Source organism: Paenibacillus sp. FSL W8-0186 (assembly GCF_037969765.1).
Lineage (GTDB): Bacteria > Bacillota > Bacilli > Paenibacillales > Paenibacillaceae > Fontibacillus > Fontibacillus woosongensis.
Genome location: NZ_CP150207.1, coordinates 4,418,015 through 4,475,685, shown reverse-complemented (window position 1 = coordinate 4,475,685; position 57,671 = coordinate 4,418,015). Strand labels below are relative to the sequence as shown.

Below are 57,671 nucleotides of genomic sequence, written 5' to 3'. Positions count from 1 at the left end.
TCATGACCTTGCGTCCGTACTTGTCCACCCAGCGTCCGGCAAACGGCGAACTGATCAGCTGTGTAATGGCAAAGGCCGATACCATATAACCTACGACTTTCCCGCTAATATTCAGCTCATTCATAATGGTAGGCAGCACCGGAATAACGAGCCCGATCCCAAGGAAGGCGATAAATAAATTCGTTAGCAGGATGGCCAAGGTGATTTTTGGATTTTTCATAAACAAGACTCCTCTAAATCCATACTGTAAGAACAGTAGATGATGGATAACTCTATATGTAAGGTTGATCCGCAGAGTTATTATTATACAGTAATAATATCTCTGTTGCAGTATAGGATGTATTTGCTGTTCAAACGCACTGATTATGGCTCGAGCCATTAGAATATGAGGGATGTGTTGTGCAATAACTGGATTTGTTGCAGTTAAAAGCTGTTCTTATCTTCAGAATGTAATTTAACTGGATTTTGTGTAACTAAATAAGTCGGAAAGCCCGAGTTGGGGAAAAAATGAAGAGTTAGATACACAAGATACAGCTATTTCGTCTAATCATGGGAAAAAGGAAAAAATAGAATCATGAAATCCATCTAAATCGAGCGTAGGTCTGGGGCTGCTGAAGAAGTCGCGAATTAGGCGATATAGGAAGCGGTGGCAGGCAAATGCTCGAAGAATTTCTGAGTTGGGGGAAAATGATTGCCCAAACATCGCATCGCAATATGTTAAGGAGTTCATGGATGAGTCGGTCGGTATGCGTAGGGCAAAAAGCAGTCCCCAAGAAGGACACTTTGTACAAAGTGTCCTTCTTGGGGGTTACTTGTCGTTTTTTATGTAGAGAAATTAAAACAGGATTTAAAAGAGCGGCAGGTTCAAACGGATCGCCTTGTATCCGAAGGGTTCTACAGCCACTTGGCCTGGCGGTACCTCGTCTCCGGTTAAGGCATCCGTACCTTGGCAAGGCAGGGTGACGCTTCCGCCGCGGCCATCCATATTGACGATGATCCATACCAGTTGGCCATTGGCTCCCTGTCTTGGCGCGACCAGAGTGCCAGGGGTCACGTCGCTCTTGACGGTTACCCCTGCTTCATCCGTATAATGCCGGATAAGCTTGCAAAGCATGGCATCCCCCTCCTCGCCGCCCGGCATCGAGCCCAGCATGACGATCTTCCCCTGCCCATACCGATGCTCGGTCAAGAAGGCCAGGCCCGGCGTCAGCCCTTCACGGATTTCGCCTACCACGGATGCGCCGCCTTCCATCGGCTGAAATACCGCACTCCAATGCGAAAGCGGGGCCGATACGCCGAATGCGCGTCCAACCGATCCCGTACCGTCCATCGGGTACGTATACACCGTCTTCACGCCTGCTCGTTGCTCCAGTTCGCCCAGCCCCGCATCCGTCGGTATCGTATGCTCCTCCGTACGTCCACCGGTAAGCGGCCCGGCGATCCAGATGCCGCCCCCGGCTGCGAATTCCAGCGCCCGCTGCAAATAATCCTCGGGCACGTAAGGGAGAAACGGCGTGAACAACAGCTTGTATCCACCGAGATCGGCTCCTTCAGGAAGCACATCGCGGTGAATGCCTAGCGATAAGATCCTTCCATAGAAATCGCTCACCAATCCCCGGTGATCCAGCTTCCGGTGCGGCTCTGTTTTGAAATAAGCCTTTGCCTCGTCCGAATACGTCATCGCTACTTCAGCCTGCATCGGCTTTGTCTCCAGCAGAACCGCCTCAAGCTCCTGCCTGGCTGCCTCGGCCTCCAGCACCTGGCGATGCCCGATCGTCGGCTGGCCCCAGGCGCTCACGACGGAGCCGTGCGGCTGCTCGCTGCCCGCCCGCTGCTGCCGCCACAGCCAGTAACAGAAGGCCTGAGCGCCCAAGGCATAGGCCGCCACAGCTTCGGCCTTCACATACCCGTTCGGGTGCGGCGCGGCGTAGCTCTCCAGGGAGGCGGCGTGGGACGGACTTGTCTCCATGATCCAGAAATCCTTGCCCGGCTTGAAATTCCGCCATAAATCACAATTGAACAGATAGGCGTGCGCGTTCTCCCTGGACGCATACGTATCAAACGATGCGAAGTCCAGGTTCTTGAACAGCCGTTCGTTGTCGACGTGAAAGGCGATGCTGCTGTTATGGGTAATCGGCGCGGCGGAGTATCGCCGAATAATCGCCGCTTGTTCGTCTGCGAACTCCGCAATTTTCTCCATGGAGAAGCGCTGGTACATCGTCCGGAGCGACGAATTGTGCAGGAAGGGAGCCGGTCCTGGCTGCGGCACTTGGTCGAACCGCTGATATGCCTGACTCCAGACGTTCGTTCCCCAGGCCTCGTTCAGCCTGCTGATCGTGCCGTAGCGCTGCTCCAGCCAGTCATGCCACATGCCTTTGCACGTATGGCACATGCATTCCGCCACATGGGCTTTGAATTCATTGTCGAGCTGCCAGGCGATGACGCCAGGCAGGGCGCCGACGGCCTGGGCGATATGCTCGGTAATGATCGCAGCCCGCTCGCGGAAATAAGGGTAATTCGTGCAGACATGCTGACGCGCTCCGTGCCCCATCACGGTACCGCGTTCATCTACGTACATTCGCTCCGGGTGGCCGTGGCTGAGCCAGATCGGCGGGGTTGGCGTCGGCGTGCACATCACCGTGTCGATCCCATTCTCATACAGCAGCTCAATCACTTCGACAAACGAGCTGATATCGATCCGTCCTTCTTCCGGCTCAAAGATAGACCACGCAAATTCCCCGATCCGCGCCACATTGATCCCTGTTTGTTTCATCATCCCGATATCCTGCAGAAGCACGTCCCGGCTCCATAGCTCCGGGTACAGGCAGGCTCCGTGATACAGCTTCTTATTCAACTGATCTCCACCTCTCTAACGTTGATAGCCCTCCCCCACCAGTCTGGCTTAGCTGTTATCTCCCGGCAATAGCAATGTTTTGCCGCATTTGCACTTTTTTGGGGGACCGGTCTGAAGTAAGGTTTGCCAGGCCTTCAAGAAAGTCTAATTGCCGGAAAATAAGCCCTGACCCATAATGGGGCTACATCGATTGCAAGCTGCCGGCTTCCCGATGAATATGGAGGTGAACAGAGTGAAACCTACGGCTGCGCCAAACATCCTTATGAGGAAACAAGCCTTAAGGGCCGAGCGGGAGACCCGCTGGAAGCGCCTGAAGCGCGATAAATGGCTGTATATTCTTTTGCTGCCGGGCCTGCTGTATTTTCTGATTTTTAAATATGTGCCGATGTGGGGAATCTTGCTTGCATTTAAAAACTACCAGCCCTTCATCGGATTTTGGAAAAGCGAATGGGTAGGCTTCGAGCATTTCAAGGTTTTTTTCCAAAACCCGGATTTCTTCATGCTGCTGCGCAACACGCTGGTGCTGTCTTTGTACAATTTGATTTTCTTCTTCCCGGCTCCGATTATCCTGGCACTGCTGCTCAATGAAATACGCCGGGCGCTCTTTAAAAGAACGATTCAAACGCTGATCTATGTGCCTCACTTTATATCTATGGTCATCGTGGCAAGCTTGACTTATGTATTTCTGACCACCGAAGGCGGTATGGTTAATGAGTTTTTGTATGCGTTTACAGGTCGGAAAATCGACTTCCTCGCCAGTCCCGACTGGTTCCGGCCGCTAATTATTATCCAGACGATCTGGAAGGAGTGCGGCTGGGGGACGATTATTTTCCTGGCGGCGCTGGCGGGGGTCGACGTGGAGCAATACGAAGCGGCCATCGTTGACGGGGCTAGCCGCTGGAGGCAGCTGTGGCATATCACTTTACCTTCGATTCGCAGCACGATCGTCATCCTGCTTATTTTGCGGATGGGAACGATTCTCGATAACGGGTTCGAGCAAATTTATTTGATGATGAATGCCTTGAATCGCGAGGTCGCGGAGGTGTTCGACACCTACGTGTACGCGCTGGGAATTACGCAGGGAGCATTTAGCTATAGTACGGCTGTTGGATTGTTCAAATCGGTCATCGGCGTGATACTTGTCCTTGGCTCCAACTGGCTGGCGAAGAAATCCGGTGAATCGGGACTGTACTGACCACTGAATTTAGGGAGGAGAAGATGCTGTGGGCAAGCAATACAGAAGCACAAGCGAGAAAATATTCGACGCATTCAACTACGTATTCCTCGCGTTATTCGGACTGCTGGCAATTTTGCCCTTCATATTCGTCATCTCGGGTTCGTTCGCCACGGATGCCGAAATTACGAAACGCGCCGTATTTCTGATTCCCAAGACATTTTCGCTGGATGCGTATAAATTCATTTTTTCCACGGATACGATCATGCGCAGCATCGGCGTATCGATCTATGTGACCGTCATCGGCACGATCGTCAATCTGTTCTTTACGGTGACGATGGCTTACCCGATGGCCCGGCGCAATCTCATGGGCCGCAACATGATATTGAACCTCGTTATTTTCACGATGCTGTTCGGAGGGGGGATGATCCCGACCTACCTGGTCATTCGCGAGCTTCATTTGCTGGACTCCTTGAATTCGCTTATTTTACCCGGGGCGATCAGCGCGTTTAATCTGATCATCGTCAAAAACTTCTTTCAGGAGCTGCCCCCGGGGCTGGAGGAAGCCGCCAAAATCGACGGCTGCAACGAGCTCAGCCTGCTGTGGAAAATCGTGCTCCCGCTCTCGAAGCCCGTGCTCGCCACCTTCACGCTGTTTTACGCGGTGGGACACTGGAACAATTTCTTCTCGGCCCTGCTCTACATCAATGATCCCAGCAAATGGCCGCTGCAGGTGATGCTCAGGCAAATCGTCATGCTGTCGCAATCGGCTGGCGATCTCAGCTCTATGGACCCGACCTTCGTGCAGCCGCCGGAGCAGTCGATCAAGATGGCAGTCATCGTAGTGGGCACGATTCCGATTTTATGCGTATATCCGTTCCTGCAGAAGCATTTTGCCAAGGGAGTACTCCTCGGCTCGATCAAGGGTTAACTTCGTCCGGCTCCTGGAAGCAGCTGTGGAGTCAGATGATTTTACCATATAAAATGAGTAAAGCTTATGAACTTTAAGGGAGGTTATCAGTGAATGAGCAGGCACACAAGGATGGGAACAATGAAACGCTGGTTATCCGTATGGCTGGTTGCAGCCATGATAGCAGCGATCGCTGGCTGCGGAGGCGGCAGCTCCGGGGACACGGCGGCGGACCCCGCTTCAGCTGGCAATGGCAATGGGAATGAGGGGAAAGAGCAGGCGGAGCAAGCCCCGCTTGATCTGACGATCATGCTGCCGATTTTCAAGACGAATTATCCAAAGGACGACGGGCCGGTGGTTGAGGAAATCGAGAAAAGGACGAACAGCAACATTCACTTTGAGTGGGTGCCGAACGCCTCCTATGCCGATAAGTTCAATATCACCCTTGCTTCCGGCAAGCTCCCCAGCATTATATACGTCGGAGACGTGAAGGCGCCGAGCTTCGTCAGCGCTGCTAAATCCGGGGCGTTCTGGGAGGTCGGACCTTATTTGCAGCAGTTTCCGAACCTGAGCGGCGCCAATCCGGTCATTATGGAGAACTCCTCCATCGAGGGCAAGAACTACGGAATCTACCGGGGACGGGTGTTAGGCCGCAATGGAATTGCCTTCCGCAAGGATTGGCTCGATAACGTCGGGCTGGAAACGCCGCAGACCGTGGATGATTTCTATAATATGCTGAAGGCGTTCAAGGAGCAGGATCCCGACAAGAACGGGCAAAACGACACGTATGGCATGGTGCTCGTCAAATGGACGGGACAATGGGCCAGCGGCTTCGATACGATCAAGCTGTGGTTCGGCACGCCGAACAAGTGGGGCGTCGTAGATGGCAAACTGGTGCCAGAGCATCAATATCCTGAATATGTGGAAGCGCTTAAATTTATGAAAAAATTATACGACGAAAAATTGATCAACTCCGATTTTGCCGTGATGGACAGCGCTAAGTGGGTAGACCCGATCGTCAACAATAAAGCGGGCGTCATCGTCGATGTCGTTGACGTCGGCGCGCGCATCGACGATAAAATACACGCCGCTCTTGCCAAGGAAGGAAAAGATGAGCCGGATCGCCACTACATTGACGTCCTTGGCGGAGTGACGGGAGCTGATGGCAAGCTGCATACCCTGCCGACATCCGGCTTTGCGGGCATATTGGCCATCCCTAAATCGTCTGTGAAGACCGAGGAGGAGCTTATGCGGGTGCTCGGATTCCTGGATCAGCTGAATGAGCCGGAAATGCAGACACTGCTTAACTTCGGCCTCGAAGGCATTCACTATAATCCGGTTGGCGAATTCGTGGAACCGATCAAGGATACCGTGAAGCTGGAATCTGAGGTAGAAGGCTTAAATCAAATGCTCGGCTTCATTCCAGAGGACCACGCCAAGAAGGTCAAGCAGACGCCGCTGCGCATTAAGCAGACCGAGGTGCAGAAGGCCAATGAGGAATTTATTGTAACGAACCCTGCCGAGTCGTTCATTTCTACCGTTTATTCGCAAAAGGGCCAGCAGCTTGATAATATCATCAACGACGCGCGCATCAAATTCATTGTGGGACAGATCGATGAGGCAGGACTAATGTCCGCATTCGAAGTATGGAGAAAAACCGGAGGGGACGATCTGGTCAAAGAGATGAACGACCTGTACAATCAGGTGAAACCCTAGTGTAAACGGGAGCCGTATGGCGATATTAGCTGCCGCGCGAAATCATGCATACTGATTTGCGCGGGCAGCTTCTTTGCCTTAAACAGCGATAAGCCGATTGCCCCATTTTATGTAAACGGGCTTGTAATTTGTTATGAATGCGTTTACATTTTGTATATATCTTGATTCGGTTGGTGAGGAGATGAATACGGGAACTTTGGCAAGATGGTGGTCGCATGCTATAGGAGCTTCTGGCTGCAAGGGCAAATACTATCGCAACAATTTAATTATGATGCTGGTCGTCTCGGCGATTCCCGGCATCATTACCGGCATAATCATCTATGGACTGGTAGGAGGGCGTCTCGAGAGCGAGCTGCTGCAGATGCATCATCAGCAAATCGCGCAGCGGGCCCGGAACATCGATGAACAGCTGTCCAATCTGGAACTGATGCTCTCGCATTGGGCGTTCGATCCCCAATTCGACTACAGCTTGAACGGGCGTGATTTCAAACGCGATTTCGAGCGGGCAAGGGACATTACGAAGACGCTCGTTGTGATGCAGGGCTCGAATACGATGGTGAAGCAGGTCGAGCTCTACTTGGCCGGGCAGGAGCCGGCGCCGCTGCTGTTCAACCCCGAGTATGGCGAAATCCATTCCCCTGCGGTATCAGGATTATATGACAAGCTGATTGACACGAAGAGAAGCACGTACTGGACAGAATGGGCCTTTGATCCGAACAGGCCGGAGGCGAAGGAGCTTACGCTGGTGCATTACATTCCGGGCGGCAGCCAGCAGCCCTTCGGGGCGTTGCTCATTCGGATGGATTCCCAGAAGGTAGCGAATATGCTGAAGACGATGACCCCGTATAACGCGGGAGAGACGTTCCTTGTGCAGAACACGGGGGAATTGTTTGCCTCCGCGGGCGGCAGCAGCTCGAACTCGCCTTTCGTCACCGAGCTGCGCGCGAAGATCAAGGAGCGGGGACCAGCCCAGAACTCTTCCTTCTTCTTTGAATGGGACGGGGCCACCTACACGGTTACCTACGGGGAGTTCTCGCGGATTGCCACGGAGTGGACCTACGTGTCCGCCTCGCCGATCTCCAGTATTACATCTCCGGTGATGTTCATTTCCAAGCTGATTCTGATCGTCAGCTTCAGCGCTTTGCTGCTGGCGGCTGTGCTCTCCTGGATCGCCTCGAGGCGGATGTATTCGCCAATCAGGCGGCTGTTCAAGACGCTCCTGTCGGATGACATCAAGGCAGAGGGCAAGGAGGACGAATTCGCGCTCATCGAGCGGCAGTGGCAAAGCCTGCACTGGAAGAGCCATGATTTGCAGCGCAAGCTGGCCGAGCAGCTCCCCCATGTCAAGGAGAGCTTCTTGAACCAGCTGCTGCAAGGGCATTTATACGCTTATTCCGAGCAGGATTTGCGCCGCCGGATGGAGCGGTTCAGGTGGGACGTCGAGCAAAAGCATTTTATCGTCATATATGTCCAGCTGACGGGGATGACGAGCCTGGAGGGAAAGTTCAGAAGCGGTGACGAAGGGCTCGTATCCTATGCGGCTGCCAATATCATCGGCGAGCTGGCCATGCAGCGCTTCAGTCAAGCCGATACGATTCATTTTCACGATTTGACGGCGGGGATTCTGCTTGTCTTGCCGGAGGACGGATCAGCCGATGCCGAGGTATTTAGCTATAGTGAGGAGCTGGCGCGTACGATAAACGTGATATTGAAAATGCGGGTCACGCTAGCCTACAGCGCTCCCGTATTGAGCGTTTCCGATATCCCGCTTGCATTCGAAGAAGTGAAGCAGGCGGCCAGTTACCGCCCCTTCAGCAACGAGAATCAGATCATCGACATGGAGCGGCTGGAGCAGGAAGGGACGGATGAGGCCGAGCCGACCTATTCCTTCACTCTGGAACGGGAGCTGATCCAGGCCATGCGCACGGGGCAGGAGGAGGATGCATACCGCCTGCTGGCTGAATTTCTGGAGGCGCTCCGGGCCAAAGGGGCGAAGGCGATTGATGTACAGCAGGGAATGCTGCATCTGCTCGGCCATGTCCAGCATGCGATCATGCAATCGGGCTTCGACCCGAAGCGGCTGTTCATGGGCGTAAATTTGTACGAGGCGCTGTCGCAAATCCGCGAGCCGGAGCTGATGCTGATTTGGTTCAAGGAGAAGGTAGTGGCTCCTTATTTGAAGGAGCTCTGCCAGCGCTCTAACGCCGAAGTAAAAATGATGATCGAGCAGGCGATGATCTATTTGCAGCAAAATTATATGAAGGATGTATCGCTGGATAGCTGTGCGGATGAGATCGGCACGAATTCTTTTTTTCTCAGCAAATCATTTAAGCAGGTAACGGGCAATAATTTCATTGATTACTTAACAAGTCTCCGCATGGATAAAGCGAAGGAGCTGCTGCGCGAATCCAAATTGCGAATAAGCGAAGTCGCCGAGCAGGTGGGATACCAGCATAGCTATTTCAACCGCATCTTCAAAAAGCTGGAGGGGATGACGCCAACGCATTACCGGGAGCTTAGCAAGTAAAGCGGATTGCTCTGGCGATCGGCATTTGAAGTAGGGGATCCAATGGGGCAGCATGATGAACAAGGGCCAATCTCTTCGGGAGGGGCTCTTTTTTTGTGGTGTTGCGAGGAAAATCTTAAGTCTGCAATAAAGTCCAAACCGGCTGAAAATATGCAAATCGGCCTGTTCGGCCGCTGTTTCCCTTGGTCAAGAAAGTCTCATTGCCGGTAAATGCCGGCCTGCCTACAATGGGAATACATTGTGAGGAAGGAGAGGGTGGTCTGTGGCTGGACGGACAGCGGTCGGATTAAGGTGGTTGAAGCAATCCTCTATCCCTGCCGGATTGACTTGGGGGATACCCTGGGCAAAAGGAGTGCTGGAACGGGAGGAGCTGCCCGGACTTTTCTTGAGGCATGGGGAAGAGGGATGGGCGGTAGAGGTGCGGAGCAATAAACCCTCTGAGTCTCAGGGAGGACGCCGGACCGGGATTGCCGGGCCGCCGGACCGGGTTGCAGATGCTGAAGGCGGCGCAGGCGCGAGAGCCGAAAATTCGGGGAATTTTGCAAGCGCTACAAATATCCGTGTTGGCCCTGCCGATGACGACGCCGAACCTGGCTGTCATCTCCCGCTGCAAAGCTGGGCGACGGCCTATTGGCCAGATGGGAGCGTGAAGTGGACGGCGCATGCCGCCGTTGCATCTTCGGGGGAGGCAGGGCCGGGATCCGATGCTCGCGTTAACGTCGAAGAGACGGAGGATGCCTTCATTGTCGATACAGGTGCCATCGTCTGTACGGTGAATAAGCAGGGGCGGGGATTGATCCGCAGTATGGTTCAGCCGCAGTCGGGAGCCGTCTTATGCAGCGGCGGGGAACTCGTATGCATCCGCGAAGAGGCGAGCTTGGTATCCGGTGCACGAACCTTGAAGGAAGAGCGGTTTACTGGCAGCACGCTGCGGGCAGCGGTGGAGCAGCACGGGCCGGTACGCGCTGTGGTGAAACTGGACGGAAGACATCTCTCGGAGGCAGCGGGGATAAGGCAATGGCTGCCGTATACGATCCGATTATATTTTTACGCTGGATTAACATCGATCCGTATGGTGCATACCTTCTTTTACGATGGCAATCCACACCAGGATTTCGTGAAGGGGCTGGGTATTTCCTTTGCGGTGCCGCTGCGCGGGCCATTGTACAACCGGCATGTCAGGTTTGCCGGGGAGGACGGCGTATTCAGCGAATCGCCGAAGCCCCTGCATACCCGCCGTACGCAGGGACGGTATAAGGAGCTGTACATCACCCAGACAGATGGCGGCGCCGTGCAGCTTGATCCGGAAGAGGACGCCTATTTTCTTCATTTACTGGATGATTCGGCCGCCTGGAACAGCTACAAGCTTGTGCAAGACAGCCCGGAGCATTACCGGATTTCCAAGCGTACGGCGGAAGGGTGCAGTTGGGTCAAGGTAACGGAAGGGAAACGGGCCGGCGGACTCGGTTATGTTGGCGACGAGGGCGGCGGGCTTGCGGCCGGGCTGAAGGACTTCTGGCAGAAGTCTCCCTCGGGCATGGAAATTCATGCAGCGACTGAGAATGAGGCCAGGTTCATCGTATGGCTCTGGTCGCCCGATGCGGAGGCGATGGATCTCAGGCATTACGATACGAAGACCCATGTGGAATCGGCTTATGAGGGGGCCGAGGAGCTGCGGGCAACGCCTTACGGGATCGCGAACACGAGCGAGCTGATGATTTGGGGCACGGAGGGAACGCCGGATTTGACTCAGCTTAGGAGCATGGCGGAGGAGACGGCTGCTCCTGCCCGGCTTGTCTGTGAGCCGGCCTATTATTATGAAGCGGGCGCATTCGGTATTTGGAGCCTGCCCGATCGAAGCACGCCAGCGAAAGCTTATTTGGAGGATCGGCTGGATGGCATTATCGCCTTCTACCAAGCCGAGGTGGAACAGCGGAAGTGGTACGGCTTCTGGGATTATGGCGATTTTATGCATAGCTATGACCCGGTTAGGCATGTATGGAACTATGACTTGGGCGGCTGTGCATGGCAAAATACGGAGCTTGCCCCGAATATATGGCTCTGGCTGATGTTCCTCCGCTCCGGGCGGGCCGACATATTCCTCATGGCTGAGGCGATGACCCGGCATACGAGCGAGGTCGACGTCTATCATTTCGGTGAATATGCGGGACTTGGCTCGCGGCATAACGTGATGCACTGGGGCTGCGGATGCAAGGAAGCCCGGATTGCGATGGCCGGCCTGCACCGCTATTACTATTATTTGACCGGTGACGAGCGAATCGGAGACATTCTGGACGAGGTGAGAGACGCCGATTACTCCACAGTTACGTTAGATCCGATGAGGGCCTATTTTCCAAAGGATGAACATCCAACGCATATTCGGGTCGGACCAGACTGGGCGGCGTTCTGCTCCAATTGGATGACCCGCTGGGAACGCTTCGAGGACACCGCGTACCGGGATAAAATTGTGACGGGCCTAAACTGTATCAAAGCAGCTAATTTCCGGCTTATCTCGGGTCCGACTTATGGATATGATCCGAAATCCGGAGTGCTGACGAGTATGGGGGATGACAACTGGGGGCGTCATTTGGCGATATGCATGGGCGGGCCGCAAATTTGGTTCGAGCTGGCGGGGATGCTCGAGGATCCCGAATGGGAGGATATGCTGGCCGAGTTCGGCGTGTTCTACAACTTGCCCGATGAGCAGAAGCTCGCGCTGACAAATGGAGCAATTGGCCGCAATAAGCTGAGATTTGAGCACCCGGTGCTCAGCGTGGCAATTGCCGCCTATGGCGCATATTACCGTCAGGATGCTGGGGCAGCGGCCCAGTGCTGGGCGATTCTGCTCGGCAACAGCTTTGCGCGTATCCACCTGCAGGAGGCGGCAGTGCCTGCTGCTCATATGGCCGGCCTGCTGGATATTGATTGGATGAATACAAACGAGGCTTCGCAATGGTCTATCAATACGATGATCAGTTTAGAGCTGATCGCTGACAAATTGCCGTCACACATGCCGGGGCAAGAGGCAGAGAGTGAGGGACAGTGACAAACATAGAAATAGGAGTAGAAGCAGCAGAAGGAGCTGAAGCAGGCATAGGCGCAGGCGCACAGTCAGTCAGAAGAAAAATAGAACCGTGGCGGGGAGGCGGGGTTTAGTGAATAACAGCAGGAGCGGTTTGATTCCGCAGCAGTGGGAGCTGCTGTACTCCAATCCGCTGCATTCTGCAGAGGATGTGGCGGAATTCCGGATGGAGGGGCAGGGAGCAGTCACTTTTCCTAAAGGATGGATGCGTCTGGAGAGCACCCGCAGCGCGGCCGAGGGTCAGAAGGCTAATTTAGTATTCTGGTGTCCAGAGGAATTGCCCGCGGATGTCGCCATTTCCTGGCGTTTTCGGCCGATTCGGGAACCTGGGCTGGCTATAATGTTTTTCAGCTCCAAGGGAGCAGATGGGCAGGATTTATTCGATCCGGCGCTGCCGCGCCGCACGGGCGAATACGAGCAGTACCATCATGGGCGGATAAACGCTTTTCATATCTCGTATTTCCGCCGCATGTGGGCGGAGGAACGGCAGTTTCATACTTGCAATTTACGAAAAAGCTATGGTTTTCATATGGTGGCCCAGGGTGCTGATCCTTTACCGGGAGTGCTCGATGCCGCTGATTTTTATCACCTGCTGGTTCTAAAAAAGGGTTCATCGATCACGTTCGCCATCAATGATCTGCAAGTGCTGTCCTGGAAAGACGACGGTGCGGCTTATGGGCCGCTGCTTGGCGGAGGGAAGCTGGGCTTCCGGCAGATGGCGCCGCTGATCGCGGAGTATGCCGAGCTCAGCGTATATGGGGTTCCGGCCAAGAAAGGAGGCAGTAAATAATGGCGCTGCCGCATATTTATTTTTGCTATCCCCAGGGAAAGCACAAGGCGCTCACGATGAGCTATGACGATGGGCGGAGAGCGGATGAAAGGCTTGTCAGGATATTTAACCGCTACGGTGTGCGCGGTACTTTTCATATTAACTCCGGGCTGCTCGGAAGTGAGGATCGCCTTACGGCGGAGGAGGCTGTCGCGCTGTATCAGGGCCATGAGGCGTCTGTACATACCGTCCGGCACCCTACTTTGGCTCGCTGCCCTATGGAACTGGTCGTAGAGGAAGTGCTCGAAGACCGCAAAAACCTGGAGCGGCTGTTCAACGTAACGGTGCGGGGAATGTCTTATCCTAACGGCTCGTACAATGAGCAGATCAAGGAGCTGCTGCCGCAGCTTGGGATTGAATATGCGCGGACGGTGCAAACGACCCGGGGCGGCTTCGGGCTGCCCGAGGATTGGCTGGAATGGCGGGCCACCTGCCATCATAACGACCGTTTGCTGGAGCATGCGGAGACTTTTGTAGGGCTGCATAAGCGGCAGTATCTCTATTTAATGTATGTATGGGGGCATAGCTATGAATTCGATAACGATAACAACTGGGAGCTGATTGAGCGGTTTTGTGAAATGGTTGGCGGGCGGGATGATATTTGGTATGCGACGAACATTGAAATCGTGGACTATATGAAGGCTTGTCAATGGCTTAAGGTTGCCGCGACGCGGGAATTTGTACATAATCCGGGGGCGTCGCCGATTTGGCTGGATGTGGATGGAAGGATCGTTGAGGTTCCCGGCGGAAGCCGGGTGAGCTTGATCTGATGGATTGAGGCAGGGCGTTCCAAGCCAAAGAACAATCATGCGAAGGGAACGGGAAGGAAGGGGAGAAGTTATGGAACTTTCAGCTAGCACCGGAGGAAATCGTCAAGCTTTTCAACTGGCATGTATTGATATTAGCGCCTCCGGCCCAAGATGCAAAATGCTGCTCGGGGACCTGAACGGAGATGGACGTGCGGAACTGCTGCTCGTTCAGCCCGACGATCGTCAGGATGTGCGTTACATCCCCCACCAGGTACAGTGTCTGACGGCATATGATCTAACGGGTAAAATGCTGTGGCAGCAGGGCAAGCCTAGTCTAGAGGCAGGAAGCCAGGGCTCTGATTATCCGGCGCAAATTTATGACATTGACGGCGACGGCCGTCTGGAAGTGCTGTGCGTTATGAATGACCGATTCCATATTATTGATGGATCGACTGGAGAAATTAAAGAGGTGCATGACTTGCCGGACCCGCATGCGCATGACTGCATCATAATCGCCAACTTATCCGGCGGCGAGTATGCTTCAGATATTATTCTCAAGGACCGCTACCATCGTATGTGGGCGTTGAACCAGCATTTTGAGCTGCTCTGGACGCATGAGGGGAATGTCGGGCATTTTCCCTGGGCGAGTGACTTGAATGGCGATGGATTCGACGAAGTAATGGCCGGCTACGATTTGCTCGACCATCAGGGCCAGGTGCTGTGGAGCTGCCGCGGCCTTGAAGATCATGCCGATTGCATATGGATCGGAGATGTGGACGGCGACGGTATACCGGAGCTGGTCATCGGCGGCAGCGTTACGGTAATGTATGACAGAGACGGGCGTGAACGATGGAGATACGAAGGTTCAATTGAATCGCAGCATATTGCATTGGGCAGATTCAGGCCCGAGTTGCCGGGGCTTCAGGTCGCCGGACTGGATCGGATGGTTCGCGAGGATGATGGTAAAGGTCTAAAGGGAAAAGACGCGTTATTCCTAGTCGATAACGAGGGCAACGAGCTGTGGAAGGAGGAACGTACGACGAGCGGCTGGCTAACCATTGCCGAAACGTTAAGCAACTGGCGTCCAGGAGCGCCGGACTACATTCTTGCCTACCGCCGGGGAGGGGGAGTGTACCCAGCCCTGTATGACGGTTACCAGAACATCGTGGCCGAGTTCCCTCATGAGGGCTATGCGGTTCATGGCGACCTTCTCGGACTTGGAACCGAGCAGGTTGTCATTTATGATGATGAGCTGGCGGTGATTTACTCCAGCGAGGAAGCTGATTTGTCCGCTTCGCCGTCAGGTGTACCCTTGCCTCATCCAAAACGCTGGTACAATTCTACTCTGTATCCGGGAGGAGAAATAAATGCAGGCCTATTTTCCAGCACATGATGCAATAGCAAGGCATACTGCAGGAGGGCATGCGAAGCGCGTACTCGCTGCTGTGGCCAGCCGCTATATCGGCGCCCATCCGCCGGAGCCCCTCATGTACCGGGTTCATTCCCGCCAGGGCTTTCGCCGTTTGGAGGATTGCCGTTACGACATGGACTTGATGCAGCGCTGGCCGCAGCTGTCTGCCGGGCAATTTGTCTATGCATGGGCTATGCTGTGGGCGGAGCAGGACGGGGAGACCCCATTTGCGGTCAGCTGCTATAGCCCGGTTAAAATTTATATCAATGGAAGCCTGGCCTTCCAATCGAATTTGAATGATGACGTATTTCCGAACAGGCGCGCCTTTTTCCGCGCCAAAACGAGGAAAGGCCGCAACGATATCGTCCTGGAATTCGTCGCAGTTGACACCGGCTGCGGTGGAATCTTTGGGACGGGCAGTGTCAAAGGAGCGCCCATGCATTTCTTGAATCCCACCCGTGCAGGCCGGGGCTGCGAAGGCTGGGTATACAGCGGGCCGCAGCAGGCGCGCTGGCGTACATTGCCAGGCTGGAGAGGCTGCCAGGCAGGGGAGAGCAAGCCAGGTTCGCAGGGTCTTGATCCGGTGGATGATTCTGAGCAGGGGCTGCGCAAGCTAAAGCTGAATCATACCGATCCCTTTGCCCCCCTTCTACTGGATCGGGACGGAGTTCCAGCCTCTGACCGTTTAAATGAATGCGGCGAATATACCGCATGGTACCCACAGGAAGAGTGGACGCCTGTGGAGCTTAGAAGCGGATGCTTCCACCGTCTGTTCGGCGCGAAGCCGGGAGCAAAAGCGTTTGCCTGGTGCAAGCTGGAGCTGCGCGGGGCATTGCGGGCCGATCTCCGGCTTGAAGGACGGTATGCAGGAAAGATTGCCGTTTACGTTGGCGGCAAGCTTATGTTTCAAGGCGGGGAGGAGAGCGGGCGGATCGATATTTCGCTGCAGGACATCCGATTCGGGACGCAGGATCTCGTTGTAGAGTCCACTTGCGGCGGGGAAGACTGGGGCTTTGAATTTAACGAGCCTCAAATCGCTTGCGCATCTTCGCCGCAGGCTGTCCTTCGGTTGGTGCGGCCTTACCCTATCGAGGGAATGAGAGATCACTGGCTCTATCTTGGAGCTTTTTCAGCAGACAATGCCCCCTCGGCTGCAGAGGTGCCGGCGATAGATCGGTTGTTCGGTCAAGGGCAGGAAGCGACTTATTGGCGGGTGGATCGGCCGGAATGCTGGGTGAGGCCTTATCTGGAAACTCCCCTATATGGCAGATGGAATTATCCACTGGGCGTAACGCTTTATGGACTGCTGAGAACGGGAGTGGCCTTGTCAGCACCGCACTATACAGAATATGCCGCCGGGCATATCGAGCAGTGCAGCAAGTGGCATAATTATACCGAGTGGGATCGCAAACAATACGGGGCGCCCGGATTGAACCATCAGCTTAGCTTGATCGACTCTCTGGACGATTGCGGTTCCTTTGGAGCCGCGATGCTGACAGCAAATAAGCTGCGTCCCATATTGGGAGTGGAGCACGCGGCCGCCCATATCGCCCATTACATCACGAACGTGCAGGATCGTTTGCCGGATGGGGCGTTCTATCGGACCCGCGGTACCGTTGATTTCATGAAGGACACGATGTGGTGTGATGATTTATATATGAGCACCCCATTTCTGGCCAAATATTATGAGCTTACAGGAGACGAGCGTTATTTGGACGATGCGGCTTCACAGTTTTTGCGGTTTAAAGAGCGCTTATTCATTCCTGAGCTAGGAATCATGCATCATGTGTTTGATGATAAATTCGGCAAACCAAACGGTGTTCCCTGGGGGCGGGGGAACGGCTGGGTCATCTTCTCGCTGACCGAGCTGTTGACGATTATGCCGCCAGAGCATAAGCTGCGGCCAGAGCTGCTGGAATTTTACCGCGAGCTTAGCGAGGGCTACCGCAAGCTGCAAAGCGCAAACGGGATGTGGCATCAGGTGCTGACAGACGGCGAGTCATATGCCGAGGCTTCCTGTACGGCGATGTTCATCTACGCTTTTGCTCATGGGGTTCGGCATGGCTGGCTGGAAGAGCCGGACTTATATTTGGAGGCAGCCGTAAGAGGCTGGGAGGGACTAACCGAGACATGCATTGATAAGCACGGCAACGTATACGGCGTATGCCGCGGATCAGGGTATTCGTTTAATAAGCTGTACTATAAAGAAGAGCTCGACTGGCAGCTGAATGATACGCATGGGATCGGCATTGTGCTGCTGGCGGGCATAGAAATTGTTCAATTGGAGTCCGAGCTTGTTGAATAATGATAATTGCTTGCAAATATGGTACCATATTTAATGGCTGTTTATTTACGCATGCTCAAGCCTTTAGGTGTGGAGGGATCATTATGCAAGACGAATATACGCGCAAGCTGGAGGACCAGAAAGGCCTGTTCAAGCAGCTTGGCATCAAGCTGGACGCCCTGACGATCCATGAGAAAGATTTTGACGTGAAAATGCGCGGATATGAGAAAGAGGAAGTAGACCGTTTCCTGGATGATATTATCGTGGACTATGAAAGATTTTACGATATCATCACGGATTTGTTGGATAAATATAAGGAGCTCCAGCGCCGCCAGGCTTATCTTGAAGAAGAGAAGAAGGCGTTGTCGGTCCGCAAGGTGAATACCGATTCGGGCAGCGTGATTGAGCGCCAGCTCGTGGAGGACGGCATCCGGCAAATGGAGCGCAGCCTGGAGCAATTCAAACTGCATATTCGCAAGGAATTTGATGTATAAGAGGGACTGGTGCTCGGAGCGCCGGTTCTTTTTTTTGTATAAAAGAGGCCCACTTTGCGCAACATTTCACTAAAGACTTGTTCCATTCACAGGATGTTCATGCATTATTCATTGCACAAAATGGGGGGACATGGTATTATATATTTAAGATTTAGATCTAGTCTAAATTTAAAATAATTTAAAAATGAAGTTCTTAGGGCTAGGCTGACGAGAATCGATCCTATTTTGATGATTGAATGGAGGAATTACTAATGTCAAACCAAGTACTGACTGAAACTAACCAAACTCTGCATCAACAATTGAACCTGCAAATCGCTAACTGGACGGTGTTGTATACCAAACTGCATCATTTCCACTGGTACGTGAAAGGTCCTCAGTTTTTTACGCTGCATGAGAAGTTCGAGGAGCTGTACAATGAAGCGGCTGGCTACGTCGATGAAATTGCTGAGCGGCTGTTGGCGATTGGCGGCGAACCGATTAGTACGCTAAAGGATGCTTTGGCGCACACGACGATTTCCGAAGCGGCAGGCAGGCAGTCCGCAGAAGAGATGGTTGCGGCTGTGGTCGCTGATTTCGAATCGATTAGCCAAGAGCTGAAGAGTGGAATGGAAGCCGCAGAGCAGGCTGAAGATGAAGCGACCGGGGATCTGCTGCTTGGCATGCTGTCGGCTTTAGACAAGCATAGATGGATGCTGAACGCCTATTTGGGTAAGTAAGTTCATAGGCACGCAGATGGAACCTGTTCGATTAGGATCATATCCTAGCCGGACAGGTTTCTTCGGGTGCTCTGTAAAGGGGGAATATATACCGTGCTCAAAATCAAAAGAATTTATGAGACTCCCGCTTTCGAGGATGGCAAGCGCATACTAGTGGACAGAATATGGCCTCGCGGCATCAGCAAAGCCGAAGCTCAGCTCGACTTATGGATGAAGGAGATTGCCCCGAGTACCGGGCTGCGGAAATGGTTTGCCCATCAGCCTGAACGGTATGCCGAATTTTCCAAGCGTTATGAGCAGGAACTGGCTGCGCAAGAAGTTAAAGTGTATATCGAGCAATTGCGTTCCTGGATGGAGAGCGGAACCGTCACTTTACTGTACGCAGCTAAGGATCAGAAGCATAACCATGCACTTGTGCTGCAGGAAGTGCTGGAAGGCAAATGATGTGCAGCGATCACACAACCCCTGGCTATCTTAAGTAGGCTTTTGCAGGCTATTGTGCAGCCAAATGCCGCATGTCCCGAAGCTGGACATTCGAGCTGTAAGTTGCCGATTTGCTTCTTAATTTGAAGGCGGGATAGTTCTCTTCTGCATCAAGCCACAGTGTATCCTCATAGAAAATTTGATGCTGTTGATCGACGACAAAGGACAAGTTTCCGGCATCAACCGGAAGGTCAAATTGACCTTTCTCGTCTTGGATTAGCAGTGTATTTATGCCGTCACAGCCGCAGCCTTCTGTGTCATAATATAGCTTGATCACACCGGGCTGTTCCCCTAATTTCTCCTGAAGTCTGCGTTCGGCCAATGGCGATATTTCCAATTTTATCATTGTTGCTGCTCCTTTCTTGGTATATAAGATGAACAACAGCGATCGTAGGAACATTTTACGTACTTGCCTACATCCCTTTTTATAGTTTAACTATATAATCCACTCCCTTGTTTTGATTATAGATATTATTTTTTATTTCATCAAATCCCCACTTTTTACAATGTTAAATTATAATAGTAAGCAGATTGGATTTATCGCCTATGGGGCGAATTTTTTGGAATGGATGGTGATTGTAATGGACGTATTGTCAGCAATTGAGAAACGGAGAGAGATTACAGCGTATAAGGAAAATCCGATTTCCGAGGAGGATTTGAGCAAGCTCAAGACGGCCTTGTATCAATCTCCTACCGGAAACAATTTGCCCTCAAGGGAATTTATTCTGATTACGAATAAATCGCTGCTGGCCCAATTGAGCAAGACAACGCCTTATATGCGGTGGCTGGAGCAGGCTGCTGCTGGAGCAGCTATTATCGGCCGCGAGGAAGTGAGCAAGTATTGGCTGCAGGACGCCTCCATCGCGGGAGGATACTTGTGGCTGGCCGCGACATCGCTTGGACTTGGGGCAGCCTGGGGAGCGGTCTATCATGCAGAGGATCAGCAAGAATCTGCCCAGCGGGAAAGCTATGTGCGAAACCTGCTCGGTATCCCGGAGAAGTATCGTGTAGTAGCCATCCTGGGATTAGGTTATCCGGCCAGCGATCCGCCGCCGAAAGAAATGTACGCTGAGGATGCGGTGTTTCATTCCAATGGCTTCAACGTACGGTAATCGTAGGCACACATAGGGGCACATAGGGGCACATAGGAGCACAACTCCCAGAATGCGGTGCTTCACTGCATGACGGCGGCTAATGCATAGGCTCCTTATGTTTTTTCTTGGTCGACTACGTTGACGTGTAAGCTTTCCATGGGGAGTGATGTATGGGAAGCTTACGCTTTTTGTTGATTTTTAAAACTGTCCTCTTGCCCAACATGTTTAAATGGAATTTTGGTATTTAAAATATGCAACCTAGCGTAAAGTGTACAATTAGCTGGATTTTGTGTCATTAATACCAGGATTTTTAGCCAGATGATGTTGTTGAAGTGTTTTTTAATACATGAAATCCATTTAACTCTATAAATTGTCCCATTACACTATATTAAGTACACAAAACGCAACTAAATCGAATCCGGGGTACACACAGAGCACAGAGCACAGGTTACAGGTTAAAGGATAAAGGATAAAGGATAAAGGATAAAGGATAAAGGGACTGGCTGCCTGATGCAGCGGGGTGATTCTAATCCTTTTTAATTTGTGACGAAAATCACAATCCAAACATATAAATCCTCTACAATAAAAATAAGGTTTAGTTCAAATGAAGAAACGAGGTGCTTGTATGGGGAGCGTAGATACTTTACACGAATTCTCTTTTGATGATATGAAGAAGATTTCAAGGACAGCTTTGGGGGATGCGGTGCCCATTGAGCTATACAGAGCTATTCGTCTCATCGGCATGTATCAAGGCCTTCCGATGAAAGGGAAGGGAACGACATTGACGGTTGGCCGGAAAATCGGCGAAAGCCTGGCCGTACAGTCCGTGCAAGAACTGCTTGATTTATTCCGAGAGCTGAAGGTGGGTGATCCGCAAATTGTTCTTGAAGAAGAGAACAGGCTTCATATTGCGGTGAAGGATTGCTTTTGCGTAGGACTGCCTGAGATCGAAGGAAATTTGGTTTGCGATTTGGAGGGAGCCATTATGGAGGGAGCGCTTAGCAAAATGATGGACAAAAGAGTGTCCGTCAGGGAAATCAAGTGCAATGTCAATGGCGACGATTGCTGTGAGTATGAGGTGCGACTCTAGAGATGATGCAAGCAGCGCCTAATACAGCATTCAATGCAGTTTTAAATGCTGCTGTAATGCCTTCAAAATTATTATAAGGAGGATGATCACCGATGGAGAAGAAAAATCTTGTTCAGTATCAAGAATATGTGGACAACAAATTTACGAAGCGTATTGTCTTTAAGGAAGAGGACAACGTTATTTTCTTATTAAACTTTGCTCCTGGGGCGGAACTGCCGACACATAAGCACCCGAGGGCCAACGTGTATATATTGGTACTTGAAGGTGCTGGTGAAGTAACGTGTAATGGGCAGCCATCGGCGGTTGCTAAAGGGGACGTCCTTCATATTACCGGGGACGAGGAGTTCTCTTATCGCAGCGGGGAGTCTAGTTCCAGCCTGTATGTTGTATTGACGAAGACTCCAAACGAAAACTACGCCAAGAACGTATAAGGCAGTGCCAACCTACTTGAACTGATACAGAGTTGGTCCAAAAAAAATGGTGAACACGAGGTATTCCTCTGTTCACCATTTTTTATTTTTCTGCCGAGTGAACAACAGCATCAGGAATGAAATGAAAATGATCGTAATGGTCCAGGCCCAGGCTAAATCGGTATTCCCCGTATCGACCGCCACGTAGATGGCTGTGGGAAGCGTCTGGGTTTTGCCTGGAATATTGCCAGCGAACATGACGGTGGCTCCAAACTCCCCTAATCCCCGGGCAAACCCAAGAATATAGGCCGTAATCAGAGATTGCTTGCTAAGCGGCAGTGTAATATAGCGGAATACTTGCCACTCGCTGGCCCCGCTGGATCGTCCCGCATCCTCCAGCTCTCGATCGACCGAAGCGAACGCAGATTTCATCGTCTGGTAAACGAGCGGAAACGAGACGACGATGGAGGCAATGACCGCTGCCCACCAAGAAAATATGAGCGGTGAGGCGAATAGCCATTCAACGAAACGGCCGATCCCGCTCCTTCTGCCCAGGAGAACGAGCAGCAGAAAACCTATCACCGTCGGAGGCAGAACGAGCGGGAGCATAAGTATAGTCTCCAGCGCAATTTTGCCTTTCCAGGTCCGGCTGGCCATCCAGCGGGCTATGGCTGTGCCGAGAATCGTGACCAGCACGCTGGACAGCAGGGCAACTTGCAGGGACAGGCGGATCGGCTGCCAAAATTCATGCCAAGGTATTTGCATGCTCATAAGGACTGTGCCGGAGTGAAGCCGTATTTAACAAAGACATCCAGCGCTTCTTTGGATTGCAGATAGTTATACAGCTCCGCCGCTTCTTTGCCATGCTTCGTAGACTTGATAACGCCGATCGGATACTCGACAGGAGTATAGATCGCGGGATCAACGGGTAAGGCGATCTTTACCTTGGCAGAGGTCAGCGCGTCAGACTCGTAGACAAAACCTGCATCAGCATTGCCGGTCTCTACATATTGCAGGACCTGCCGAACATCTTTGGCTTGAACCATTTTAGGCTGAAGGATGTCCCATAGCCCGGCGGACATTAGAGCTTCTCTAGCATAGCTTCCGGCAGGAACGCTTTCTGGAATTCCTACTGCGATCATTTTAATGCGGGTGTCCTTCAAGTCTTCCAGTCCCTGAATCTCATCTGATTGGTCATCAGGTATGACCACGACAAGCTTATTTGTCAGCAGATTCATATGCTGCCTGGCATCAATAATATTTTGATCCAGAAGAAGATTCATATTATTAGCTGCTGCCGAGAGAAATAAATCGACAGGAGCACCTTGCTCGATCTGTTTCTGCAAGGCGCCGGAGCCCCCGAAATTAAACGTGAGCTTAACGGCAGGATGCTGTGCTTCATAGGAGGCTTGGATTTCTTTCATAGCGTCGGTAAGGCTTGCTGCCGCTGAAATGGTTAATTCCACCTGCTCATCGGAAGCGGTGCTGCAGCCGGTAAATACGAGGGATATGAATAGGAATAAGGCGGGAAAGATTCGCAGGCTTCTCATACATACAAACTCCCTTTCAAGTGGTGATCCAGTATCGTTAGACGATTTGCGTTTCATTATAAGTGGTTGCGGCCCGGGGAGTAAACCCTTTAAGCCCCCGAACAGGCGATTCCAGAGAGAAAAAGGGATTTCCCCGAAACGATATCAGGACTTCCCCTTATAGGAATGAAGATGGCTCCCTTTCATAATGAACATATAAGAATAGACAAATTATTGATTCCCGTCATATCTTTGTCATTCGGCAGAAGGAGTGATTCATCCAGTGAAACGGAAATTCGGACTGAGGTTTTTTAAGCCGACAGAAAGCTACTCTGATCATTGGTCGATTCTTGAAGAGAAGGATCGGACTTGGGAGAACATGTACCGCGGTCGTTGGGCGCATGACAAGGTTGTCCGCACGACGCATGGTGTCAATTGCACCGGATCTTGCAGCTGGAAGGTGTTTGTGAAGAATGGCATCATTACCTGGGAAAACCAGCAGATCGACTACCCGTCATGCGGCCCGGATATGCCTGAATTTGAACCGCGCGGCTGCCCGCGCGGCGCTTCATTTTCGTGGTATGAATATAGTCCGCTGCGAGTGAAATATCCGTATATGCGGGGCCGGCTCTTGAGAATGTGGAAGCAAGCCTTAAATGAATCGGCGAATCCGGTAGCCGCCTGGGCAAGTATTGTGGAGAATCCGGAAAAGGCGAAATCCTACAAGCAGGCCCGGGGAAAAGGGGGTCATGTCCGCGTGTCCTGGGAGGATGCAACACAGATCATCGCGGCGCAGCTCATTTATACGATCCGCAAGTACGGACCGGACCGGATCGCCGGCTTCACGCCGATTCCGGCGATGTCGATGATCAGCTACGCTTCCGGCGCCCGGTTCATCTCACTGTTGGGCGGCGAAATGCTTAGCTTCTATGACTGGTATGCCGACCTTCCGCCCGCCTCGCCGCAAATTTGGGGCGAGCAGACGGATGTGCCCGAGTCTAGCGACTGGTACAACTCCGGCTACCTGATTATGTGGGGCTCTAACGTGCCGTTAACGCGTACACCAGACGCTCATTTTATGACTGAGGTTCGCTATAAAGGCACCAAAGTGGTGTCGGTGGCGCCGGACTATGCCGAAAACGTCAAGTTCGCAGACAACTGGCTCGCCCCGAATCCAGGGACGGACGCGGCGATTGCCCAAGCGATGACCCATGTTATTTTGAGTGAGTTCTATCATGAGCGTCAGGAGCCAATGTTCCTTGACTATGCCAAACAATATACAGATATGCCGTTCCTTATTCTTCTGGATCCGCATGAAGGCAGCTACAAAGCAGGGCGCTTCCTGCGGGCCAGTGATTTAGGGGATGCATCACAGCATGCGGAGTGGAAGCCGGTCATTCTCGACGAAGCCACAGATGAGATTACAGTTCCCAATGGAACGATGGGGCAGCGGTGGGAGAAGGACAAGAAGTGGAACCTGATTCTGGAACGCGAAGACGGTACGAAGATCAAGCCGGCGCTGTCCGTAGAGGCTCATGGCGCACAGTGGGAAGAAATCGTATTTCCGTTCTTTGATCAAACCGGAAACGGCACCTTTACGCGCTCAATTCCGGCTCGAAAAATTGAGCTGGCCGATGGCGCAGAACGTCTAGCCGTTACCGTATATGACTTAATGCTGAGCCAATATGGCGTGCGGCGCAGCGGCGGCGGGCATGAAGCGGCTGGGTATGATGATGCATTAACGCATTATACACCCGCATGGCAGGAAGCCATCACAGGGGTGAAATCCTCTATCGTCATTCAAATTGCCCGCGAATTTGCGCAGAATTCACTGGATACCGGGGGACGCTCCATGATTATTATGGGCGCCGGGATTAATCACTGGTTTAACAGTGATACGATCTACCGTTCCATTTTGAATCTGGTCATACTGACGGCATCGCAGGGTGTGAACGGCGGCGGCTGGGCGCATTATGTAGGCCAGGAGAAATGCCGTCCAATCGAAGGATGGTCTGCGGTTGCCTTTGCCAAGGACTGGCAGGGCGCTTCGCGCCAGCAGAATGCTACATCTTTCTTCTATTTTGCAACGGATCAATGGAAATACGAGGAGACGGGTACGAATTCATTGAAATCGCCTACCGGGGGAGAGGTTCGTTACCAGCATCCTGCGGATTACAACGTGCTTGCCGCTCGTTTAGGCTGGCTGCCGTCCTATCCTCAATTCAACAAGAGCAGCCTGGCCATGGCAGAGGAAGCTGCCCAGCAGGGAAAAACAGATCACGGCAGCATTATTCAACACACCTTGGATCAAATCGTGACCGGAGACACCAAGTTTGCCATTGAAGATCCGGATGCACCGGAGAATTTCCCGCGGACGTTGTTTGTGTGGCGTTCGAATCTGATATCCAGCTCCGCGAAGGGGCAGGAGTATTTCATGAAGCATTTGCTCGGTGCCGCGGATGGGCTGTTGTCTACGCCGAATGAGGAGGAGAAACCCGAGGAAATCACCTGGCGCGAGGATGTCGAGGGAAAGCTGGATTTGCTCGTAGCGCTGGATTTCCGGATGACATCGACGCCGATGTATGCGGATATCGTATTGCCTGCGGCAACCTGGTATGAGAAGACAGATTTGTCTTCTACAGATATGCATCCGTTCGTGCACCCGTTCAACCCGGCGGTCGATCCGTTGTGGGAATCCCGCTCGGACTGGGATATTTACCGGACGATTGCCAAAGTATTCTCGGACATGGCGAGGGAGCATCTGCCCGGTATATATAAAGATGTCGTAACTACGCCGCTTGCCCATGATTCTGTGAACGAAATTGCCCAGCCATTCGGCGTCATCAAGGATTGGCATAAGGGTGAAGCTGAGCCGATCCCCGGCAAGACCATGCCGAATCTGACCATTGTCGAACGCGACTACACGAAGATCTATGACAAATACATTACCCTTGGACCGAATTTGAGCACAGGCAAGGTAGGGGCTCACGGGGTCAGCTTCTCTGTGGCCGAGGAATATGAAGAATTGAAACGCATCAACGGCACTTATCATGACGATTCGATCAAAAATGGGCTGCCGAAGCTTCAGACCGCCCGCCACGCCGCTGACGCCATCCTGAATCTATCATCCGCCACGAATGGCAGAGTGTCCCAGCGCGCTTGGGAATCGGCGGAGCAGGATACGGGCGTTGCGCTTAAAGATATTTCGGCGGATCGGGCTGCTGAGCGAATTACGTTCGAGAGCATTACGGTACAGCCGCGCGAAGTCATCCCAACCCCGGTATTCAGCGGATCCAATAAAATGGGACGGCGATATTCCCCATTCACCACGAATATCGAGCGCCTTGTACCATTCCGTACGCTTACAGGCAGGCAGCATTTCTACATCGATCATGAGCTGTTCCTGCAATTTGGCGAAGCGCTGCCGGTCTATAAACCGACCTTGCCGCCCATGGTGTTTGGCCCTCGGGACAAGCAAATTGCCGGTGGTACGGATGCGCTTGTACTTCGCTACTTAACGCCGCATGGCAAATGGAATATTCACAGCATGTATCAGGATAATCTCCATATGCTGACCTTGTTCCGCGGCGGCCCAACGGTCTGGATCAACGATGAGGATGCGGCTGCCCATCAGATTCAGGATAATGATTGGCTTGAGGTATACAACCGCAACGGCGTTGTTACAGCGCGAGCCGTGGTTAGCCATCGCATGCCGAGAGGCACGATGTTCATGTATCACGCGCAGGATAAGCATATTAACGTTCCAGGCTCCGAGATTACGAAGGAACGCGGCGGAAGCCACAATGCGCCGACGCGAATTCACGTTAAGCCAACGCAAATGGTAGGCGGCTACGCCCAACTCAGCTATGGCTTCAACTATTACGGACCGATCGGGAATCAGCGGGATGTTTATGTTGCGGTCCGTAAGATGAAGGAGGTTGACTGGCTTGAAGATTAAAGCGCAAATCGCCATGGTTATGAATTTGGATAAATGCATAGGGTGCCATACCTGCAGCGTGACCTGCAAGAGCACATGGACGAACCGTCCAGGCGCGGAATACATGTGGTTCAACAACGTGGAGACGAAGCCGGGCATCGGTTATCCCAAGCGCTGGGAGGATCAGGAGCAGTATAAAGGCGGCTGGATGCTGAAGAACGGCAAGCTTGAATTGAAATCCGGGAACAAGCTGTCCAAGATTGCCCTCGGCAAAATTTTTCACAACCCGGATATGCCTGAGATGAAGGACTACTACGAACCATGGAACTACAACTATGAACATCTTACGAATGCAGGCGAGAAGAAGCACCAGCCGGTGGCCCGTCCGAAGTCGGCGATTACGGGCGACAATATGGAGCTGGAATGGGGGCCGAACTGGGAGGACGATCTGGCGGGTGCCCATGTTACGGGGCCAAAGGATCCGAACATCGAGAAGATTGAAGAAGAGATTAAATTCAATTTCGAGCAGGCCTTCATGATGTATTTGCCGCGGCTTTGCGAGCATTGCTTGAACCCGAGCTGCGTGGCATCCTGCCCGTCGGGAGCGATGTACAAGCGTGACGAGGACGGTATCGTCCTTGTCGATCAGGAGGCCTGCCGCGGCTGGCGTTATTGCATGACAGGCTGCCCGTACAAGAAAGTGTACTTCAACTGGCAGACGAATAAGGCGGAGAAGTGCACCTTCTGCTTCCCGCGGATCGAAGCCGGGCTTCCGACCGTATGCTCCGAGACATGCACAGGACGTATCCGCTACCTCGGCGTATTGCTGTACGATGCCGACCGGGTGCAGGAGGCGGCTTCCATGCCGGACGAGAGGGATTTGTATCAGGCGCAATGCGATTTGTTCCTTGATCCGAATGATCCTGCCGTCATCGCACAGGCCCGCGCAGAAGGCCTGACAGAGGAATGGCTCGAGGCGGCACAAAATTCGCCGGTTTACAAGCTGGCTATTGAATACAAGCTGGCCTTCCCGCTGCATCCGGAATACCGGACACTGCCCATGGTCTGGTACGTGCCGCCGCTCAGTCCGATCATGAATTACTTCGAAGGTAAGGATTCGATTCAGAACCCGGATATGATTTTCCCGGCGATTGAAGAAATGAGAACCCCAATCCAATATTTAGCCAACATGTTAACCGCCGGCGATTCCGAGCCTGTAAAAGAATCGCTGCAGCGTCTGGCGATGATGCGTTCATATATGAGATCCGCGCAGACGGGCAAAGCCTTCGACGAGGGACGGCTGAATCGCCTGGGATTAACCGCGCACCAGACCGAGCAAATCTACCGTTTGTTAGCTATTGCCAAATATGAAGATCGGTTCGTAATTCCGACATCACATAAGGAAACGTATTTGGACACTTACCACGCCCAGGGCTCTGCAGGCTTTGGGATGGATTGCGGGGGCTGCGGAACTAGCGGATCATCTGGAACGAACAGTGCGAAAGAAGAAGATCACTTCTATGGGGGAATATGGCGTGATTAATCTCGAGAAGCTGTATGAATACAAGCATATATTCGGTTTTTTCGCCCAGCAGTTAACGTACCCGGAGAAGTTGCATTACCATCCGTCCGTCATCGAAGAACTGCTAACCCCTGATGACCCGGCTTATGAGCATGTGAGGAGATTCTGGGATTTGATGCATGGCTTCAGTATGGAGCAAATGGAAGAGCTGTACGTACAGACCTTTGATTTTCAGAAGGATTCGACCTTATACATGACTTACTTCAAATTTGAAGATACCAAGGAACGCGGGCAGATGCTGGCCAAACTGAAAATTCTGTATCAGATGTTCGGGCTGGAAATGCCGGATCATGAGCTGTCTGATTATTTGCCGCTGATGTGCGAGTTTATTTATGCGGCAAGCTGGCAGGGCAATGCACAGGCCGAGAAAGACTTTAGCGTACTGGCAGGCGTCATTGAGGATGGCACCTATCATTTGCTGAAATCGCTAGAGAAAAATGAAAATCCCTACTACCACTTGATCAAAGGCTTGCGGGAAACGCTGAAGGCTTGTGTCAGACAGGAGGTGGCAAAAGAGCAATGAGCTTATGGGATCAATTTCTGTGGGTGATTTTCCCTTATCTTTGCCTCGTAATATTCGTTGTGGGCCATATCTACCGATACCGCCATGATCAATTCCATTGGACCGCCAAGTCCAGCGAATTTATCGAGAAGAAGCATCTGAGGCTTGGCAGTTTGATGTTTCATCTGGGCATCATTCCTGTGGCCCTCGGCCATATCGCGGGATTGGGGATTCCAAAAGAATGGATACAGACTCTCGGAATTAGTGATCACCTGTATCACCTCGGCGCGACGTATATCGGGGGATTATTCGGATTTATCACATTGGGAGGAATGCTTCTGCTGACTGTCCGGCGCCTGACGATCAAAAATGTGCGGAGATTAAGCTCCGCGTCGGACATTATCGTAAACTTAGTATTGTTGTTTATAGTTGTCATGGGCATGTACAGTACAATCGTAACCAATGCCGTCCAGCCTGACTTCGACTATCGCTCGACGATATCCGTGTGGTTCCGGAATTTGTTCATCCTTCGTCCTGAGGCTGGCTTAATGGCAGATGTACCGGTATCGTTTAAAATTCACATTTTGGCCGCCTTCTTCATCTTTGCGATATGGCCATTTACAAGGCTGGTTCACGTCTGGAGCGTTCCATTGAATTATGTGGGGAGAAGTTATATTCTATACAGAAAGAACCGTAAACAAGGAATGTAGAGAGAAGGCTGTATGCCTTCTTTCTTTTCAATAAGCAGGGGTGGAAACAGGATGAAGGATGAACCGAATTTTGATTGTCAGCAAGCGATTGATTCCCTTCGGGGACGATTTGCTTTTGATTTTGTCTCGATTGCGCTAGTCCAGTCTGCAGCCGATCAATTTGTGCTGACCTGGCAGTACGCATCAGGCAATTTGAACGAACGCTACAGACGGATTGTACTGCATTCGGGCAAGGGAATCGCCGGTATGGTGTTCAAGACGGGAAAGCCGATGATCATTCAAAATATAGCCGAAGAACTCGATCCTAACGATTTGTTCAATTACCCGATTATCGTCGCGGAGCAGCTTCAAACCGTATGCGCTGTCCCGTTATGGAAGGAAAGCCGCGTGGATGGCGTATTGTTGGTAGGCTTTCGCGAAGGAAACCGGTTAACAACTGCCTTGCTCGATGAATTTAGGCAATATATAGACCCGTCATTCGGCCCCTATTTCACTAGAGAGCTGATAGAGGAGTGAGTCCTTTGCTCGATATCCCTATGTCTGAACTGCTAAGGAGCATGTATAAGAACAGCAGCGAGGCCATATTTTTCGTCAATTCAGAGGGAGAAATCCTCCATATGAACCCGGCCGCGGAGAATATCCTGGATCTGGATGTGATCGAACAGCTGCATAAGGGAGAAGCGGTCTCGATTTGCAATTCCTGTGCCGGCTATATGAGTGAAGAGGCGATGATCTCCTGTGTGAATTGCTTCTTGAGAAATACGAAGGAAGACTTCTCCTCCTTTCAAGTATATTTGAATACGCGGGGCAAAGGGCTCGTTCCCTATGCAGCAAGCTTTCATGTGATCGATGAGGCGGAAGGCATCCGCGTCTTCATGCTGCTTAACTTAACGAAGCAATACCGGACTCAGGAAATGCTGTACCAGACCAATATGACCAAATATGTGATCAAAGCGCAGGAGGACGAGCGCAAGCGGATTTCGCGCGAGCTGCACGATAGTGTTGCGCAGGAGCTGTTAAGCTCCCTCGTCGATTTGCGCGTTCTCAAATATATGAACGCCGATGAAGTCGTACTGAACAAATTACAGCAGACAGAAGCCTCATTAACCCGGCTGCTCGATGATATCCGGCGGCTGGCTGTGGAATTGCGTCCGGCGTCATTGGATGATTTCGGACTGAAGGCGGCCTTCCGCTCCCATTTCAAATGGCTGGAGAAAAACTACGGGCTGCTGATCGATTTTAAGGCTGAGCTATCCGCTGCAAGGTACAGCAATGAGATAGAGACTGTCGTCTACCGGATTTGTCAGGAAGCGGTGCTGAATGCGCTAAAATACGCGAATACAGATGAAATCCAGGTCAGGCTGTTCGAAGAGGACCGCGAGCTGCAGCTCATCGTACAGGATGCAGGCTCAGGCTTCCAGTTGAACACAAGGGACCCCAAAGGAACAGGGCTCGGCTTGTTTGGTATGCGGGAGCGTGCTGAGCTTGTGCATGGCCAATTGATTATTGTATCGGAGGTGGGCGTAGGGACAACGATCCATCTGCGTATTCCATTGTCGCCAAACGAAGGAGGGGATACGGAATGAAAATTGTCATCGCCGACGATCACGCCGTCGTTCGCAGCGGCTTCTCCATGATTCTGAATTATCAGCCCGACATGGAGGTCGTGGCTACGGCTGCGGATGGGATCGAGGCATATCAAATGGTTGCCAAGCATAATCCTGATGTCTTATTGATGGATTTGAGCATGCCTCCGGGCGAAAGCGGATTGATCGCGACAGGCAAGATCAGCAGCGATTATCCCGACACGAGAATATTGATTCTCACCATGTACGACGATGAGGAGTACTTGTTCCATGTACTCAAGAACGGGGCCGCGGGCTATGTGTTGAAAAATGCGCCGGACGAGGAGCTGCTGACAGCGATTCGCACTGTTCATCAGGGGGAAACGTATATTCATTCCAAGATGGCGACATCCCTTGTCAGGGAGTTCATTAAGAAGGACCAGGAATCCAGTGATTCCGACCCTTTTAATCTGCTAACCAAGCGGGAGATAGAAGTGCTGCCACTGGTCGCCAAAGGTTATGGGAACAAGGAAATTGCCGAGAAATTGTTCATTTCCGTCAAGACGGTGGAGGTGCACAAGGCGAAAATCATGGAGAAGCTGGGCTTAAAGAGCCGTCCGGAATTAGTGGAGTACGCCCTCAAGAAGAAGCTGATTGATTTTTAGCCAATAATTAAACCGCCCCGTAAGGGGCGGTTTAATATGCTGCCGGACTAAAAGTCAATATTACTCGTGTCCAACTATCCTGTGAGGTACATATGGTTCTTCTAACGATGCAATTTCCTCTGGTGTTAATGCAATAGAAAGGGCACCTATGGCATCTTCGAGATGAGACGTTTTCGTAGCACCGATAATAGGAGCTGTCACTGGTTCTTTTTGCAGCAGCCAGGCAAGTGCAATATGAATTCGAGGAACTCCGCGTTTTTCCGCGATTGCCGCAACCCGCTCTACAATTAATCGGTCACTGTCCGCCGTCGAATCATACTTAGATTTCTGAACTTGGTCGGTTTCGGAACGATGCGTTGTTTCCGACCAATCACGGGTCAATCTCCCCGATGCAAGAGGACTATATGGTGTTACACCTATTTTTTCCTCTCTACAAAGCGGCAGCATTTCCCTTTCCTCTTCACGGTATATAAGGTTTAAGTGATTTTGCATGGATATAAACCTTGTCCAACCATTTTTCTCCGCCACATACAATGACTTTTGAAACTGCCATGCATACATGGCTGAGGCACCTATGTATCTTGCCTTTCCCGCCTTTACAACATCATGCAAGGCTTCCATCGTTTCTTCGATGGGGGTATTGTAATCCCAACGGTGGATGATATAGAGATCTACATAATCGGTTCCCAGTCTTTTAAGGCTTTTATCAATTTCGCTAATGATTGCTTTTCGGGAAAGACCAGCCCCATTTGGACCTTCATGCATACGGCCATGTATCTTCGTTGCAAGTACAATCTCATCTCGATTGGCATAATCCTTCAATGCTCGTCCCAGAATTTCCTCACTTGTTCCCATCGAATATACATTAGCCGTGTCAAAAAAATTGATACCAAGCTCAAGTGCTTTCTTAATAATGGGGCGGCTCTGCTCTTCATTAAGTACCCATTGATGAATCCAACGCTCTGCTACACCAAAACTCATACAGCCAAGACAAAATCGAGATACATCCAAGCCGGTGTTTCCCAGTTTTACATATTCCATCAGACTGCCTCCTCACCATAAAGGAATCCCTTCATAAAAAGTATAGTCATTAGAGCTAACTCTAAGTCAAATAACACACCCGCTTGAATATCACAATAAAGGTTAACATAGCCAAATCTAAAATGCACAATATTTAGGGAATTCCTCTGCACGATCAGGGGATTTCCCTATTATTTTTCTCCGCGTATGGCATTTACAATAAGAGATGGGAATCAATAATTCAGTACGCAGGAATTAGGTGATCTGATGATTAGAAAAATGCAGCTGCCTTTGCAAACGATGAATTTAGTGCTTGGCTTTATGGTGTGGGTGATTATTTCGGCGCTCATTCCATTTATGAAAGAAGATATTCAAATTCCAGCGGAAAAGCTGGCAATTCTCACGGCGATCCCCGTTGTACTAGGGTCGGTTCTACGAATCCCTTTCGGGTATTACGCCAATGTATTCGGAGCCCGTATCGTCTTCTCGGTCAGCTTCGTTCTGCTGCTGTTCCCGGTATTCTATATAAGTGCAGCCTCTACGTTTATCGATTTGGTCATCGGCGGTTTGTTTCTGGGGATTGGCGGCGCCGTATTCTCAGTGGGTGTAACGTCTTTGCCGAAGTACTATCCGAAAGAACGGCATGGGCTGGTCAACGGCGTCTACGGGATTGGCAATCTGGGTACGGCGATTACTACGTTCGCTGCGCCGGTCATCGCAACGCAAGTTGGCTGGTCTTTGACCGTAAAGCTCTATCTTGTTCTGCTATTGATTTTTATCGCATTAAATATACTGTTTGGAGACCGAAAGGAAGTTAAAGTAAAGACCCCGATTATGGATGAAATCAAGGCGGTCTATAAAAGCGATAAGCTGTGGCTGTTCTCGCTTTTTTACTTCCTTACCTTCGGTTCTTTTGTGGCCTTCACCGTATACTTGCCTAATTTCCTGGTCTCTCACTTTGCACTGGAGAAAGTGGATGCAGGGATGCGGACGGCCGGATTTATCGCTCTGGCTACGTTTATGCGTCCGGTCGGCGGATGGCTTGGCGACAAGTTCAAACCGTTAATTCTATTGATGGGTATTTTTCTGGGGCTGACGCTTTCCGGAATATTGTTGGCATTCTCGCCTTCAATCGGGCTATATACCGTAGGCAGTCTAACTATAGCGGTTTGTGCAGGGCTGGGAAATGGCGTTATATTTAAGCTTGTCCCGCAATACTTCAACAAGCAGGCGGGAACCGTGAATGGGATCGTATCGATGATGGGTGGTCTAGGGGGCTTCTTCCCGCCGCTCATGCTCTCTATGATTTATTCCATGACCGGACAGTACTCCATCGGGTTTATGGCTTTATCCCAAGTTGCTTTGGCAAGCTTGATTCTGGTCATATGGATGTATTATCAGGATCGGCTGGTCATGTCCAGCAAAGTGTTCCGCTATACGGGGCAAGGCATTCTAGTTACCGATTCCAAGGGAAGGATTAGAAGCGTAAATCCGGCGTTTACCAAGCTGACGGGGTATGCCGAGGATGAGGTTGTTGGCCATAAGCCGAGTATTTTAAAATCAGGAAGGCAATCCAAACCATTCTACGAGGAAATGTGGAGGACAATTAGAGAAACAGGCCAATGGCAAGGAGAGATTTGGAACCGCCGGAAGAACGGAGAGGAATACCTGGAATTTCTGACTATCAATGCAGTTAAGGACGATTCCGGGGAAGTCGTCCACTACGTTGGGTTGTTCAGTGATATTAGTATATCGTGAAATAAGGGCGACTGGTCAATTCGGCCGGTTGCTCTTCCCTATTTTGGCGTATAAGGTGGCTGTATAATGAAAAGGTATGAGATTGTTGACGGGCCTATCTATATTCAGAATGCTATTGATTTGGTACTGCATCCAGGTGCAGGCGCCATAACGACGTTTACGGGGCATGTAAGGGAATGGACACACGGCGTCAGAACGTTATACTTGGCTTATGAAGCTTATGCTCCGATGGCGGAAAGAAAGCTGGCGCAAATCGGCGCCGAAATTGAAGAGAAATGGCCGGGTACGCGTGTGGCGATGGCCCATCGCATCGGTGAATTGCATATTTCCGATATTGCCGTTGTCATTGCCGTATCGTCGCCGCATCGGAAGGCGGCTTACGAGGCCAATGAATATGCGATTGAACGCATCAAAGAAATGGTGCCGATCTGGAAGAAGGAAATATGGGAAGATGGTGAAGAATGGATCGGAAATCAGAGGAAGAAGCCTGAACGAGGGGGGAGTGCGGAATGATACGAGTGCTCTATTTTGCAGGTCTTCGCGATTTGACGGGGAAAGCGGAGGAACTCATTGACCGCCCGGAGTGGACGGTGCGGGAGCTTATGGACTGGGCTAAAGCGGTTTACCCGGAATTTAATCATCGAACCGTATTTGTTGCTGTCAATGAAGAGTATGCTCAGCAAGAGCATGTCATTCTAGCGGGGGACACGATTGCTATGATTCCGCCGGTGAGCGGCGGTTGACCGAAGCAGCAATATAGGATTTGCAGGGAGAATAGAGAGGGGCAAATGTGAAATGACTACTGAACCTATCCGCGACCAACTGAATCGGCCTATCCGCGATTTGCGCATTTCAGTAACGGATCGCTGTAATTTTCGCTGCACCTACTGTATGCCCAAGGAAATTTTCGGAGACGATTATCCATTTCTGCCCAAAAACGAGCTGCTGACGCTGGAAGAAATCTGCGATGTTGCGCAATTGTTTGCTTCGCTTGGTGTGAAGAAGATTCGGTTAACAGGCGGGGAACCTTTGCTGCGCAGAAATTTACCGGAACTCGTTGGCAGGCTGGTGAATATGGAAGGGATTGAGGATATCGGTCTGACTACAAACGGCCTGCTCCTGAAGCAGTATGGCCAAGCGTTGTATGATCAGGGTCTCCGAAGAGTGAATATTAGTCTGGATGCCCTAAATCCGGAGCTGTTTGCATATATGAATGGGCGCGGAATTAAACCGGCTGCTATTCTCGACAATATCGAGCATGCTAGACAGCTAGGCTTTCAAATCAAGGTGAATATGGTAGTGCAAAAAGGTGTAAACGATCAGGAGATTCTCCCTATGGCCGCCTACTTCAAAGAGAAGGGGATTACGCTATGCTTCATCGAATTTATGGATGTGGGCAACGATAACGACTGGAGTCTGAAACGCGTTGTAACCAAGAGAGACATCTATGATAGATTGAGCAGGGTGTACGAGCTGGAAGCCCTGGAGCCGCATTATTTCGGTGAGGTGGCGCAGAGATATCGATATAAGGACGGCGAAGCCGAGATCGGCTTTATTACCTCGGTGTCGGAGTCGTTCTGTTCGACCTGCACACGTGCAAGACTGTCATCGGAAGGGAAGTTCTATACCTGTCTGTTCGCCTCACAGGGGTTTGATTTGCGTGAGCTGCTACGGGGAGGCGCATCCAAGGACGAGCTGCTGACAGCTATTCGGAGTGTCTGGGAGCAGCGGAGCGACCGTTATTCGGATGAACGAACGGAGCAGCGGGTCCGGCAGCGCAAGAAAATCAATATGTCCTATATTGGCGGTTAAAAGAAATGCAATGAGGAGAAGAGGTCTAGGCGAGTGAAGAAGCAGGGGATCGTAATCCCCCATGAACATGGGGGCTGGGCCATGGTCAGCGTTCCATTCGTGATCGGAATGATGGCGGGGCGGCCGCAGTGGATGCATCTGCCGCTATTTCTGGCATGGCTCTTGCTATACTTATCGTCGTATCCGTTTCTGCAATCGGTCAAGCGCAAAAAAGAGCGCAGGCGCTTGATCACTTGGGGCGTGATTTATAGTGCCATTGCGCTGGTGTGTCTGATACCGGTTCTGCTCAGCTTCCCGAAGCTGTTCTATTTCGGGCCGATATTGCTAGTCCTGCTGATGGTCAATTTATGGCATGTGAAGCAAAAATCAGAGAGGGCTGTGTTAAATGATCTGTGCGCTGTTCTGATCTTCTCGATCGGCGGGGCCGCCGCCTATTGGCTTGGCGGGGGCGGATGGGATCGCACGATGCTGCTGGTTGTTGTGTTCAACGTGTTTTTTTTCATGGGCAGCGTATTCTTTGTGAAGTCTGTATTCCGTGAGCGAACCAATAGGCGCTGGATCGCATGCGCTAAAGGATTTCACGTACTCTTGCTAATCATTCCCTGGTTGCTGGGCTTGCCGTGGATGATGATTGCCTATTTGTTTCCTTTGGTCCGTACTATGGCTTATGCGGGAAAAACTTTGCGTCCCATGAAAGTGGGAATCATAGAAATTATCAGTTCTGTCCAATATTTGCTGCTTACGATTGCTGTGCTCTAGGCATGCTTGCTGTTTCGTTGATCTCTCGGCGGGTTAATTTGTACCGTCAACGCAAATCGTATCGATAGATAAGGAGAGAACGCGAAATGAAACCCAATTTGCAAACCAAAGAACTGGATCATAAATTTAAAAAAATTACGGTGACCGTAAATGGAGAATCGCTAGGTTACGACATCTTGCTGGATAATGTCACCTATGTTCCGGTTGCCAAATCGTATATCATCCGCCGCTGATGTTTTGATTTCTTTAGAGCGGGTAATACAATACCGTACCCGATGCGGTACCTTACAAATACGATAAGGAGTGAACCAACCATGGCTAACAACAATCGTGACGGTAAGATGAGCTTGGAGGAAGCAGGACGCAAAGGCGGCGAGGCAACAGCCCGCAATCATGACAAGGAGTTCTATCAGGAGATTGGCAAGAAGGGTGGCGAAGCTACCGCTAAGAACCATGATAAGGAGTTCTATCAGGAGATCGGACGCAAAGGCGGAGAAGCTACCGCAAAAAATCATGACAGAGAATTCTATCAGGAGATCGGGCAAAAAGGCGGAGAAGCCCGCAGTAATTCCGATAATGATGATGGAAAGATGAGCCGTGAGGAAGCAGGCCGTAAAGGCGGGGAAGCCCGCGCTCGTCAGCGCAGAGACAAATAATAGGGTGCAATTTTTAGATCGAAAGATAGTTTATATATGAGTACGACATTGGCCTAGGGCCAAACAAGATGACCTCTGAACAGCTCAGAGGTCATCTTGTTGTTTTTTAGCACAGATTATATTTTAAAGCGTTCGATCATGGTGTGCAGCTTCTCAGATAATGTGATTTTGCGAGCTAATCCCATGCTGTAGTAGTTCTCCTATCATTAAATTTGTATGATTGATACATATAAATACATTATAAATCTGAAATGTTTGTTGAATAATAACGGCAAGTATGCAAATGTGACAAAAAAACAAATATTGAGAGTAAATTCACAAGGAGGATGAGCATGTCTGTGGAAGAGGAGAAATGGCGCCTGTTTGTTGCTGTGGCATTGCCGGAACCTGTCAAAAATCAGCTGCACGCCTGGTGCCTGGAGCGCCGCAAGGACTGGAAATTCCGTAAATGGGTGCATCCGGCGGATTATCATATTACCTTGCAATTTTTAGGAGATACGCCCGTTACTCAAGTTCAGGCCCTATTGGACGGTTTGCGGGAGGCTGCTTCTGAAGCCCGGCCCTTCCGGCTGGAAGCAGCCGGGGTTGGAGCCTTCGGGCGTCCGGATCAGCCTCGGGTACTGTGGTGCGGCGTAGATGGCGATGTAGACGCTCTCCGCCATCTTCACAGCCGCGTTATTGCGGTGAACTCCAGGCTGGGATATGTGCCAGAGGAGCGGCCATATGCCCCGCATATTACACTGGCCCGCAAATTTTCAGAGGGAGAAAAACTGCGCGAGCCGCTGGCAAATAAAGGATTATCCTTTGGAGATTGGACAAATGACACCATTATGTTGTATCGTACTAGGGTAACCGTAAGTCCGATGTATGAGGTAGTAGGGATCGTATCCATGCGGAAATGAATCCCATGTTTCTCCGTTAGCTGTAGAACTTTAATAAGGAGAGCCTTCCCTTTCGGAAGGCTCTTTATGTCGAATAATTAAGAGATATTATTCAAAACCTCTTTTTTCGGTTACATAGTTGAAGGAGTCATTTCAGAGATATTGTAATTGTAGGAGGCCATATGTATATTTTCAGACAGAATCGTTACGTCGCGCTTTTGATTAGTGCTATTCTAGTATGTTCAGGGTCGATTTCTTTATTATGGGGCCGCATGGATAATAGTGAGAATCGTGCTCGGCCGATCGAGCTTTCATCAAATAGTATTTCCGCAATCGTAAAACAGCAGGATCGGAATCTCCTTGCCGCAACAACTGACGCATCCCTGTCTCAGGAGAGGCGTATTTATCGACCCATTGTGCCGCTAATTTCCATGCTGCCGATGAAGAAGCAAAGTGAAACCAAGGCAAGTCAGCCATATCAGCTTTTGTTTACACGCCATTGGATTGCAGCGGAGCAGGCTCTGGTGCAAGAGAATACGGCGAAGGCTGAGGCGTCTGCACAAGCAGCAGAAGCAATAGATATGTCTCATCCCCCCAACCAAATATACTTCACCCGGACAGAACTACTTAGTCAGGCAGACAAGGATCAGGCAACCTGGCACTACGTTCTGACGGATGAAGAGCTGCATCTCCTTCATAAAATTGTGATGGCAGAGGCAGAGGGCGAACCGTACGAAGGCAAGGTGGCAGTTGCCAACGTTGTCTTAAACCGGCTGCGGTCCGCCAATTACCCCGACACGATTAAGGAAGTTATATATCAAAAATCGCAATTTAGTCCTGTGCAGAACGGAAGAATGGATCGTGTTACACCGAACGAGGATTCTATTCGTGCTGTAACGGAAGCTTTGCATGGACGCAAGGAGGTGTCCGACGACACCTATTATTTCCTGGCGTTATCTTTGGCTACGGATTTAACGGTCGCTCATACGAAGAGTAAATCGAAGGAAATCGGGAATCATACTTTCTATAAATAAGCATATCCGAGCTCAGGTTGAATGGAATTTTCCCGGAGTAGCTTAATCACGTTCTTGGCGCAGCAATCCGGCTCATAGGCTTGAGGGCGAAGCTGGCTAATTTTGTCATGAAGCAATGTGTTGCGCGAAGGATTCGTAATCGCAGAGAACCATTGATCGATAATCTTGGGAGAAGACATATCTATGCCGTATCCGTGGCTGACGAAATATTCGCGGTTCTTCTCCTCCTGACCAGGAATCGATTCAAAGAACAGCATGGGTATGCCTTTAGCCAGTCCCTCGGTACATGTCATGCCGCCGGGCTTCGTAATCAGGATATCGGAGGCATCCATCCATTTGCTGACTTCATGGGTGTGCCCGATGATCGTAATATTCTCGTGCATCATCTCCGGACAAGCGCGCAGCTTCTCTGTCAGTTTGCCGTTGCTGCCAGTGCAGCAAATGATTTGTACCTTGTCGCGCCAGGCGATGAGTTTGTCGATAAGCTCTTCCTTGAAGTGCAGTCCCCATCCGCCGCCCATGACGAGAACGGTAGGCATTTGCTTGATACCGAGATCTCTTCTGGCGGATGCTTTGTCCTGGATGCTCCAGAAATTGGGATGAACGGGAATTCCGGTGACCTGGATGGTATCCGGGTTGACCCCACGCTGCTGAAGCAATGTTTTAACTTCTAGTGTGGACACGAGATATTGATTCACCTCAGGACTAATCCAGGCGCCGTGGGCGTCGTAGTCCGTAATCAGGGTATACAGCGGTATGCGAAGGCCTGACGCACGGAGTCTCGCGACGACAGCATTTGGGATCGGATGCGTGCAGACGATGACATCCGGCTGAAGCTGTCCGATTACCTCGGATGCATGCTGATAGAACATTTTATGCAGGGCCAGCCGGGTTAACCGCCCGACTGGCTTTTCGTATTTTTTCCGGTAGAGCATTCCGACCAGGGAAGGGCTCGTATTAACGGTAACCCGGTAAGCAGACAAAATCCATGGGGCGATAATCGGATTAAGGAAAGAGCCCAGCTCCATCACCTTCGTCATTGCGTCCGGCCACAGCTTTCGGATGCCGGCAGCCAGTGCATGACCGGCTTGGGTATGACCGCTTCCGAACCCCTCCGATAGAATCAGCACTCGTTTTTTGGACATGTTATCACCTGCTTTAAGAATAGATCCGTCCCGAGCGGGGCGGTTATTTGCGTGTCTAAATAGCTTCGTAATGTTAATACCTGGTTATAGTTTATAAGGTTGCGGCCGGAAACAAAAGAGTCTGCAGACTGGCTGGCAGCTGGACTTAAGTCGGGGAATAAGCTGCCGCCAAAAAAAAGGTTGCAAAGCAATAATCGAAGTGCTAAAGTGAAAAATGACCGAATGACCGAAAATGATTTTTGGTCATTTTTGAAGCGGTGACCGGTATAAACATTACTTTAAAGGAGGTGATGATCATGGCAATAGACCGCAGACAGCAGGTGATCGAGGCGGCGGAGAAATCCTTTGCTTTGTTCGGCTACAAGGCAACGACGATGGATCAAGTAGCTAAAATCGCGAATGTGGGGAAAGGGACGATTTACACTTTTTTTACGAATAAGGAAGAGCTCTTTGATGAAATACTCCGATCGGTCATTATGGAAATGAAACGGATCACCGAGACAGAGGTGAGGGAGGATAAATCCTTCTTCGAGAACGTATACCACTCCATGGACCTGCTCCTGGAATTCAGGAGCGAGCATGAACTGCTGATCAAGCTATTTCAGGAGGTGCGCGATTTCGGCACGCCGCAGGCTCGCGAAGGCTTACAGCGGATCGAGGATGAAATACTCCGCTATCTGGAGAGCAAGGTGGCGCGTGCTGCCCAGCGCGGAGAAATTCGGGCGCTCGATCCGAAGGTTGTTTCCTTCGTGATGTTTAAGCTGTATATTGCGCTCACCTCGGAATGGAACAAGCGGGAGGAGCCGTTAAGCAAGGAGCAAATTAAAGAATTTGTCCGCATGTTCCTGGCAGGAGGGCTATCCCCGGAGTAAACGATAGAGCCACGCATAGACAGATAAATATTAAATAGAGATAGAGATCTAAAGGAGAGAAGCTAAAGTGAAATCGATGTCGGTGTTTTTTAAGGATTTGGGAGCTTCTTTCAAGAAACCAAAAGTGATTATTCCTATATTGGTCGTCCTGTTCATTCCTGTCCTTTACAGCGGAATGTTCCTGACGGCATTCTGGGATCCTTACGGTAAAATGAACGAGCTGCCCGTAGCTGTTGTAAACGAAGATACTGGTGCCGAATATGAAGGCAAATCGCTGCAGGTTGGCCACGATTTGGTCGATGAGCTGAAGAAAAATGATGACTTCTCTTGGAGATTCGTCACCCGAGAGCAGGCGGACAAAGGAATGAAAAATAACGAATATTATATGAAGATCGTCATTCCAGAGGACTTCTCGTCCAAGGCGACGACCCTGATGGATGAGCAGCCTCAGCCTGCCAAGCTCATATTCGAGCCGAATGAAGGCTATAACTTCCTGGCTTCGCAAATCGGCGGCACCGCCGTGAAAGAAATTAAATCGAAGGTGTCGGCTAAAGTTACGGAAGCTTATACGGAAACTTTGTTTGACCAGGTTGAGAAAATTTCCGGAGGCTTAAGCGATGCCGGCTCTGGAGCAAGCACAATTAGCGACGGTGCTGTACAGCTGGATGAGGGAGCATTGAAGCTCAAAGAGAACTTGGCCAAGCTGGTACAGGGCACAAACCAATTGCAAAACGGCGTAACGCCTCTGGAAGAAGGCGCCGTCACGCTGAGCAAAGGCGCCAAGGATCTTCAAGGCGGAGCCTCCAGCCTGGCCAGCGGCCTGAGCCAGCTGTCTGCCGCGCAGAAGCAGCTGGAGGACGGCGCGGTGAAGGCACAGGAAGGCGGGGCGCAGCTGAATACGGGCCTGCAGGCTTCTCTGCAAGGCGCCGAGAAGCTGCAAGCGGGCCTGACGGCCGCCGAGCAGGGCAGCGCGAAGCTGCAAACGGGGCTCGAAGCCTCGCTGCAAGGCAGCGGCCAAGTGGCCGAAGGCGCCAAAGGCGTAGCGCAGGGCCTTGAGCAGCTCGCGAAGGCAAGCCCCGATTTGGCCGCCAATCCCGAGCTTGCGAAGCTGATCGCGGCGAGCAAAGCGGTGGCTGAAGGCAGCCAGCAGGTTGCTGCCGGACAGCAGGAGCTGGTGCACGGCGCGCGTGAATTGCACGGCGCCCACGGCCAGCTGCTGCAGGGCAGCGGGGAACTGGTGCAAGGCCAGCAGCAGCTCGCACAGGGCGCTAGCCAGCTGGCCAGCGGGCAAGAGCAGCTGGCGAGCGGGCTGAAGCAATTCGGCGCGAAGCTGTCGGAGGCCGCGACGGGCGGCCAAAGCCTGGCGAGCGGCGCTGCGCAGCTGAGCGGCGGAGCCGAGAAGCTGCAGGGCGGCGTTGGCCAATTGTCCGGCGGCGTCAGCACGATAGCGAGCGGCTCCAAGCAGCTGGCGGGTGGCGCCGGAGAGCTGAAGGACGGCATGGATAAACTGGCCTCCGGCTCCGGCGAGCTGGCAAGCAAGCTGAGCGAAGCCGCCGAGCAGACCTCCGGCGTGAAGAAAAGCGATGAGCTGGTCAATATGTACGCGAAACCGATCGAAATCGAGGAGCATAAAATGAATGAGGTTCCAAACTACGGCACCGGCTTCTCGCCTTACTTCCTGTCGCTGGGCCTGTTCGTCGGAGCATTGATCTCTACGCTTGTCGTACCGACCAGAGGTTCTTCGGTATCGGAGGCGACGGGATGGAACCGATTCGTGAGCCGGGCTCTCGCCTTTACGGGCATGAGCTTGATCCAATCGATTCTGTCTGCCGCTCTAATGCTTTACGTGCTCAAGCTTGAAGTACAGAGTGTGCCGCTGTTCTATTTCTTTACTTTCGCCACTAGCCTGTGCTTCATGTTCATTATTCAGGCTCTGGTAACCTGGCTGGATAATCCGGGACGCTTCCTGGCCATTCTGATGCTGATCTTCCAGCTGACGACCAGCGCAGGCACATTCCCGCTAGAGCTGATTCCGGACTGGATGAAGGTCTTTAACCCGATGCTGCCAATGACATACAGCGTTAGCGGCTATAAGGCCGTTATTTCCAGCGGAGAGTTCGGGGTTGCTTGGCAAAATCTCGGCGTCCTGGCGGGCTTTGGTGTTGCGTTCCTGATTCTCACCATGCTGTATTTCCTGCGCCGCGAGCAGCCGGGCACCGCGAGCATGACAACCGCCGAGGCTTAAGCGGATCAGGCCGAGCTAGACTAACTAATTTTATTCACTTATATCTGATGAAAAGACAGCCCAAAGCGGGGAATTCACCCTGCTTCGGGCTGTGCTGCTTTTTTGGACTTCTTGTTCGAGCTCGGAACGGGCACCGTCACGGCAGCCGGCTGCTCCATCTGGCTCGAGCCGTTCAGCAGGCCGCCTTCTACAATAACAAGCTTGGCTACATGCACGTTTCCTTCCACCAGCCCGCTGCTCGTAATCGTCAGCCGCCCTTGCGAGGCGATATCTCCGACGACCTTGCCGGCTACGATAATGTCCGCGCCTTTAATATTGGAATGCGCCTCCCCGGTTTCGCCGATGACGACCTGCCCTTGGCAGTCAATTTCCCCGCGGAACGAACCTTCGATCCGGAGGCTCGCCTCGCACTCCAGCTTTCCCTCGGCTACGCTGCCCTGGCCGATCAAAGTCCCCTGCCAGCCGGCTACTTTTTTATGATCCTTCAACATTTTTTTATCCTCCGTTCATGAATGGGATGTATTATTGCAAATAAGACAGCGGGTTAACTTTCTTGTCCCCTTTAACGATCTCAAAGTGCAGATGGGGGCCCGTGCTTCGGCCCGAGTTGCCCAGTTTGGCAATAGTCTGCCCTTTCTTGACCGCATCTCCCTCGGATACCTTGATCTCGCTGAGATGCATATACCAGCTTTGCAGTCCGTTCGGATGTTGAATTATAATGTATTTGCCCCTGGAGCGATTGCTTTCCGCGGCAATGATTTTACCGGCCGCCGCAGCATAGACCGGGTCGCCGATTTTGCCGGAAATATCAATCCCGGCATGAAAGGCCGCCTTTCCGGTAAACGGGTCGGTCCGGTACCCGAAGTTCGAAGTGAGGCGGGTAGACAATGTCGGCCACTCGGAAGGGGTTCCCGAAATGGAATACTGCGTTTGCTTGGCCTTTTGCAGTGTTGTAGGCACATTTTTCTCGATTTCATCCAGCATCGCGCTGATCTCCAGGAAATCGTCGCTCGTCTCCTGAGCCAATTCTTCAATTTCCTGATCATGTACGGCAATGAACTCGCCGCCCCTGCCTAAGGATTCATCCCAGGACAAGGAGGAGAGGGAGGACAGCTTGCCGGCATCCCCCTTGCTTCCATATTTATCTATAAAACTTTGCAGCTCTGCTTCCAGTTCGCTTACTCGTTCCATGCGATCCATCAGCTCTTTGGATTGTCCGGACAAGGTAATGACCTGACTTTGCAGCCGCTCGATCGCTTCATTTTTGTCGGTGACGATGGCTTCGAATTTAAGATTTTGCAGCCTTAGCGTATCCTCTAGGCGTGAAATGGTGTGCCCTGACTGCATTTGCAGGCTGATAATCAAACCGGAGATGGATAACAGGGCGGCGATCGGCACAGCAATCACAAACGGTTTCGATACCTGGATTTGCTTGACAGGCTGATTCGCTTCCCGCAGAACAAGCAGTGTCATGCGATGGGGTAAACTAGCACTTCTCATGGCATCTCCTTCCCGTAGATTTGATAGCTTCTATTACTTTATCTATTCCCGCGTCTCTTAAAACATGTCAAAAAAGTCATCTTGTCTCATATAGTTAGTGTTTATTGTCAATGCTGAGTGGAGGAAGGTGAAGTGAATGTGGTGGCTGGCTCTCGTACTTATCGCGTTTATTTTTCAAATCGCTACGATTCTTATTCTCGAATTTCGCAACCCGAGCAAGGCTGTAGCCTGGATGGTGATTCTGTTCCTGTTCCCGGTCATCGGCTTCATTCTGTATTACTTCGTGGCTCAGGATTATAAGAAGCGGCGAAAGCTGCGGCGCCGCGGATCCAGGGTGTTTCAGGAAATCAGGGCCAAGCTATGGCAGCAGGCCGCTATCATCGAGAGCATAGAGGAGATGGGCAATCCGGATTATCGCCATCAGGAACGGTTATTCGGCCTCCTTACGCATATTTCGGAGAGCCCTATTACAGGCTGCAACGAAACTAAGGTATTGACGGATGGCGAGAAGACTTTTGCGGCGATGCTGGCAGCAATGGAGCAGGCGAGGGATCACATACATATGGAGTCTTATATTTTTCGTGCGGATGGTATAGGACAATCGTTCAAGCGCATGATGCTCAGGAAGGCCGGGGAGGGCGTGAAGATCAGGCTGATTTGCGACGGACTCGGCAGTTATCAATTGAACAGCTCCTTTGTCAAAGAGCTTCAGGAGGGCGGAGTAGAAGTGTACTTTTTTCTGCCTCCGCTGATTGCCACGCTGGACCGGAGGGTCAATTACCGGAATCATCGAAAAATACTTGTCGTCGACGGGACGGTCGGCTTTGTAGGCGGGCTTAACGTCGGGGACGAATATTTGGGACTGGACGGCAAGCTTGGCTTTTGGCGCGATACGCATTTGCAAATCAGCGGAGACGCGGTGTATTTTTTGCAAAATGCATTTCTGGCCGATTGGCGGCTGGCCTCGGGACAGCGGGTCAATCATCCTGAGCTGTATCCGCAGCATCACTGCCTGGGCAGTGAACAGGTGCAGATCCTGACCAGCGGCCCTGATCAGCACTGGGATGCGATACAGGAAATGTGCTTTGGTGCAATCGCTGTCGCTAAACGCCGCATTTGGATTACGTCGCCTTATTTCATTCCCGACCCCAGTATTTATAATGCGATTAAGACCGCAGCCGTTAGCGGAGTCGAAGTGAACATTATTATTCCGCACGAATCCGACAGCCGGATCGTGAAGCTGGCATCGCTCTCTTATGTCGAGGAACTGCTTCAATCGGGAGTAAAGTTCTATCAATACGAGAAAGGGTTCATACATGCGAAGGTGATGATCGTGGATGACCTGCTGGCCACGGTGGGAACGGCGAATATGGATATGCGCAGCTTCTTCTGCAATTTCGAAATGACGGCAATTCTGTTCGATCAAGCGCCGATTTCCCGTTTAAGCGAGGATTTCTTGAGAGATCTTGCCGAGAGTAGGGCTATCGATTTGAAGGCATTTACCCGTCGGCCGAAGCTGCAGAGGGGGCTGGAGCTGCTGTGCAGGCTGCTCTCCCCGCTGCTCTGACCGGGGCCGGAGAGCGGGAAGCAAGCCCCTAGAGCGGCCTTTATCGCAGATGCTGAAGGATCAGCTGGACGGATTGCGTCGGGACGTCTGCAAGCAAATCGCCTTTTTGCTTCAAACGCTCCCCGATATTGTGCAGATTGAAATCGGAGGGCAGCGGATTGCTGCGCACCTCGTCCCAGGTTAAAGGCGTCGATACGTTGGCCGTAGGACGTGCCCGGGGAGTATAAGGCGCAGCTAGCGTTTTTCCGCCATAATGCTGTAAATAGTCGAAATAGATTTTGTCTCCCCGATCCTTCTTGAGCCGTTCGATGGTGAATAGTTCCGGGTATTTCTCCGTAGCATAGCGGGCTACGAACTGTCCGATCAGCCGCAGCTCGTCAAACGTTACGCCGTATTCGACCGGCACGATGATTTGCACGCCGGTAGCCCCGGAGGTCTTCGGCACCGACTGAAGCCCCAAGGAGGCCAGAATGTCTCCGACATAGGCCGCGGCCTCCATAATGCGCGGCTCCTCCTCCCGCGATGGATCCAAATCGATCATCCATTCGCACGGCAGCTGCTCGTGAACATAATGCAGCGACGGATGGAACTCAATGCACGCCAAGTTGCCGAGCCACAACAGTACCGGCAGGCTGTCCAGTACGACGTAGTCGACTCCCTCATGCATCGAGGTGCGGACGAACGACGGCAGCGGTTCAGGGGCATTTTTCTGGTAAAAAAACTTGCGCCCCACCCCGTCCGGATACCGGATCGTCGTAAGCAGGCGGTTCCGGCAGTAACGGAGCAGATAGGGAGAGATTTCAGCAAGCTTCTCCAAATAGAGCTTCTTCGTAATTCCCGCCTCGGGCCACAGCAGCTTATCGGGATTGGATATGGTGACTTCCTCACCCTCTACGAGAATCGTACCTTTCGTCGTTCTAGACATGAGCATGCTCCTTGTCATGAATGGATTTCCTTATTTTCTATTAGGCTTACCCAATTTAAACGAACTTAACACCACTAGAAGCGGTACCCTTTACATAAGAATGGAAGTAACCTGGCATGGGCAGACTTGGACAAAGAAGCATAGAAACGGCGGTACGCTGCCGCCGGTTTGTATCCGTGACCGGATCACAGAACAAGGGAATGGAGGAATGAGGATGGAGCTGAAGCCGGTAGTCCCTTTTGAGCCGGTACGTACGGAGACCCTTCCGGCAGGGCCGGAATGGATAGCGCAGGTGAAATGGGATGGGGTGCGTATACTCACCTACTACGACGGAGATATGACGCGCCTGATTAACCGCAAGGGCAATGAACGGAGCAAGCAGTATCCCGAGTTTATGAATGTCTCATCCTATTGCCGCGCGGATTCGGTCATTCTTGACGGAGAAATGATTGCGCTTGCTGGAGACAAGCCGTCCTTCCATGAGGTCATGAGGCGGGACAGTCTGCGCCGCGAGGCGGAAATACGGTTTGCGGTCAAGCAGATCCCTGCCATATATATGATTTTTGATGTGCTGTATCACAACGGAGAGTGGGTGACAGGCCGTTCTCTGGCCGACCGGCAGGAGCTGCTGCAAGAGATTGTTATTCCTAGCGGGACGATTCAGCTTGTTCCGAGCTACACCGATGGAGAGCTGCTGTTTGCCGTCATGAAGGAGCGGGGCTGGGAAGGAGTCGTCAGTAAACGGCTGGATAGCACCTATGCTTTGGGCGGCAAAGACGGGCGCTGGCAAAAGCTGAAGCTCGGCTATGATTTATATGCGGTGATCGGCGGCGTAACTTATCGGGATGGCGTGATGAATGCCCTGCTGCTGGGTCTGTATGATGAAAACGGTCAATTTGTGTATATAGGTCACACGGGCAGCGGCAAGCTGAATCAGCCGGCATGGCGCAGCCTGGCGGAGCAAATATCCATCCTGACGGTGAAGGAGCGCTTCTTTCATAACATCCCGCAGCGGATAAAGGGAGCGGTATGGACCCGGCCGCTGCTTACGGTGAAGGTGCAGTTCATGGAGTGGACTCCCGGCGGAACGATGCGCCACCCCGTATTGCAGGGGATGGCCGACGTGCCGCCGGAGAGCTGTACGGTTACGCAGGGGATATAGTGTTCAGGAAATGGTTTTCTTCGCTTTGCTTGATGTTCTCTTCTTCGGCTTTGGAGCAAGCTCGTCGTTTTGCGGAGCATCTTCACCGCCTGCCCCCGCGGCTGGTTTCTTAGCCGCCGTTTTGCGGGTACGCTTGGCCGGTCCAGGATCGGTGACGACGGGCTTGACCGCCTCGATGCTCGCCTGCAGTGCCGCCATCAGGTCGATGACATTGGTTTGCGGTTTGGCTGGGGCCAGGCTGATCTCTTCTCCGGCGATCTTTTGCTCGATGAGATGCAGCAGGGATTCGCGGTAATCGTCGGTATATTTCGCCGGCTCAAAAGGTGTGGACAGCTGTTCAATCAGCAGCTTGGCCATGGACAGTTCTTTATCGTTTACACTGATGTTCTCCGGCAGATTGGGCACTTGCGCGATCGGCCGGATTTCATCCGGATAGAAGATTGTCTCCACGGCCAGGCAGCCTTCCATGACGCGAATAGCTGCCAGACTGCTTTTGGAGCGGATTGCGATTTTGGCAATGCCGATTTTGCCGGACTGGTGCATCGCTTCCAGCAGCAGCTGATAGGCGTTCGACCCCGCTTGATCCGGGGAGAGATAGTAGGTTTTCTGGAAATAGATTGGATCGATTTCGGTCAAATCTACAAAGTCCAGAATCGTGATCGTTTTTTCGGTCTGGGCCGACAACTGCTCCAGCTCCTCTTTTTCAAACAGGACGTACTTGCCCTTCTCATATTCATATCCTCGGGAAATCTCCTCCCAGGTTGTATCCTTGTCGCAGGTAGGACAACGCCTTACATAAGAAATCGGGCTGCCGCACGCGGTATGAATGTACTTCATGGAGATGTCTTTGTCCTCCGTGGCGGAGAACATTTTGACCGGGACATGTACAAGCCCGAAGCTGATCGCACCCTTCCATACAGTATGCATCTTGTGTTTGCTCCTTTCTGTGTTCGATATTTATTTTTTGGCGGGCTGGCTGGTGTATGATGATGACGAGTTCGACGTAAATATGCGCGTAGTACCAAGGAAACTGACGAACTATCTCTATCATAGTATGGTCCAGTTTGGCTTCTCATAACCGGGCGGCTGCGGCCCAAGTTGTTGCGGGTCATGCGGCAGACCGATATAATGGGGACATACATTTTGCGTATGTAAAGGTGGTTGTATCGTAGTGGGATTGGATCAAGCTTCGGCCGAATGGGTGTACGAGGCGAAGGATTTGGAAGGGACCGGGCAGCTCGCGGCTTTCCTTGCCGCGCGGGCGACGCCGGGAACGGTCATTGCCCTGGACGGTGATTTGGGTGCGGGGAAAACGGCTTTTTCCCAGCTGTTCGCGAAGCATTTGGAAGTTCGGGATACGGTAAACAGTCCGACTTTTACCATCATTAAAGAATATGAGGGCAGATTGCCTTTTTATCATATGGATGTGTATCGGCTGTCGCTGGAGGAAGCGGAGGAGCTGGGACTGGACGAATATTTCTACGGCAGCGGCGTGACGCTGGTGGAGTGGGCTAGCATTATTGATGAAATTATGCCGGAACAGCTGCTGCGCATATATATAGAAGCCGGACCGGGCTCGGAGCGTAAAATGCATTTGACGGCCCAGGGAGAACCTTATGAGCAATGGATCACGACCTTGAGACAGAATGGAGCTGCACCTAAATGAAGCATACGATAGAGCCGCGCCAGCGGTTATTGGCGCTGGATACGTCGACGTCGTCGTTAGCCGTTGCCGTCATGGAGGGCGGCAAGCTGCTGGCTGAACGGAATATTAAGGCGGAGCGGAATCATTCCGCTTATTTAGTGACGGCGATTGAGGAAGCAATCGCTGCAGCGGGAGTAGGCAAGCAGCAACTGGACGGCATCGCCGTCGGAGTGGGACCGGGCTCCTATACCGGAGTCCGCATCGCCGTTACGACGGCCAAGACGCTGGCCTGGTCTCTGGGTTTGCCGGTATCCGCCGTATCGAGCCTGGAGGCGATTGCGTTTGGCGCTTTGGCCAGAGGAACAGCCCAGGCTCCAGAGCAATTTGCTGAGGTTATTGCTCAGGCAGCCGATGATGCGTCAGCCGGTAATGAAAATAACTCAACGTACGGGCGCGATGACGATGATGATCTATCGGCTGGTGCAGAAGCGGCGGATTATTCCGCCCAGCATTGGATTGTGCCGCTGATCGATGCCCGGCGCGGACAGGCGTATACTGCGCTGTTTAGCGCAGTAATCGGGCAAATACCGCGCCGCCTGGACCCGGATGCGATCCGGCTCGTGGCCGACTGGCGGGACGAGCTTGCCACCCGGCTTCAGGCGCTGCCTGCTGGTCAAAGGCCGGCTGGCGTATGGTTTGTTGGGGACGTGGCGGTCCATGAGGCTGCGGTTGAGGAGCTCCGGCCTTTCTTGGGAGACGCGCTGCATATCGCCGGCTATGAGCTGGAAGGGGCCTGGCTTGGCCTTATCGGTTCGGAGCAGCTTCTTCGCGGAGCCCATGACAATGTACATACGCTGGAGCCGAATTATACCCAGTTAGCGGAAGCGGAAGCGAAGAAGCTTCGTTAGCATTTCATGAGGGGGCCGGACATGGAGTCAGCAAAGTCGATACAAATGGATAAGGTGACCTTTCGTCAGATGACGCTTGAGGATATTCCCGATATTATGGTCATCGAGCACGAATCCTTCACTTTGCCTTGGAGCGAGGAGGCATTTCGCAGCGAAATGACCCTCAATCATTTCGCCAAATATCTGGTGATGGAATACGAAGGGAGCCCGATCGGGTATGCCGGCATGTGGACGGTTCTTGACGAGGCGCATATTACTAATATCGCCGTAAGAACGGCCTACCGCGGTCATCATTTGGGCGAGCTGCTGTTCCGCAGGATGATCGATTGGGCAGGCGAGCTAGGCATGCGCCGGATGACGCTGGAGGTGCGCGTTACGAATCATTCCGCCCAGTCTTTATATAGGAAGCTTGGATTTCATTCTGTCGGCACCCGCAAAGGATATTATTCCGACAATCAGGAGGATGCGCTCATTATGTGGTGCGAGCTGCCTGAGCGGGAGCCGCAGGCAGGCGAAGAGGAAGGAAGCGAAGAAGATTGGATTTGAAGCAGGATTGTTATATATTGGCGGTCGAGACAAGCTGTGACGAGACATCCGTAGCCGTTGTGAAAAATGGGACCGAGGTGCTCTCGAATTTAATTGCGAGCCAGATCGAGACGCATCAGGCATTCGGCGGGGTTGTGCCGGAGGTGGCATCCCGGAAGCACGTGGAGAGTATCACGCTCATGCTGGAGGGAGCCGTCCGGGAGGCCGGCATTTCCCTCCAGGACTTATCAGCCGTGGCTGTGACGGAAGGTCCCGGACTTGTCGGCGCTTTGCTGGTCGGCATTATGGCGGCCAAGAGTCTGGCCTTTGCCATCGATAAGCCGCTGATCGGCACGCACCACATTGCCGGGCATATTTACGCGAACCGGCTGGTGCAGGAAATTAAATATCCTTCGATTGCGCTTGTCGTGTCCGGCGGGCATACCGAACTTGTACTGATGGAGCGGGAAGGCAGCTTCAAGCTCATCGGCCGCACAAGAGACGATGCTGTCGGGGAGGCTTATGACAAGGTGGCGAGAGCGCTAGGCTTTCCTTACCCCGGCGGCCCGCATGTCGACAAGCTGGCGCTTGAGTCGGAGACCGTCGAGGTGCTTCCGCGGGCCTGGCTGGAGCCGGATTCCTACGATTTCAGCTTCAGCGGGCTGAAGTCGGCTGTGCTGAACGCGGTTAATCAGCATAAAATGCGCGGGGAGGAAGGCTACGGCCCAGCCATAGCCCGCGGTTTTCAGGAGTCGGTCATCGAGGTGCTGGTGGAGAAAGCAATTCGCGCGGTACAGTCGACGGGTGCAGTGCAGTTATTGCTCTGCGGCGGGGTTGCCGCGAACCGGGGGCTCCGGACGGCATTAGCCGAGCGGTGCGGGAAGGATCGGATCGATCTGGTCATTCCTCCTTTGAAATACTGCACGGACAACGCCGCCATGATCGGGGCCGCAGCCTACTTGAAATGGAAAAGCGGCGAGTTCTCCAGCTGGGTGCTTAAGGCGGAGCCGTCAATTACACTGGAGTCCTGGTCTGTAGGCACCTGCCCCGAGGAAGGCAATGCCCAGCTCGATGGCGGAGTACGAATGTAAATGAAGAAATACAAAAGGGCTGTCCTTTTTGAATGGGACAACCCTTTTTTTGCGGCCGAACGAATATCAAGATTTCTTCTCTGATTTCTTCTCTGAAGTAGCCGCGGCCTCCTTGCTGGCGCTTGGAACGGTTTCCGGCTGGCTGCTCATGCGGCTGCTGCCTTCAAAAACGCTGCCTTCCTCGATAGACAGGCTGGCGACCTCAATATTGCCGAACAGTTTTCCCGTTGACGTAATGGAAAGCTTGCTCATCGTCTGAATGTCCCCGGTCACAGTACCGGCGATAATAACGTTGCGCGCAGAAATATTGGACTTCACTTGCCCTTTTTCTCCGATCGTCACATCGCCCTTGCACTCAATATCCCCCGTAACCTTTCCTTCGATCCGGATGCTCGCATCCGATTTAATATTGCCTTCGAAGCTGCTGCCCTCGCCTACGAGTGTATCGGTCGTATCGGGATCTAATTTCACGGGAACGGCCTTGCTTTTGAACATTATTCATCCTCATCCTTTTCCGGTTTGATTAAATATATTTCAGGGTCGACCATCACACCGTTCTTCACCACTTCAAAGTGCAGATGGGGACCTGTGCTGCGTCCGGTCGAACCTAGCGTACCGATCACGTCGCCTTGCTTCACTTTTTCTCCTTTTGCCGTTGAAATCTCATTAAGATGCAAGTAATTTGTCGATAAGCCAGACGGGTGGCTAATGGTGACGTAATTGCCGCGCGAAGTGCTGTATCCGGCATCGGCGACGGTTCCGTCAGCCGCGGCGTAAATCAAATCGCCGATGTTTCCTTTGATGTCCAGGCCGTTATGCAGTGTCAGCTTGCCAGTAAACGGATCGAGCCGCTTGCCGAACGGGGAGGTGGTTGTCAAAGAATCCGCAGGCCAGTACGTCGGTAATATGCGCATCATTTTTTTGTACTCTGTTACCGCTTCTTTGGTTTGTTCCAGCCTTGCCTGCAGAGCGGGCATTTCCTCCAAAGAGGCGGATATGCTCTCCCTCGTCTCTTCAATAAGGGAGTCGATATCCTCTTCGCTCAGAGGGATGAGCTCGCCGCCCATGCCTTCCATACTCCTTCCGGCGTCGGAATTTTGCCATGACAAAGCCGAAGCGGACTGGATTCCGCTCCCTGTGCGTTCTCCGTTCGTAATGGATTTCAGCTCGGCCTCCAACCGCTCAAGCTCCGTCATTTTCGTTTCCAGTGTTTTGGATTTCTCGGAGAGCTCTACCAGTTGAAGCAGCAAGCGGTCGATTTCCTGCTCCTTATCGCTGACGGTCGCTTGAAGCTGCTCCGAGGACGCCGTAAGCTTGGCTTCCAAAGCGGCGATCTTAAAGGCATGGCTCCGGTTCAGCGTGAAGAGGACGAGCGCTGTGACGAGCAGCACGGCGGCGGCGACTAAGCCGGCAAGCAAATATGTGGAAGTCATTTTCAGACGAAAGACCGGCTGGGAGCCTTCAGGAACGACGAGAACAGTATAACGTTGGTTCTTGCGTTTAAATCCGAACTTCATAGCTTCCTCCTGAATCTTGTACATTAGGTTTCATGCAACATAACATAAAATCACAATCTCAAAAGAACGAGAGACGGTCGTCTTCGTTCACCAAAAGGTACTATTCGGCAAATCATTCCAATAATCCTGTCGGCAAGGAAAATATTATCGAAAATTTTTGCGAAACTGTGAAAATTGTCGAAAATGTTGCGAGTGAATCTGGAAAACGGGCAGGTTTGCAACTTTTTAGGTGAAAGGACTGTTTAATAAAGTAGATTGTGCTGGAATACATACGGAGCCAGGGGGGGAAAGGCAGAATGAGTGAAGCGATGAAGCCTGTAAAGCGATCTAAGCTGCGGGTCTGGCTTGGCACGCGATATTATCGTTTTAAACGGTATATGGAATGGTATCTGGGCGAAGACAAAATAGCCGGCACCCGCAGCTGTGATTTGCTGCCGCATGTCATTTCCGAGCATCAAAGCCCTTTGCTGAGACAGCTGAAGGATGTCGATATGTGGCTGCAGCACAATAAAATCACGAATCTGAAATTGGCGATAGCCCGGATCGACGGTTTGATTTTGCAGCCTGGAGAGACGTTCTCTTTTTGGAGGGGGGTAGGCAAGCCTTCCCGGCGAAAAGGCTACGTTGACGGCATGGTCCTCCACTATGGTAAATTTAAGCATGGGGTAGGCGGTGGGCTGTGCCAGCTTACGAATTTGCTGTACTGGATGGCGCTTCATTCTCCTCTCGAAATAAGGGAGCGGCACCGCCACAGCTATGATGTATTCCCGGACTCCGGCCGTACCCAGCCGTTTGGCAGCGGGGCGACATGCTCGTACAATTATTTGGATTTGAAGCTTTACAACCCAAGTGATGAGCCTGTGCAATTGCATGTATTTCTAAATCATGAGAATCTCGTGGGAGAGCTTCGCGCAGCAAGTCCTTCCTTGTACCGTTACGAGGTCTACGAGAGGGAACATCGGATTACGCGCGAATACTGGGGCGGCCATATTAGGCATAATTTGATCTATCGCCGTGTCTACAACTTGGACGCCGAATTGATCGAAGATTGTTATATTACCGAGAACCATGCGCTGATGATGTATGAGCCCCTGCTTGAAGCCGGGGATATCCCCAGAAGCGAATGAGACGATGGCGTGAAGTGCTAAATCGCTATTGGCGGATATTACTCTAAACTATGGATGCTAATGCGTCAAAAAGGAGCGATTGAAAAACGATGAGCTATAAGAATACTTTCATCAAAGTATCGCCGGATTGCCCTGTAACCAGCAGCGTCGTTCCACAGTATAAAACGAGCAATAAGCCGATTCACGTTATCCAGTATGAGCTCTTGAGCCGTTATCCTTACCGGTATACGCATGAGCAGCTGTTGTTCGAAATTCATATTAGGCATAAAAACATCCCGGCCGATGAGCTTGAAACGAACCGCCAGCAAATTTGGGATGCGCTGTTCAGCAAATCGCATGCCTGCCTAAGGGCTTCCCAGCTTCCGAAAAAATACGGCTTTGGCGTTCATTATGACGCTGAAGGCCGGATTGCCATCTATGGCATGGAGACGCCCGAATACGAACGTTTCATACAAGCTGGCGATGAGATTACGCTGCTGAACGGGATGAGAAGCCGGCGCGAATAGGCCGCGGAAATATAATTTCGGGGATGTTCGCACGGAAATAGGCGGTTGAATTGGGGGAAGGTGAATATACAATGGAAGAAATCAAAGGAACATTAATTACAGTTGAAACGCTGCTGCAGGATTTAAAGCAGCTCGGCGTGCAGGAGGGGATGACGCTGATCGTGCATTCCTCGTTCAAATCCCTGGGGCAATGGGTGCTCGGGGGACCGGTATCCGTCATTCTCGCTCTGGAGAAGGCGATAGGGATGGGCGGCACGTTGGTTATGCCGACGCATACTCCGGATTTAAGCGATCCTTCAGGGTGGGAGAATCCGCCGGTCCCAGAGTCTTGGTGGGAGACGATTCGGGCAGAAATGCCTCCTTTTGACGAAGACATGACGCCATGCGAATGGATGGGCGTGATTCCGGATACCTTTCGCAAGCAAAGAGGTGTCATGCGCAGCAATCATCCTCAGGTTTCTTTTGCGGCCTGGGGAGCAAATGCTGGCGATATTGTGACGGGGCATGATCTTGACAACGGACTTGGCGAGCATTCGCCGCTGTCCAGGATCTATGACCACCATGGCTGGGTGCTGCTGCTGGGCGTTGGACATGGGAGAAACACATCTCTTCATCTATCAGAGCACCGGGCAAGCTATTCCGGCAAAAAAATAGTGGAATGCAAGGCTCCTATTACGAAGGAAGGCGTAAGAGAATGGATTCA

General features: G+C 51.9%; 55 protein-coding genes (2 of these 55 running past the window's edge). 42 read left to right on the top strand and 13 right to left on the bottom strand.

The window, feature by feature from the left end:
• Both norA and MKX50_RS19940 read right to left on the bottom strand, forming a co-directional pair.
• On the bottom strand, positions 1-220 hold the beginning of the coding sequence (norA, locus tag MKX50_RS19945) for a multidrug efflux MFS transporter NorA (protein WP_213593391.1). The gene continues 944 nt to the left of window position 1, outside the view; 220 of the gene's 1,164 nt are visible here — the first part of the coding sequence; its start codon is at positions 218-220; its stop codon lies beyond the left edge, outside the window.
• Between the two features lie 627 nt (positions 221-847).
• A complete protein-coding gene (locus MKX50_RS19940; protein WP_339157643.1) occupies positions 848-2,854 on the bottom strand; it encodes a beta-galactosidase in 2,007 nt (668 codons plus the stop codon).
• Between the two features lie 262 nt (positions 2,855-3,116).
• On the opposite strand from MKX50_RS19940, the gene MKX50_RS19935 reads away from it, so the two are divergent.
• From MKX50_RS19935 to MKX50_RS19880, 12 genes are all read left to right on the top strand, one after another.
• Complete coding sequence (locus MKX50_RS19935) at positions 3,117-4,049, top strand: sugar ABC transporter permease (protein WP_230873811.1); 933 nt, start codon at positions 3,117-3,119, stop codon at positions 4,047-4,049.
• Between the two features lie 28 nt (positions 4,050-4,077).
• Positions 4,078-4,959: a carbohydrate ABC transporter permease gene (locus MKX50_RS19930; RefSeq protein WP_213593394.1), complete on the top strand. Its 882-nt coding sequence runs from the start codon at positions 4,078-4,080 to the stop codon at positions 4,957-4,959.
• Positions 4,960-5,052: 93 nt separating this feature from the next.
• Positions 5,053-6,654 carry an extracellular solute-binding protein gene (locus tag MKX50_RS19925; protein ID WP_339157642.1) on the top strand — a complete coding sequence of 534 codons (1,602 nt, stop codon included), beginning with the start codon at positions 5,053-5,055 and terminating at the stop codon, positions 6,652-6,654.
• 196 nt (positions 6,655-6,850) lie between these two features.
• Positions 6,851-9,181, top strand: a complete 2,331-nt coding sequence (locus MKX50_RS19920) for a helix-turn-helix domain-containing protein (protein ID WP_339157641.1) — start codon at positions 6,851-6,853, stop codon at positions 9,179-9,181.
• A gap of 556 nt (positions 9,182-9,737) precedes the next feature.
• Positions 9,738-12,227, top strand: a complete 2,490-nt coding sequence (locus tag MKX50_RS19915) for a hypothetical protein (RefSeq protein WP_339160216.1) — start codon at positions 9,738-9,740, stop codon at positions 12,225-12,227.
• 109 nt (positions 12,228-12,336) lie between these two features.
• Entirely contained in the window at positions 12,337-13,053 is a 717-nt protein-coding gene (locus MKX50_RS19910; RefSeq protein ID WP_244996713.1) for a DUF1961 family protein, read from the top strand.
• Positions 13,053-13,862 (top strand): polysaccharide deacetylase family protein, encoded by an 810-nt coding sequence (locus MKX50_RS19905; protein WP_213593400.1) that lies wholly within the window; start codon positions 13,053-13,055, stop codon positions 13,860-13,862. Before MKX50_RS19910 ends, MKX50_RS19905 begins: the two co-directional genes overlap by 1 nt.
• A gap of 70 nt (positions 13,863-13,932) precedes the next feature.
• A complete protein-coding gene (locus tag MKX50_RS19900; RefSeq protein WP_213593402.1) occupies positions 13,933-15,234 on the top strand; it encodes a hypothetical protein in 1,302 nt (433 codons plus the stop codon).
• Positions 15,209-17,557: a glycoside hydrolase family 88 protein gene (locus MKX50_RS19895; RefSeq protein ID WP_213593405.1), complete on the top strand. Its 2,349-nt coding sequence runs from the start codon at positions 15,209-15,211 to the stop codon at positions 17,555-17,557. Before MKX50_RS19900 ends, MKX50_RS19895 begins: the two co-directional genes overlap by 26 nt.
• An 83-nt stretch (positions 17,558-17,640) precedes the next feature.
• The gene (locus MKX50_RS19890; protein WP_213593407.1) at positions 17,641-18,030 is read left to right on the top strand and encodes a DivIVA domain-containing protein; all 390 of its coding nucleotides are present in this window, start codon (positions 17,641-17,643) and stop codon (positions 18,028-18,030) included.
• Between the two features lie 251 nt (positions 18,031-18,281).
• The gene (locus tag MKX50_RS19885) at positions 18,282-18,746 is read left to right on the top strand and encodes a Dps family protein (RefSeq protein ID WP_213593409.1); all 465 of its coding nucleotides are present in this window, start codon (positions 18,282-18,284) and stop codon (positions 18,744-18,746) included.
• A 93-nt stretch (positions 18,747-18,839) separates the two neighbouring features.
• On the top strand, positions 18,840-19,190 hold the full coding sequence (locus MKX50_RS19880; protein ID WP_213593411.1) for a DUF488 domain-containing protein: 351 nt from the start codon (positions 18,840-18,842) through the stop codon (positions 19,188-19,190).
• A gap of 49 nt (positions 19,191-19,239) precedes the next feature.
• Here the strand turns inward: MKX50_RS19880 and MKX50_RS19875 are convergent, their stop codons facing one another.
• Positions 19,240-19,575, bottom strand: coding sequence for an iron-sulfur cluster biosynthesis family protein (locus MKX50_RS19875; RefSeq protein ID WP_244996715.1), 336 nt, complete (start codon positions 19,573-19,575; stop codon positions 19,240-19,242).
• Positions 19,576-19,735: 160 nt separating this feature from the next.
• Between MKX50_RS19875 and MKX50_RS19870 the strand changes: the two genes are divergently transcribed.
• The 3 genes from MKX50_RS19870 (at position 19,736) to MKX50_RS19860 (ending at position 21,844) form a co-directional block, all read left to right on the top strand.
• Positions 19,736-20,341 carry a nitroreductase family protein gene (locus MKX50_RS19870; RefSeq protein WP_339157640.1) on the top strand — a complete coding sequence of 202 codons (606 nt, stop codon included), beginning with the start codon at positions 19,736-19,738 and terminating at the stop codon, positions 20,339-20,341.
• 649 nt (positions 20,342-20,990) lie between these two features.
• Entirely contained in the window at positions 20,991-21,413 is a 423-nt protein-coding gene (locus tag MKX50_RS19865) for a V4R domain-containing protein (protein WP_339157639.1), read from the top strand.
• A 92-nt stretch (positions 21,414-21,505) separates the two neighbouring features.
• Positions 21,506-21,844, top strand: a complete 339-nt coding sequence (locus MKX50_RS19860; RefSeq protein ID WP_339157638.1) for a cupin domain-containing protein — start codon at positions 21,506-21,508, stop codon at positions 21,842-21,844.
• Positions 21,845-21,916: 72 nt separating this feature from the next.
• Here MKX50_RS19860 and modB read toward each other — a convergent pair whose 3' ends face one another.
• Positions 21,917-22,594 carry a molybdate ABC transporter permease subunit gene (modB, locus tag MKX50_RS19855; RefSeq protein ID WP_213593424.1) on the bottom strand — a complete coding sequence of 226 codons (678 nt, stop codon included), beginning with the start codon at positions 22,592-22,594 and terminating at the stop codon, positions 21,917-21,919.
• Entirely contained in the window at positions 22,591-23,373 is a 783-nt protein-coding gene (modA, locus tag MKX50_RS19850; protein WP_339157637.1) for a molybdate ABC transporter substrate-binding protein, read from the bottom strand. Before modA ends, modB begins: the two co-directional genes overlap by 4 nt.
• Positions 23,374-23,635: 262 nt before the next feature.
• Between modA and MKX50_RS19845 the strand changes: the two genes are divergently transcribed.
• Genes MKX50_RS19845 through MKX50_RS19815 form a run of 7 tightly spaced genes read left to right on the top strand, consistent with a single transcriptional unit; the run spans position 23,636 to position 32,313 of the window.
• Complete coding sequence (locus MKX50_RS19845; protein ID WP_339157636.1) at positions 23,636-27,310, top strand: nitrate reductase subunit alpha; 3,675 nt, start codon at positions 23,636-23,638, stop codon at positions 27,308-27,310.
• Positions 27,300-28,832 (top strand): nitrate reductase subunit beta, encoded by a 1,533-nt coding sequence (gene narH, locus MKX50_RS19840; protein ID WP_339157635.1) that lies wholly within the window; start codon positions 27,300-27,302, stop codon positions 28,830-28,832. The genes MKX50_RS19845 and narH overlap by 11 nt, the downstream gene beginning before the upstream one ends.
• A complete protein-coding gene (gene narJ / locus MKX50_RS19835; protein WP_339157634.1) occupies positions 28,825-29,394 on the top strand; it encodes a nitrate reductase molybdenum cofactor assembly chaperone in 570 nt (189 codons plus the stop codon). The genes narH and narJ overlap by 8 nt, the downstream gene beginning before the upstream one ends.
• Positions 29,391-30,083, top strand: a complete 693-nt coding sequence (narI, locus tag MKX50_RS19830) for a respiratory nitrate reductase subunit gamma (protein ID WP_339157633.1) — start codon at positions 29,391-29,393, stop codon at positions 30,081-30,083. The genes narJ and narI overlap by 4 nt, the downstream gene beginning before the upstream one ends.
• A gap of 51 nt (positions 30,084-30,134) precedes the next feature.
• A complete protein-coding gene (locus MKX50_RS19825) occupies positions 30,135-30,599 on the top strand; it encodes a GAF domain-containing protein (protein WP_213593436.1) in 465 nt (154 codons plus the stop codon).
• Between the two features lie 20 nt (positions 30,600-30,619).
• On the top strand, positions 30,620-31,669 hold the full coding sequence (locus tag MKX50_RS19820) for an ATP-binding protein (RefSeq protein WP_339160214.1): 1,050 nt from the start codon (positions 30,620-30,622) through the stop codon (positions 31,667-31,669).
• Positions 31,666-32,313, top strand: coding sequence for a response regulator transcription factor (locus tag MKX50_RS19815; RefSeq protein ID WP_339157632.1), 648 nt, complete (start codon positions 31,666-31,668; stop codon positions 32,311-32,313). The genes MKX50_RS19820 and MKX50_RS19815 overlap by 4 nt, the downstream gene beginning before the upstream one ends.
• Positions 32,314-32,373: 60 nt before the next feature.
• Here the strand turns inward: MKX50_RS19815 and MKX50_RS19810 are convergent, their stop codons facing one another.
• Positions 32,374-33,354 (bottom strand): aldo/keto reductase, encoded by a 981-nt coding sequence (locus tag MKX50_RS19810; RefSeq protein WP_339157631.1) that lies wholly within the window; start codon positions 33,352-33,354, stop codon positions 32,374-32,376.
• Positions 33,355-33,600: 246 nt separating this feature from the next.
• On the opposite strand from MKX50_RS19810, the gene MKX50_RS19805 reads away from it, so the two are divergent.
• The 9 genes from MKX50_RS19805 (at position 33,601) to MKX50_RS19765 (ending at position 40,233) form a co-directional block, all read left to right on the top strand.
• The gene (locus tag MKX50_RS19805; RefSeq protein WP_339157630.1) at positions 33,601-35,091 is read left to right on the top strand and encodes an MFS transporter; all 1,491 of its coding nucleotides are present in this window, start codon (positions 33,601-33,603) and stop codon (positions 35,089-35,091) included.
• 66 nt (positions 35,092-35,157) lie between these two features.
• Complete coding sequence (locus tag MKX50_RS19800; RefSeq protein ID WP_339157629.1) at positions 35,158-35,604, top strand: molybdenum cofactor biosynthesis protein MoaE; 447 nt, start codon at positions 35,158-35,160, stop codon at positions 35,602-35,604.
• Positions 35,601-35,834, top strand: a complete 234-nt coding sequence (gene moaD / locus MKX50_RS19795; protein ID WP_213593443.1) for a molybdopterin converting factor subunit 1 — start codon at positions 35,601-35,603, stop codon at positions 35,832-35,834. The genes MKX50_RS19800 and moaD overlap by 4 nt, the downstream gene beginning before the upstream one ends.
• A gap of 52 nt (positions 35,835-35,886) precedes the next feature.
• On the top strand, positions 35,887-36,903 hold the full coding sequence (moaA, locus tag MKX50_RS19790) for a GTP 3',8-cyclase MoaA (protein ID WP_213593445.1): 1,017 nt from the start codon (positions 35,887-35,889) through the stop codon (positions 36,901-36,903).
• Positions 36,904-36,936: 33 nt separating this feature from the next.
• On the top strand, positions 36,937-37,662 hold the full coding sequence (locus MKX50_RS19785; protein ID WP_213593447.1) for a YwiC-like family protein: 726 nt from the start codon (positions 36,937-36,939) through the stop codon (positions 37,660-37,662).
• Positions 37,663-37,748: 86 nt separating this feature from the next.
• Positions 37,749-37,895: a hypothetical protein gene (locus tag MKX50_RS19780; protein ID WP_196427174.1), complete on the top strand. Its 147-nt coding sequence runs from the start codon at positions 37,749-37,751 to the stop codon at positions 37,893-37,895.
• An 81-nt stretch (positions 37,896-37,976) separates the two neighbouring features.
• Entirely contained in the window at positions 37,977-38,318 is a 342-nt protein-coding gene (locus MKX50_RS19775) for a general stress protein (RefSeq protein ID WP_213593449.1), read from the top strand.
• A 332-nt stretch (positions 38,319-38,650) separates the two neighbouring features.
• Positions 38,651-39,220, top strand: a complete 570-nt coding sequence (thpR, locus tag MKX50_RS19770) for an RNA 2',3'-cyclic phosphodiesterase (protein WP_339157628.1) — start codon at positions 38,651-38,653, stop codon at positions 39,218-39,220.
• 161 nt (positions 39,221-39,381) lie between these two features.
• On the top strand, positions 39,382-40,233 hold the full coding sequence (locus MKX50_RS19765) for a cell wall hydrolase (protein ID WP_213593453.1): 852 nt from the start codon (positions 39,382-39,384) through the stop codon (positions 40,231-40,233).
• On the opposite strand, the gene MKX50_RS19760 is transcribed toward MKX50_RS19765, so the two are convergent.
• Positions 40,224-41,378: a glycosyltransferase gene (locus MKX50_RS19760; RefSeq protein WP_339157627.1), complete on the bottom strand. Its 1,155-nt coding sequence runs from the start codon at positions 41,376-41,378 to the stop codon at positions 40,224-40,226. The genes MKX50_RS19765 and MKX50_RS19760 overlap by 10 nt on opposite strands.
• 296 nt (positions 41,379-41,674) lie before the next feature.
• Here MKX50_RS19760 and MKX50_RS19755 point away from each other — a divergent pair, with 296 nt between their 5' ends.
• Both MKX50_RS19755 and MKX50_RS19750 read left to right on the top strand, forming a co-directional pair.
• Positions 41,675-42,250, top strand: a complete 576-nt coding sequence (locus MKX50_RS19755) for a TetR/AcrR family transcriptional regulator (RefSeq protein WP_213593456.1) — start codon at positions 41,675-41,677, stop codon at positions 42,248-42,250.
• 67 nt (positions 42,251-42,317) lie between these two features.
• Complete coding sequence (locus MKX50_RS19750; protein WP_339157626.1) at positions 42,318-44,495, top strand: YhgE/Pip domain-containing protein; 2,178 nt, start codon at positions 42,318-42,320, stop codon at positions 44,493-44,495.
• Between the two features lie 74 nt (positions 44,496-44,569).
• On the opposite strand, the gene MKX50_RS19745 is transcribed toward MKX50_RS19750, so the two are convergent.
• Together MKX50_RS19745 and MKX50_RS19740 are read right to left on the bottom strand one after the other, a co-directional pair.
• Positions 44,570-44,986, bottom strand: a complete 417-nt coding sequence (locus MKX50_RS19745) for a polymer-forming cytoskeletal protein (RefSeq protein WP_213593460.1) — start codon at positions 44,984-44,986, stop codon at positions 44,570-44,572.
• 31 nt (positions 44,987-45,017) lie between these two features.
• Positions 45,018-45,995: a M23 family metallopeptidase gene (locus MKX50_RS19740; RefSeq protein WP_213593463.1), complete on the bottom strand. Its 978-nt coding sequence runs from the start codon at positions 45,993-45,995 to the stop codon at positions 45,018-45,020.
• 136 nt (positions 45,996-46,131) lie between these two features.
• On the opposite strand from MKX50_RS19740, the gene cls reads away from it, so the two are divergent.
• Positions 46,132-47,562 (top strand): cardiolipin synthase, encoded by a 1,431-nt coding sequence (gene cls, locus MKX50_RS19735; protein WP_339157625.1) that lies wholly within the window; start codon positions 46,132-46,134, stop codon positions 47,560-47,562.
• Positions 47,563-47,602: 40 nt separating this feature from the next.
• On the opposite strand, the gene ligD is transcribed toward cls, so the two are convergent.
• On the bottom strand, positions 47,603-48,487 hold the full coding sequence (gene ligD, locus MKX50_RS19730; protein WP_213593466.1) for a non-homologous end-joining DNA ligase: 885 nt from the start codon (positions 48,485-48,487) through the stop codon (positions 47,603-47,605).
• A 214-nt stretch (positions 48,488-48,701) separates the two neighbouring features.
• On the opposite strand from ligD, the gene MKX50_RS19725 reads away from it, so the two are divergent.
• Positions 48,702-49,649 (top strand): RNA ligase family protein, encoded by a 948-nt coding sequence (locus tag MKX50_RS19725; protein WP_213593468.1) that lies wholly within the window; start codon positions 48,702-48,704, stop codon positions 49,647-49,649.
• A gap of 3 nt (positions 49,650-49,652) precedes the next feature.
• Here the strand turns inward: MKX50_RS19725 and MKX50_RS19720 are convergent, their stop codons facing one another.
• Positions 49,653-50,576 carry a Ku protein gene (locus tag MKX50_RS19720; protein WP_213593470.1) on the bottom strand — a complete coding sequence of 308 codons (924 nt, stop codon included), beginning with the start codon at positions 50,574-50,576 and terminating at the stop codon, positions 49,653-49,655.
• Positions 50,577-50,826: 250 nt separating this feature from the next.
• Here MKX50_RS19720 and tsaE point away from each other — a divergent pair, with 250 nt between their 5' ends.
• The 4 genes from tsaE to tsaD are packed head-to-tail and all read left to right on the top strand — an operon-like array spanning position 50,827 to position 53,818.
• On the top strand, positions 50,827-51,315 hold the full coding sequence (gene tsaE / locus MKX50_RS19715) for a tRNA (adenosine(37)-N6)-threonylcarbamoyltransferase complex ATPase subunit type 1 TsaE (RefSeq protein WP_213593525.1): 489 nt from the start codon (positions 50,827-50,829) through the stop codon (positions 51,313-51,315).
• Complete coding sequence (tsaB, locus tag MKX50_RS19710) at positions 51,312-52,202, top strand: tRNA (adenosine(37)-N6)-threonylcarbamoyltransferase complex dimerization subunit type 1 TsaB (RefSeq protein WP_213593472.1); 891 nt, start codon at positions 51,312-51,314, stop codon at positions 52,200-52,202. Before tsaE ends, tsaB begins: the two co-directional genes overlap by 4 nt.
• A gap of 21 nt (positions 52,203-52,223) precedes the next feature.
• Complete coding sequence (gene rimI / locus MKX50_RS19705) at positions 52,224-52,748, top strand: ribosomal protein S18-alanine N-acetyltransferase (RefSeq protein WP_213593474.1); 525 nt, start codon at positions 52,224-52,226, stop codon at positions 52,746-52,748.
• Entirely contained in the window at positions 52,739-53,818 is a 1,080-nt protein-coding gene (gene tsaD / locus MKX50_RS19700) for a tRNA (adenosine(37)-N6)-threonylcarbamoyltransferase complex transferase subunit TsaD (RefSeq protein ID WP_339157624.1), read from the top strand. The genes rimI and tsaD overlap by 10 nt, the downstream gene beginning before the upstream one ends.
• 66 nt (positions 53,819-53,884) lie before the next feature.
• On the opposite strand, the gene MKX50_RS19695 is transcribed toward tsaD, so the two are convergent.
• Together MKX50_RS19695 and MKX50_RS19690 are read right to left on the bottom strand one after the other, a co-directional pair.
• Positions 53,885-54,313 carry a polymer-forming cytoskeletal protein gene (locus MKX50_RS19695; protein WP_213593478.1) on the bottom strand — a complete coding sequence of 143 codons (429 nt, stop codon included), beginning with the start codon at positions 54,311-54,313 and terminating at the stop codon, positions 53,885-53,887.
• Entirely contained in the window at positions 54,313-55,335 is a 1,023-nt protein-coding gene (locus MKX50_RS19690) for a peptidoglycan DD-metalloendopeptidase family protein (RefSeq protein ID WP_339157623.1), read from the bottom strand. The genes MKX50_RS19695 and MKX50_RS19690 overlap by 1 nt, the downstream gene beginning before the upstream one ends.
• 296 nt (positions 55,336-55,631) lie before the next feature.
• Here MKX50_RS19690 and MKX50_RS19685 point away from each other — a divergent pair, with 296 nt between their 5' ends.
• The 3 genes from MKX50_RS19685 to MKX50_RS19675 form a co-directional block, all read left to right on the top strand.
• Entirely contained in the window at positions 55,632-56,462 is an 831-nt protein-coding gene (locus MKX50_RS19685) for a VanW family protein (protein ID WP_213593482.1), read from the top strand.
• An 89-nt stretch (positions 56,463-56,551) separates the two neighbouring features.
• Positions 56,552-56,968 carry a DUF6157 family protein gene (locus tag MKX50_RS19680; RefSeq protein WP_213593484.1) on the top strand — a complete coding sequence of 139 codons (417 nt, stop codon included), beginning with the start codon at positions 56,552-56,554 and terminating at the stop codon, positions 56,966-56,968.
• Between the two features lie 71 nt (positions 56,969-57,039).
• Positions 57,040-57,671 carry the 5' portion of an AAC(3) family N-acetyltransferase gene (locus tag MKX50_RS19675; protein WP_339157622.1) on the top strand. Its footprint extends 172 nt past the window's final position, so 632 of the gene's 804 nt are visible here — the first part of the coding sequence; the start codon lies at positions 57,040-57,042; its stop codon lies off the right edge, out of view.

Excerpts from the sequence above, each read along its gene's own strand:
- MKX50_RS19765 (WP_213593453.1), top strand. The coding sequence starts at position 39,382 with ATGTATATTTTCAGACAGAATCGTTACGTCGCGCTTTTGATTAGTGCT.
- MKX50_RS19815 (WP_339157632.1), top strand. The coding sequence starts at position 31,666 with ATGAAAATTGTCATCGCCGACGATCACGCCGTCGTTCGCAGCGGCTTC.
- MKX50_RS19865 (WP_339157639.1), top strand. The coding sequence starts at position 20,991 with ATGAAGAAGATTTCAAGGACAGCTTTGGGGGATGCGGTGCCCATTGAG.
- moaD (WP_213593443.1), top strand. The coding sequence starts at position 35,601 with ATGATACGAGTGCTCTATTTTGCAGGTCTTCGCGATTTGACGGGGAAA.
- MKX50_RS19740 (WP_213593463.1), bottom strand. The coding sequence starts at position 45,995 with ATGAGAAGTGCTAGTTTACCCCATCGCATGACACTGCTTGTTCTGCGG.
- narI (WP_339157633.1), top strand. The coding sequence starts at position 29,391 with ATGAGCTTATGGGATCAATTTCTGTGGGTGATTTTCCCTTATCTTTGC.
- MKX50_RS19805 (WP_339157630.1), top strand. The coding sequence starts at position 33,601 with ATGATTAGAAAAATGCAGCTGCCTTTGCAAACGATGAATTTAGTGCTT.
- thpR (WP_339157628.1), top strand. The coding sequence starts at position 38,651 with ATGTCTGTGGAAGAGGAGAAATGGCGCCTGTTTGTTGCTGTGGCATTG.
- rimI (WP_213593474.1), top strand. The coding sequence starts at position 52,224 with ATGGAGTCAGCAAAGTCGATACAAATGGATAAGGTGACCTTTCGTCAG.
- MKX50_RS19725 (WP_213593468.1), top strand. The coding sequence starts at position 48,702 with ATGGAGCTGAAGCCGGTAGTCCCTTTTGAGCCGGTACGTACGGAGACC.
- ligD (WP_213593466.1), bottom strand. The coding sequence starts at position 48,487 with ATGTCTAGAACGACGAAAGGTACGATTCTCGTAGAGGGTGAGGAAGTC.
- MKX50_RS19860 (WP_339157638.1), top strand. The coding sequence starts at position 21,506 with ATGGAGAAGAAAAATCTTGTTCAGTATCAAGAATATGTGGACAACAAA.
- MKX50_RS19695 (WP_213593478.1), bottom strand. The coding sequence starts at position 54,313 with ATGTTCAAAAGCAAGGCCGTTCCCGTGAAATTAGATCCCGATACGACC.
- MKX50_RS19885 (WP_213593409.1), top strand. The coding sequence starts at position 18,282 with ATGTCAAACCAAGTACTGACTGAAACTAACCAAACTCTGCATCAACAA.
- MKX50_RS19875 (WP_244996715.1), bottom strand. The coding sequence starts at position 19,575 with ATGATAAAATTGGAAATATCGCCATTGGCCGAACGCAGACTTCAGGAG.
- MKX50_RS19685 (WP_213593482.1), top strand. The coding sequence starts at position 55,632 with ATGAGTGAAGCGATGAAGCCTGTAAAGCGATCTAAGCTGCGGGTCTGG.
- MKX50_RS19780 (WP_196427174.1), top strand. The coding sequence starts at position 37,749 with ATGAAACCCAATTTGCAAACCAAAGAACTGGATCATAAATTTAAAAAA.
- modB (WP_213593424.1), bottom strand. The coding sequence starts at position 22,594 with ATGAGCATGCAAATACCTTGGCATGAATTTTGGCAGCCGATCCGCCTG.
- MKX50_RS19680 (WP_213593484.1), top strand. The coding sequence starts at position 56,552 with ATGAGCTATAAGAATACTTTCATCAAAGTATCGCCGGATTGCCCTGTA.
- MKX50_RS19755 (WP_213593456.1), top strand. The coding sequence starts at position 41,675 with ATGGCAATAGACCGCAGACAGCAGGTGATCGAGGCGGCGGAGAAATCC.
- MKX50_RS19760 (WP_339157627.1), bottom strand. The coding sequence starts at position 41,378 with ATGTCCAAAAAACGAGTGCTGATTCTATCGGAGGGGTTCGGAAGCGGT.
- MKX50_RS19890 (WP_213593407.1), top strand. The coding sequence starts at position 17,641 with ATGCAAGACGAATATACGCGCAAGCTGGAGGACCAGAAAGGCCTGTTC.
- tsaB (WP_213593472.1), top strand. The coding sequence starts at position 51,312 with ATGAAGCATACGATAGAGCCGCGCCAGCGGTTATTGGCGCTGGATACG.
- MKX50_RS19745 (WP_213593460.1), bottom strand. The coding sequence starts at position 44,986 with ATGTTGAAGGATCATAAAAAAGTAGCCGGCTGGCAGGGGACTTTGATC.
- MKX50_RS19895 (WP_213593405.1), top strand. The coding sequence starts at position 15,209 with ATGCAGGCCTATTTTCCAGCACATGATGCAATAGCAAGGCATACTGCA.
- cls (WP_339157625.1), top strand. The coding sequence starts at position 46,132 with ATGTGGTGGCTGGCTCTCGTACTTATCGCGTTTATTTTTCAAATCGCT.
- MKX50_RS19775 (WP_213593449.1), top strand. The coding sequence starts at position 37,977 with ATGGCTAACAACAATCGTGACGGTAAGATGAGCTTGGAGGAAGCAGGA.
- MKX50_RS19820 (WP_339160214.1), top strand. The coding sequence starts at position 30,620 with ATGTCTGAACTGCTAAGGAGCATGTATAAGAACAGCAGCGAGGCCATA.
- MKX50_RS19925 (WP_339157642.1), top strand. The coding sequence starts at position 5,053 with ATGAGCAGGCACACAAGGATGGGAACAATGAAACGCTGGTTATCCGTA.
- MKX50_RS19905 (WP_213593400.1), top strand. The coding sequence starts at position 13,053 with ATGGCGCTGCCGCATATTTATTTTTGCTATCCCCAGGGAAAGCACAAG.
- MKX50_RS19810 (WP_339157631.1), bottom strand. The coding sequence starts at position 33,354 with ATGGAATATGTAAAACTGGGAAACACCGGCTTGGATGTATCTCGATTT.
- MKX50_RS19870 (WP_339157640.1), top strand. The coding sequence starts at position 19,736 with ATGTTAAATTATAATAGTAAGCAGATTGGATTTATCGCCTATGGGGCG.
- MKX50_RS19825 (WP_213593436.1), top strand. The coding sequence starts at position 30,135 with ATGAAGGATGAACCGAATTTTGATTGTCAGCAAGCGATTGATTCCCTT.
- moaA (WP_213593445.1), top strand. The coding sequence starts at position 35,887 with ATGACTACTGAACCTATCCGCGACCAACTGAATCGGCCTATCCGCGAT.
- MKX50_RS19720 (WP_213593470.1), bottom strand. The coding sequence starts at position 50,576 with ATGCATACTGTATGGAAGGGTGCGATCAGCTTCGGGCTTGTACATGTC.
- MKX50_RS19935 (WP_230873811.1), top strand. The coding sequence starts at position 3,117 with ATGAGGAAACAAGCCTTAAGGGCCGAGCGGGAGACCCGCTGGAAGCGC.
- modA (WP_339157637.1), bottom strand. The coding sequence starts at position 23,373 with ATGAGAAGCCTGCGAATCTTTCCCGCCTTATTCCTATTCATATCCCTC.
- MKX50_RS19900 (WP_213593402.1), top strand. The coding sequence starts at position 13,933 with ATGGAACTTTCAGCTAGCACCGGAGGAAATCGTCAAGCTTTTCAACTG.
- MKX50_RS19800 (WP_339157629.1), top strand. The coding sequence starts at position 35,158 with ATGAAAAGGTATGAGATTGTTGACGGGCCTATCTATATTCAGAATGCT.
- MKX50_RS19690 (WP_339157623.1), bottom strand. The coding sequence starts at position 55,335 with ATGAAGTTCGGATTTAAACGCAAGAACCAACGTTATACTGTTCTCGTC.